Raw genomic sequence first — 55,343 nt, 5'->3', positions numbered from 1 at the left:
GTTTAAAATCATTTGATCAACTTAAATCACCAATTGTATGGACCAGTCAAAACAATGCGGATGCTGCGGCCATTGTACCTCAATATATTTTTGGAGGTATGGCTGCTGTAAATAAGTTAAGCACGGCTTATTCTGCCCGTTATACCATGGGTGCTGGTTTTACCACAACTGTAACGCGCTTAAAATATACCGTGCCCGAAGATGCAGGTGTAAATGCGAATAACTTGAAAGAAATTGATGCCATTGCTGCAGAAGCCATAGCGCAGAGAGCTACCCCCGGACTGGTAGTTTTGGTAGCTAAAGATGGTAAAGTGATTTTTAATAAAGCTTATGGCACCCATACCTATGATACCAATGTGCAAGATAAAGTAACCGATATTTTTGATCTCGCATCCGTAACCAAAATAACAGCAACTACACCAGCTGTAATGCGTTTATTTGAAGAAGGAAAACTGAAACTGGATACCAATATCGGCGCTTACATTCCGAAAGCTCGTACTACACCCATGAATAATATTCAGGTACGAGAGGTGATGTTGCACCAGGCGGGTTTTATCCCTTATATTCCTTTTCATGATTACGTGAAAACAGGCGATTATAGCAGAGATTCATCCGCAGCCTATCCAACTAAAGTAGCCGATAACTATTATATCAAAAAAGGTTTTTTCAAAGATTTTATGTGGCCTAAAATGCTCAATTCGCCGATTAAAACACGTGGTAAATATGTGTATAGCGATATCAGTATGTATGTAATGAAAGATATTGTAGAGCATATCAGCGAAGAGCCTTTAAATCAATATACTTATGAAAATTTTTACAAACCATTAGGTATGCAAACGGCTGGTTTTTTGCCGAGAAACCGTTTTAAACCAGAGCAGATTATTCCAACTGAAGATGATAAATATTTTAGAAAGACTTTACTTGTAGGCTATGTTCACGATCAGGGGGCGGCTTTAGCAGGTGGAGTTTCAGGACATGCCGGTTTGTTTGCCAGTGCCAACGATCTGGCCATTATTTATCAGATGCTGTTAAACCGCGGCACCTATGGTGGGGTGGAGTATTTTAAAAATGCAACGGTAGATTTATTTACCTCAAAACAATCAAATGTGAGCCGAAGGGGTTTAGGTTTTGATCGATGGGACCCAGATAGTACTAAACATTATCCGTCAGATCTGGCTTCGCCACAAACCTATGGCCATACCGGATATACCGGAACCTGTGTTTGGGTAGATCCATCACGGGGTTTGGTTTATGTATTTCTTTCAAACCGTGTTAACCCTACAGTTACCGATAAACTTTCCAATTTAAAAATTAGGGGTAGAATTCAGGATGTAGTCAATAAGGCTATTGATGAGTCTAAGAAATAATGCTGGATTATTATTCAGGATTGTCAACTTTAATAACCATGTGGCTATTAAAGTTGACAACTCTATTAGTTAAAATTATGCTCTTAACTGTATCACGGTTTTAAGTGCTTGGTTGCCTCAATATTACTAGATATTTTAAAATGCGAAAAAGCACCGGTTTTGGCCGATGCTTTTTGTTTTTTTAATAGATTACCACGTCTTGATGAAGAACCGAGTCTCGCAATGATGATCTTTTTATTTCTTCAATCCTATTTCCCTTAATCTTTCGTCCAGATATTCGCCAGCGGTCATATCACTATAAACTTTAGGATGTTCTGCGTCAATGGTTGATGGCAAACTGGTTAAATCCATATCGCTGCGCGGATGTAGGAAGAAAGGAACAGAGTAACGTGAAGTTTTCATTAACTCACGAGGTGGGTTCACTACTCTATGCGTTGTCGATTTTAATTTGTTATTGGTTAAACGCTGTAACATATCGCCCACATTTACCACAATATCGGTGTGATGTGCTTTTATTGGCAACCATTCGTTGCTTCGGGTTAACACTTCAAGACCATCTGCACTGGCACCAATCAACAAAGTGATCAGATTGATGTCTTCGTGTGCGCCTGCACGTACCGCGTCGTCAGGAATAGTCTCCGGATTTTCGATCGGGAAGTAATGGATACCTCTCAAAATCGAATTTCCATTATGGACGTGTTTATCAAAATAATTAATCGGCAATTCTAAATAGGTAGCAATGGCACGCAATAAATGCGTTCCGTTTTCTTCCAGTTTTTTATAGATTTCTCCCGTTACCTTATTAAATTCAGGTAATTCCGCTAAAACTTCGTTGTCAGGATATTCATTTTTAACCGGATCACCATCGGTAACCTCCTGACCAATCTGCCAAAATTCTTTTAAGTCCGGTGTTTTGGCACCTTTAGCGGTTTCTTTACCTGCACTGGTATAGCCACGCTGACCTGCCAATTCCGGTTTTTCATATTTCCTTTTGATTTCAACGGGTAAGGAAAAGGCGGCTTTAATGTTTTCGTAAAGTTTATCAATTAATTCCTGGCTCAAACCATGGTTGGTAATGGTAACAAAACCAGAATCGTTAAAAGCCCTGCCCAGTTCATCAGAAAACTTTTTTCGCTCTTCCTCAGAACCATTGATGTAGGAACCTAAATCTAAACAAGGGATATACGGTGTAGACATAATTTTATATTTAAAATGTTATACGAATTTAAAAAGAATTGTTAATAAGTGTGTTTGACTGGTAAAATGTCGAATTAAAATACTGTAGGTTAATAGTTTAAGTTGTTAACATTAACAATTAAATCAATAATTTGTTGTGATTGTCATACAAAACCCATTATTGAACTAGCACAAACCACATCCTTTTATTTTGCGTATAATTATGTATAAAATGAAAACACACATGAAAAGAATAATTTTGATCCTACTTGCCGTATTGGCATTAAATCAGGCCAACGCACAAGGGAAAAAGACAGAGAAAGCCACCTTTGGTATGGGCTGTTTTTGGTGTACGGAGGCCATATTTCAAAGATTAAAAGGTGTAATTTCAGTTAAATCGGGTTATGAAGGTGGTACGTTGAGCAATCCAACTTACGAAGAAGTGTGTACGGGGGCTACCGGGCATGCCGAGGTCTTGGAAATTACCTACAATCCAATGGTGATTTCTTACGATGAGTTATTAGAAGTTTTTTGGAAAAGCCACGATCCAACTACGTTAAACCGTCAGGGCGCAGATAGCGGTACACAATATCGTTCCGTAATTTTTTATCATTCGGCAGAGCAAAAGGCATTAGCTGAAAAGTACAAGGCCGAGTTGAACAAAACCAATGCTTATGGCAAGAAAGTAGTCACCGCGATAGAAGCGGCAAAGCCTTTTTATGTGGCTGAAAATTATCACCAGAATTATTTCAATAAAAATGGGAGTGAGCCGTATTGTAGGTTGGTCATCCTTCCAAAAATACAGAAGCTGGAAAAAGTATTTAAAGCGAAGCTTAAAAATTAATTCGGAAATACAATTATCCCCAATTGAATTTTCTGTCATGTTGAGCCTCTCGAAGTTTAAGGAAAATAGTTGAAGTGCTACCCACATTTAAGGTAGATCCTTCGGCGGCAATCATTGACGTGCTGTTATAATTGATTTTAATGAACGGCTTATGAGATTATGCTTTTATTTCCAGCTAAGCCATACCACCGTATATCAGTTCTATAAACATTATTCCTATGGTAAAAAGAATTGTGCTTAATATTGACACTCCAAAATTTGCTGTTGCGGCCAGTTTCTATAGCGAAATTTTAGGACTTGATTTGATCATGGACCATGGTTGGATTGCAACCTATGGAACTATTGATCAAAAAATGGATGTGCAGATCAGTTTTGCCTCGCAAGGTGGATCAGGCACGCCAACCCCAGATATATCCATCGAGGTGGACGATGTTGATGGTGTGCTTGAACAGGTTATGGCGGCTGGATTTCCTATAGAATATGGCCCTGCTAACGAACCATGGGGCGTTAGGCGATTTTATACACGAGATCCATTTGGCAAATTAATTAATATTTTAAGTCATATTGAAGTTTAATTATTTCCAGAAGCTCCATAAAAACACCTTCAGCTAAAATTCCATAATTGTCGAAATTGAATTCCTCTCTTTGAATTTCAAATTATAAATATTTCGATCAGATGATTGGTGTGGATAGCAATTTAATAACCAGCTTTTCATGGCAAGCTAGCATCGTTTTTCGTTTTTAATTAATCAAAGTATTTTTTGGATTAAAATTTGATTAGAAGTTATGAACAGAAAGAAAAATATTTCTAATTTTTCGGCAATTTTTTAAGATTTAATGTTGTAAAATTCGTGGTATGTTTAAAATCATTCTAAATTTGTAACTCCTTTAAGCTAAGATGACAAAAAAGAAAAAGACAGTTGGCAAAACTGACGCTGATGTAATTTTGATAGGGGCTGGCATCATGAGTGCAACCCTAGGTGTTTTATTAAAACAATTAGAGCCGAATTTAAGCATAGAAATTTACGAACGTTTAGATATTGCGGCAGCAGAAAGTTCTGATGCATGGAATAATGCTGGTACAGGACATTCGGCTTTTTGTGAATTAAATTACACGCCTGAAAAAAAAGATGGTTCTATCGAAATAAAAAAAGCGGTTCAAATTGCAGAACATTTTGAGGTTTCCAAGCAATTTTGGTCATATTTAGTGAGTAAGGGGTTGGTTTCTGATCCCGGCAATTTTATCCGCAATATTCCCCATATGAGTTTTGTTTGGGGTAAAAAGAACGTAGAATATCTTAAAAAACGCTACGATGCCTTAACGCAATGCGATCTGTTTAGCGACATGCAGTATACAGAAGATGCTGAACAAGTAAAAACCTGGGCGCCATTGATTATGGATGGCCGTAAAAAAGGCGAAAAAATTGCCGCTACAAAAATGGATCTGGGTACTGATGTTAACTTTGGTACCTTAACCCGCGATATGTTTAACCACCTGAAGGAAGAAAGCAATGTTAATCTGTTTTTTAATCACGAAATCCGCGACCTCAAGAAGAATAAAGATGGGAATTGGGTTGTAAAGGTTAAAGATTTAGAAAGCGGCGACAAACGCAAACGTGTAGCCAAATTTGTATTTATCGGTGCCGGCGGCGGATCGTTACCATTATTGGAAAAGTCTGATATTCCAGAAGGAAAGGGATTTGGCGGTTTCCCTGTTAGTGGACAGTGGCTAAAATGTACCAACGAAGAAATTATTAAAAAACACCATGCCAAAGTTTATGGTAAAGCTGCGGTTGGCGCGCCGCCTATGTCGGTACCGCACCTGGATACGCGAATGATCAATGGTAAACAGGCGTTGTTGTTTGGACCTTATGCCGGTTTTTCAACTAAATTCCTCAAAAACGGATCATTTTTAGACTTACCAAAATCAATAAAATTTAACAATATCCGACCAATGATTTCGGCAGGTTTACATAATCTTGATTTAACAAAATATTTGATTGAACAGGTTAGGCAGTCGCCTGAAGATAGGTTAGAGGCACTTAAAGAATATTTGCCAACTGCCCAATTAAAAGATTGGGAGCTTGAATATGCTGGTCAGCGCGTTCAGGTAATTAAAAAGGATGAAAAAAAGGGTGGAATTTTAGAATTTGGTACAGAAGTAGTTAGTGCTGCCGACGGTTCTATTGCGGCGTTATTGGGCGCATCACCTGGCGCTTCAACAGCTGTTTCGATCATGCTGGACTTACTAAACCGTTGTTTTGCTGATGACCTGGCTACTGATGAGTGGCAGGCAAAAATCAAAGAGATGATTCCTACCTATGGAAAAGTACTTGCTCAGGATCCTGAATTGTGCAAGCAGACCAGAAAGAGAACATCGGAGGTGTTGAAAATAGAAAATACAATAGTCGCTTAGGTAACAAATAAAATATTATTAAGGTCTCGGTATAAATCGGGACCTTTTTTTTCCCGAGCATATCTGTTTGTAGAATTAAGCGTAACATCTCTACGAATTGGCAAATGATATTGAGGTTTTAAATCAATGATTAGAAACTAATCGGAGATTCTATTTTCTGCTAAAATCTGTAATGCACTTTATAGCTTAATTGATAGGTTTCATCTTTCACGAAACGTTCCTACGGAACAACACAAATAATAAAACATTATTTGTGTCTACCTATGAATGGTCACTTTAGGACGGCACACGTAACGGTATGTCTGTTGTGTAGATATTTGTTATACGTCCCATCTCGGAACCTATCATAGGTAATATAAACCAGTAGGTGTTTTTCGTTCCGTAGTAACGTTTGATGTTTTTTCTGGACAGGTCTTACGGTAATAAACCTGATGGGAACGGCAGCTTCCGATTTTTTCAATCGGAACTATAGTGTACAGCAGGACTGATGTAACCGATAAAAAACAGACATTGCTTTTCTAAAATAAAGCACTAACCCCAAAAAAAAAGGTATCCAATTGCATGGATACCTTTTATCTGAAATCTTTTTTTATCGTTAAGCCGCGATCACTTCTGCAACTTCATCTGCCGAGATATCGCTATGCGATGCTTCTAATACACAATCACCATTTTTTATCAATAAAATTTGAGGGGATTGGTGCGCTACCTGAAATACTTCTGCAATCTGGTTGGAAATATCACGATAGCTGATTAAATCTAAAAAGTAAAGTTTTGTTTCTGACGGAATAACATCCCAATCAAATTCGAAATTCTTTTTAGCCATTAAGCTGATTGAACAACGTGTACTGTGTTTAAAAATAAGACTAAAACCGTTTGCACTCTTGATCTCATCAAGCTGCTCCATTGAAGTTAAGTTAACCCAAGTCATGATATTGATATATGATTTACAGAATAACAATTGCAGTTAAATAAAGTTCTGCAAATAACCTGAAATGAAATTAGGAATGAATTAGATTAGTTTCTTCTGCGCTTTCCTTCAGGATAAGATCCGTAAGCCGGGCAAAGCTTAGAAGAACAAGACTCTAAAATGGTAATGGTGCAGAACACCGCCAATAATAAAATGGCTACTTTTTTCATCTGTTTAAATTTATTTCAATGGTGGTGGAGCTGTCATAAAATGGTTATGATGTTCCACCCGATCAGATAATTATTAAACCGCTAAGGTACAAATAATTATTAAAACGCAAGTTTAAATTTGCGCAGAAAAATCAGCCATTTTTATTGCTGTAATCGCAGCTTCATCGCCTTTATTACCATGTTTGCCACCTGCCCGATCTTGGGCTTGCTCCAGGTTATTGGTAGTCAAAACCCCGAAGACAACCGGTTTGCTGTATTTGATGCCAACATTGGTTATCCCTTGCGCTACAGCATCACAAATAAAATCGAAATGTTTTGTGTCGCCCTGAATTACGCAGCCTAGGCAGATCACGGCATCTATATCATTTCTTTTGCTCAATAAAATTTCCGCGCCACTTGTTAATTCGAAACTTCCTGGTACGGGTAAAGAAATAATATTCTCTTCGGCAACGCCATTTGCCAGCAGGGTTTTTAATGCACCATTGTATAATGCGCCGGTAATTTCGGCATTCCATTCGGCTACAATAATCCCGAATTTATAGTTTGCACCGTTGGGAACTGTGGTGTGAGAGAAATCAGATAGATTTTTTAATTGTGTTGACATAGGGCAAAGATAATGTTATGCTTTGAATGTTAAAAACGTTAATGTTTACGGTTTGCCACATTTAATCAGGTTATGTTTATAATAGTATTAAAATCAAATAAAATTTTTCAGGTTATGGAATTTTGATTTTTACCCATCTATATTAAAACGCCATTCAGCTTATGAACATATCATTACGTATCTCTGCTTTACTTCTTTTTACTTTTTTGTTTTCCTTTGATGTTGTTGCACAGCATACATATACGCTGGAGGATTTCTATAAGGTAGATTCTATTGCCAACCAGGCCAAACCAAAAGACGCGCTTGCATTAATTAAAAAAATAAATGAGCAGGCGCGTCAAACGCACAATATTCCCTTGCTCATTAAATCGGTTATTTACCGCATGATGTTTCAAAGTTACCTGGAAGAAAACGCCTTTGATCAGATTTTGGCCGATTTACGCAAAGATATCAAAACCGCCAAACAGCCTGAGAAAAGTATTTTACAATCACTTTTAGCTGAAACTTATTGGAATTACCTGCAACAGAACCGCTGGCAGATTAACCAACGTACACAAGTACAGGGCGATATTGGAGATGATATTAAAACCTGGAACATCAAAAAACTAAATGATGAAACCGTAAATTATTACTTGTTATCATTAAAAGAGCATCAGATTTTGCAACAGATAAAAGTGGACACATTAGATGCGGTTTTGGCTGGAGATAAAATATACAGAAGTTTTAGGCCTACGTTATATGATTTGCTGGCCCACCGCGCCATCGATGTTTTGAGTAATACTCAGATAGGCCTAACCCAATATGAAGATCAATTAATTGATATGGGCAATGTTGATTGGTTTGGAGACAGAAAGACATTTTTAAACATTACAATACCAATTGATAGTACTTCGTTTAAAACGCAGGCGCTGCAGCTGTTTCAAAATCTGATCAGATTCCATCAGAACGACGGCAATTCTTCAGCACTGGCAGATGTGGATTTAAAACGGCTAAAATTTGTTCAACGATATTTTACAGGCGATAGTCAGGAATTATACTATAATGCTTTGAGCCAGTTGGCTGACGAAAGTACACAAAGTGAAGTTTTTGCTGATGTCTTGTACGAACAGGTCCTGATGCATAAAAATGGACAATTGCCCGTTGATACCAATAAACAAAACATGATCGAGGCAGTTGCTTTGGCCGAAAATGCGATAAACGCCTACCCAAAAAGCATTGGAGCACAGAATGCCGGTAATTTAATTGCAGAGATCAAAAGCAGTAGTTTAACAATTAAAGTAAAAGAATTTATACTGCCTGATCAACCTGGCCAATTATATCTATCTTACAAAAATACCGATACCGTACAGTTGAGTTTGTACCATTCGCCCGATTTTAAAAATGGTTATGAACAATTCATTAACAGGGCCGATTTTTTAACTTTTCTTAAAAAGAATAAAATAATTAAGCAATGGCTAGTTACTGTTCCTAAAACCAACGATTATCAAACCCACAGTTTAGTTGATAAAATTGAGGCATTGCCTTTTGGCAGTTATACTTTAATTGCACAAACCATCAACCGGAAGCAGAACGATACCGTTTACAGCAACATTAATTTTAAGGTCACGGCAATGGCGGTGATCAACAGGCGCAATATCGAAAAACACGAATATTTTGTGAGTCAGTTGAATAATGGTGCACCTTTAAAAAATGTGAAGATCCAGCAACGGAGATATGATTACAGTACCCGAAAGTTTATTAATGGTGCTTTAATGACAACCAATGATAAAGGTTACGCCAGTACGTTCGATACGGACAAAAACATGTCTCAGGCAATAATTACGTGCGGAAAAGATGAATTGAAATTAAACATCAACAATTATAATGGCTACCGGGATGACAAAGATGAAGAAGAGGAAAAGGTAATTCTTTTTACCGACAGGCCGATCTATCGTCCGGGACAAACCATTTATTATAAAGGATTGTGTCTGAATATTCTGAACGGAAAAAATAAAATCGCAGCAAATATGGCTGTTAATGTTTCCTTTAATAATGCCAATGGAAAAGAGATCAGCACAACTAAGCTGATAAGTAATGATTACGGCACGTTTCAAGGCACTTTTACCATTCCGATGGGCATTTTAAATGGTGAAATGGAAATCGAAACCGAGCATGGTCGCATTGCTGTGCAGGTTGAAGAATATAAGCGACCTACTTTTGAAGTGGTTTTTGATAAACCCAACAAACATTATAAACTGAATGATAGCATCAAAGTAGCTGGTAAGGCCAGTTCTTTTTCGGGCTATTCGGTAAGCAATGCTAAGGTAACGTATCAGGTTTTCAGAAATCTGATGTATGATTATAGGCTTGGCTATGGGCAACCAGGCGCTGTATATGGTTCAAGGATTAATGTGGGAAGAAAACAGGTAGCTATTGGTCAAACAAATACTAAGGCAGATGGTAAATTTGAGATTATCTTTTTTGCCAAGGCTATAGATACCAATAAAAACTATGTTTATGAAATTGTGGCAGATATTACAGATTTGAATGGAGAAACCCGCTCTAAGACGATCGACTTAACTGTAGGAAAAAAAGACATTATACTTAATGTCAGCACAGAGCAGGTTGTGTATTTAAGTAAAAAAGCAGATAGTATCTCCTTTTCAGTTACCAATTTAAATCATGAGGCCATGAAGGCTGATGTGCAAGCAGAATGGAGTTTATTGCAGGCACCATCCAGGTTGATGAATAAAAGTCCTTTTTATGCGGAAAACTATGCCATGAGCAAGGGAGACTTTATTAAATACTTCCCTGATGACGACTATAATAATGAACTTGAAGTGGTCAATTGGCCGGTAAAATCAGTCGAATTTAAACAGCGACTAAGTTCCAAAAATGGACGTGGAAATTTGAGCTTCAGCAAGAAAGACCTGAAGCCTGGTTATTATAAAATCAGTCTAACAGCCGTAAACGAACAAAATGATACGGTTAAAATAGATAAGTATCTGGTGGTTTATCATGAAGTGCCAGCAGTAATACAATCAAACGCCGAATGGATTACACCAGAAGTGACGGTGATTAAACCGAAAGAAAGTGCCATATTCCGCTTGGCAGGTTTGGCAGAAAACAGTAGGGCTTATTATGAGGTCTACTATCGCGATAGTATAGCCGAAAAGGTTTGGATCAATTTATCTCCAAAACAGACCGTTGTTAAAATACAACCAAAAGCTAATAATGAAGATGATTTTGCCATACAATTTACCATGGTACATCAAGGAATTATTTACAACTCCATGCAGCAGGTTAAAATTGTAAATCCGCAGAAAGAACTGGACATCCGTTTTTTAACCTTTCGTAATAAACTGCAGCCTGGTGAAAAGGAAAGTTGGAAGCTGCAGATCAGTAATCATAAGGGAGAAAAAGAAATGGCCGAAATGGTAGCCACACTTTACGATGCAAGTTTGGACGACCTTAAGCAAATGGACTGGAATACGAATCTCCAGCAGAGTTTTAACTATGGTTTTTATAACTGGAATTTTAATGTAAATAATGTTGCTAACCCAGGTTATCTATGGTTTTTAAGACAGGGTAGGGATTATGGCGTGATTACCCGTGGCTACGAGAATCTTAATCTGTTTGGTTATAACTACTATGGAGGATACAATTCTGGTTACCGGAACTACATCAGCAATTTGCAAAGGGCTAAACGAAAAGGCTTATCTCCGGAAGCGGTAAAAAAACTAGCAGCGTTAGAAAACGGTAAATTAATTTATGGGGTGGTGTTTGATCATCAGGGCGAAATACTGCCGGGCGTACAGGTTAGTGTAGGTAAAAAGGTAGCCGCCACCAATGTTTTTGGTATTTATACCATCGATGGCGAAGCTGGGGAAACACTTCATTTTTCTTATATCGGCTATAAACATTATTCCATAAAAATTGGCAATAAAAAACGGGTTGATGTAACGTTGAAACCCGATGGTACTGCTTTAAACGAAGTTGTTGTGGCGGGTTATGGTACGCAAAAAAAGGCAGCTATGACTGGTGCAGTTGTACAGGTTAGGGGAGTGTCAACTTTGCAAGGGAAAGCTGCTGGATTAAGCGTTGAACCACCTACCATTGAAAGATTAAAAAGTGCCGCTCCAGGAGAGGGAGTAAATGATAAACTTACGGATCCGACATTGCGTCAAGAAGTAGAGTCGCTCAAATATCTAAAAACAAATATTACAGCCCGTACTAATTTTAATGAACTTGCATTTTTCTACCCGCAGTTATTAACTGATGCCAAAGGTGAGATCAAGATCGAATTTACCATACCGCAAAGTTTAACCCGCTATAAAATGATGGGTTTTGCGCACACCAAAGATTTAAAAATAGCCACCATTACCAATGAGCTGGTTACGCAAAAACAATTGGCCATAACTGTAAATGCACCACGTTTTTTTCGCGAGGGCGATACCATTTTATTAAGTGCCAAATTGAATAACTTAGCCGCTAAAAAACTTGCGGGTAACGCCAGTTTAGCACTTACGAATGCTTTAACTGGAAAACAGATCCAGATTTTTGCGACAAATGAAAAATCAGAAAAAACTTTTGAAGTGGACAATGAGGGAAATTCGGTTTTAAAATGGACATTGATTATCCCTTCAGGCGTTAATGCCATTACCTATAAAGTTATAGCCGAAAGCGGCAGGTTTAGCGATGGCGAGGAAAACACCGTTCCGGTTTTGTCTAATGCCATGTTGGTTACCGAAAGTATGCCGATAAATGTGCGTGGTAATACCAGCAAAACATTCGATTTTGAGAAACTGGAGAAATCGGGGACCTCTAAAACCTTAAGAAACGAAAGTTTAACTTTCGAATTTACTTCCAATCCGGTTTGGTATGCAGTGCAGGCTTTACCTTATTTAATGGAATATCCTTATGAATGTGCAGAGCAAACTTTTAGCCGCTTTTATGCCAATAGTTTTGCAACAGGAATCATCAATTCGTCGCCAAAAATTAAAACTGTTTTTGAGCAATGGAAAAATACCAATAATGGCGAAGCGTTGTTATCTAACCTGGAGAAAAACCAGGAATTGAAATCGATTTTATTAGAAGAAACGCCCTGGGTGCGCAATGCCGATAACGAAACCGAACGTAAAAAGCGTTTGGCAGTGCTTTTCGATTTAAACAGAATGACTCACGAACTGAAAACCAATTTCGAAAAGCTGGAAAAAATGCAGTTTAACAATGGGGCTTTTCCCTGGTTTAATGGGATGCAGGAAGACCGTTATATTACCCAGCACATCGTTTTGGGTATGGGCCAGTTAAAAAAATTAAAACTGATTGATGAGAAAGATTATCCAAATTTTAATGCCATGCTCAACAAGGCCATTATTTATTTAGATCAAAAATTTATTAACGATTATAAAAAAGAGCTGACAGATAAACGTTTTGCCTATTTGCCATTACACTATCTGTTTGCCAGAAGTTACACGAACCAAAAAAATACAACAGCAGATTTTACAAAGGCTAAAGATTTTTACGTCAAAAAATTAGTCGCTGAATGGAAAACCTTTGGTCAATACCAACTGGCACAGGCAGCTTTGGTTTTAAATCGAAATGGCAATCATGTGGAGGCTGAAAAAATCATTACGCTGTTAAGGCAAACCGCACAACAAAATGATGAACTGGGGATGTACTGGACTACCAATAAAACGGGCTGGTGGTGGTATCAAAGTCCGGTTGAAACGCAGGCTTTATTGATAGAGGCTTTTGATGAAGTAGCCAACGATACCAAAGCGGTAGAAGAAATGAAAATTTGGTTGCTTAAAAATAAACAAACCAACGATTGGAAAACCACGAAAGCTACTACAGCTGCCTGTTATGCCCTGTTAATGAAAGGTACTGATTTACTAGCCCAAAATAATGAGCCGGAAATCACCATTGGCGGTCAGAAATTGGCTGAACTGCAACAACGCAATGCTGCAAAAGAGGCTGGAACCGGTTATCAGAAAGTAAGCATTGCCGGTGCGAACGTTAAACCTGAAATGGGTAGAGTTGAAGTTAAAAACAATAATCAGATCATAGCCTGGGGCGCACTATACTGGCAATATTTTGAGCAACTGGATAAAATAACTTCAACCAACACAGGTGTTAAAATTAAAAAGCAATTGTTTAGTCAAAAAACGAGTGAAAAGGGTGATGTCCTGACGCCAATAACGGCAATAAATGTTTTAATGCCGGGTGATTTGTTAAAGGTGCGCATAGAAATATATTGCGACCGGGACATGGAGTATATTCATTTGAAAGATATACGTTCATCAGGTTTTGAACCTTTAAATGTAATCTCCGGCTATAAATATCAAGATGGTTTAGGTTATTACGAAAGTACAAAAGATGCATCAACCAATTTTTTCATCAGTTACCTGCCGAAAGGAACATATGTGTTCGAATATCCTTTAAGGGTTACCCATTCAGGTAATTTTTCGAATGGGATTACCAGTTTACAAAGTATGTATGCACCAGAATTTACTACGCATTCGGCAGGAATTCGAGTAAGTGTAAAATAATAAATCGATGAAATGGAAATAAATATCGTCATTGCGAGAAGGCTTTTCAGCCGACGAAGCCTGCCAGCAACAGGCTGGCAATCTTTATACTAAGGACCATTTGATAATATCCCTTGAGAAATCGTCATTCCCAACTCGATTAGGAATCTTAATGCACTACTTATGATGCAGTCTCGTTTACTCTCATCACGTAAGTTGTATCCCGCCATAAGTAGCGCCGATCGGAATAATTTTTTCTCCAATCCAAATCTGGCTGCGGTCAAATTTGGATATTTTGTTTTTAGCGACAATAAAGGCACGGTGGCAACGGATAAAATCAATTTTTGGTAACAAATCAGCCAAGTCGTTGATGGTGATGCGCGAGCTTAACAATTTGCTTTGAAGCTGGATTTGGGTATAATTACCTGAAGCTTCAATATAAAGAATTTCATCAAGCGTTACTTTTACCTGTTCGTAACCATCTTTTATGAAAATGTGGTTGTCTTTAATCACCTTTTTTTCGTTTCTCAGGTTAAGCAGTTCGTGTGCTTTATTACAGGCTTTTAAAAAACGCGGAAGTGAAAAAGGTTTCAACAGATAATCAATCGCATCCAGTTCGAAACTTTGTACCGCATGTTCGGTATAGGCGGTAGTAAAAACAACCATTGGTGGTTTGCTCAGGCTCTTTAAAAAATCGATTCCGCTGATATCTGGCATTTTAATGTCAAGGAAAATCAGGTCAACCTGGTTATGCTGAAGATAGGTAATGGCTGCAAAAGCATCTGTAAAGGTTTCTTGCAAAATAATAAACGGAACTTTAGAGGCATGCGATTTTATAATATCTAATGCAATGGGTTCATCATCTATAGCAATGGCAATCATTTTGTATCTATTTTGTTTCTTCTGTCAATGCTGACGAAGGAAGCATCTCTGTTAGCTCACAAGCGATCGTCATTTCGACCGTAGCGGAGAAATCTTTTAAACTGAGACCAAAGATTTCTCCCCGCCTGTACGGGCAGGCATTACGCTGCGCTCCAGTCGAAATGACGAATCGTTCTAATTTATCAATTTAAATTATTTACTCTTTTATTTGATTTTTGAAAGATACTAATCACTAATCCAACTTCAAAGTTAAATGAACAAAAAACTCATTGGCACTTTCGCGGATAATTAATTCGTGTTTTCCATAATAGAGTAACGATAAACGTTGTTTAACATTTTCAAGTCCGATGCCGCTTTTTAGTTTTTCAGGATCATTATCAGCTTTAATGTATATGCTGTTGCTTACATCAAAATATAAAGTATGCTCTTTAGTTTGCAGTGTAATTTTAATATAAGAGGGCTGTTGTAAACTAATTCCATGTTTAAATGCGTTTTCGATAAATGGGATCAATAACATTGGCGTAATCTGCAGGTTATTCAGCTGTTCTTCAATATGCGTATCAATCCTGATATCTGCAGAGCGTGAGGTTCGCAACTTTTGTAAATCGATATAATTGTTCAGGTATTCCACCTCCCGGGTTAACGAAATTTTATCCTGTGTATTTTCATGGAGCATAAAACGCATCATATCACCCAGTTTCTGGATACCTTCGCCCGTTCTTTCCGCATTCTCCTGTAAAGCAGTTCCAAATAGTGTATTTAGCGCATTAAATAAAAAGTGTGGATTGATCTGTGATTTTAAAAAATTCAAGTTCGCGTCTGATTTACCCAACTCAGTTTTTAACATCTGTATTTCGCTGAGTTTTTCAAATTTATGTTTGTAGATATACCAGGCAGATGGTGTAGTGATACAGATTAAACATATGATATTTAAAACCAGTGTAATGGGTACAATTTCACCATTGCGCATAAAAGGGATGAGGATAATTAGCAAGAGGAGAGAAATGATTATCGTTAACCCCACATTTCCCCAGAAATAACGGCCAAAACCTTTAAAATTTTTTCGAAGGTTTGGAATGATGTAATAAATAGCCAGAAAGGCAAAGAAAATATTTATCGGTGGTACCAATAGCCAAATAACCAATAATTCATAATCGATCCTAAGCGAAAGTACGGCAGCAAATACCATGAGCAAAATCAGCCAGATTTTAGTAGCGGTAAAAATCTCCTGAATGATGTTGTTATTGTAATGGTTTAAAAAGGGAACTTTTTTTAACAGTTCTAATCCACGTTCATTAAAATAAGAATAGGCATTAATGAGCAGGTAGAGGAAAAAGATATAGCTGAACGCTTCACCAAAGAAAATGCCATAAGCCTGATCTATATCGTCATATTGCAGTAGTCTGTATGCTTGCGTATAGGTATTGGCAACCATCCAGGCAATAATAGAAAAAGCCGTAACCGAAACTGTGATGATCAGGTTCATGATCATATTTTGCTTCCTTGCCAATTGGGGCATTGAAACAAAATTGAATAGCAGAAAACTGAAGTAAAGCATGGTGATCTTAAACACTTCAGGAAGGAAAAAATTTTGAAGAACGTTATAATTTAAACCGTTATCAGCAAATTGGTATGAGTGTCCGGGTCCGTAATTGATCTTTGTACAAATGCTGATTAAGGCCAGGATATATAACGTTGTAGAGATCCAAAACTCCAGTTGATTGATGTTTTTAGATTTGATAGCAGCTGGATGACCAGAAATAATTTCCATTTGAGTTTTAAATTAATTGGTACAATTTTACAAAGAGAAATTATACCGATAAATAAAATGTGATGGACAGGGTTAAAAATGTGATGAACAAATAGATTTCGTATATAGAGTTGTGAACCTTGATAGCCCGCTCGCTGGAAAGTTGACAACTCTGTAATTTCTGGCTAAATGTTATGTGGAGTCAGATGTAATCATCTAATATTCGCGAAATCAATAATTCATTTTGTGTAGGATAGTAATATTCAACACCACGGATATTTCTAGAGTTGTCATTTTCATAGCCCGCTCATAAAAAGTTGATAACTCTTCATGTAACCAATGTTATTTATGTGCATTCAGATGTTACCGTCTGACTGTTCATGACATCCAATCTCCAAGACGTGCCTGATCCTGATTCGAACGCCACACGGATAAACAATTTTACTATCTTTGAAATAGATTTCTGGATTGCTTTCTCCATCATCCATTATACATTTTCATCTTACATTATAAACTCAATATGACCGTTTACGGAATTCCAAATTGCAATACAGTTAAAAAAGCACTCGATTGGCTAAAAGCACATCAGGTCGACTTTGAATTTCACGATTTTAAGAAAAAAGGCATTACCACTGAGAAGCTAAACGAGTGGTGTAACACTTTTGGCTGGGAAACGGTATTAAACCGTAAAGGTTTAACCTGGAAAAAACTAACTAAAGAAGAACAAGCCAAAATTGATAACCAGGATTCGGCAGTTAATTATTTAAAAGAAAATACCAGTGCAATAAAACGACCGGTTATCGAGCAAAACAACAAGGCTATATTGATTGGATTTGACGATGAAAATTATTTAAAAACACTAACTTAATTCAATTGTTCTAATGTTAAAGATTGTTAAATGCGGCTTTTAATTGTTGAACTAAGTTACTTTTGAGTATGTACAAACTGATCATTTTTCTATTGCTCGCATCGCCCATAGGTGTTTTTGCACAAACCGTAACCTCCGGTACAGTTTTCGATTTTTCGAAAAAAACGCTTTCGCTTCCTGGTGTTAGTATCAGAAATCTGAACAGCAAAAAATCAACCAGTACAAATAAAGACGGAAAGTATACCATAAGCGCCAATATTGGTGATCTTTTAGAGTTTTCTGCCGTGGGCTATCATACCGATACATTGTATTTAACCAACCTCTTGAACAGAACGATATATCTACCGGGTAAAACGAATAGCTTAAAAGATGTAGATATTACTGCAGTAAGGATGAACAGTCAGATTACAGATGCTAAAGATCCGTTAGCGGAAAAATATACGCTATTGAGTACAGGCGGAAACCTAAACCGTAAGCGTATGACTGACAAAGTTGGGGGTTTGAGTCTAAATTTAGGCTATGGTAAATATAAAAGACAACAGCGTAAAGAAGCAGATTTAGAAGAAAAGGAAATGTATCAGGATGAGATAGATGAAAATTTTACTCCAAGAGCCATTACTGAGCTGACTAAACTGGAAGGCGAGGAGCTTAAAAACTTTATGATCATTTATAGGCCCTCAATTGAAGCCGTAAAGGCCGAAAGGCCATTCCGCTATGCATTTTATATCTCACGTGCCTTTGCCGCATGGAACAAATTAACTCCTCAGGAAAGAAAATTGCAGGATTTGCCAAAATTAAAAGCTAATTAAGTCTTTTGGATAGAATTATTTCATATTATAACCATAATTAGTAACATTATAACCACATATAAATGCATATGTGGTTATTTTTTATATTTACAGCAGTATTTACAACCTTATTATCATGAAATTTTCTAAACTGATTAATTTTGGTTTGGTCTGTTGTGTTTTTGCGCTTTCAGCATCGGCTCAACAGGTTACAACCACCACACCAGCAACTAACTATAATCCTGCTGAAGCTTTTGGACCATTATTTTATACACAAAATGGGAATGAGTTCCGTTCTGCCAACGGTGCACCTGGTCCGAAGTATTGGCAAAACCGAGTTGATTATAACATTACGGCCAATCTGGATGAAACCAAAAACATGGTTAACGGAACAGTTACCATCACATATAAAAATAACAGTCCCGATAAATTGCCCTATTTATGGTTACAATTAGATCAAAATACTTTTAAAGAAACTTCACGCGGTTATGCCGTTACCCCATCACGCAGCCGTTATGGTGCACAGGGCGAAAAGTTTGATGGAGGATATAAGATCCAGAACATCAGCGTAGCCCAGAAAGCAGGTGTAGTAAAGTTCACCTCTATCGTTGAAGATACCCGTATGCAGATCCGTTTGGATCAGCCTCTGGCCCCAAATGGCGATCTGGTTACCATCAAAATGGATTATTCGTACATTGTACCTAAAGAAGGATCGGATAGAACCGGACATTTAACCACCAAAAACGGTGAAATCTTTGCCATCGCACAGTGGTTTCCACGCATGTGTGTATATGACGATGTAATTGGCTGGAATACTTTACCTTATTGGGGCGGTGGCGAATTTTATTGTGAATATGGCGATATCAATTTTGCCATCACTGCGCCGGCTAGCCATATCGTAATGGGGTCTGGTGAATTGTTAAATCCTGCTGAAGTTTTTACACCAGAGCAGCTAAAAAGATGGAACGCAGCTAAACAGAGCGATGCTACTGTACACATCCGTAGCGAAGCAGAAGTTACTGATCCAAAATCACGTCCGGCTAAAGATAAATTAACCTGGAAGTTTAAAATTATCAATTCACGCGACGCGGCCTGGGCTTCATCAAAAGCATTTGTATTGGATGCTGCAAGGTATAAATTGCCAAGTGGTAAAACAGGTTTAGCGGTTTCTGCACAACCAGTAGAAAGCAACGGTGTCGATTCTTATGGTCGTGGTGTAGAATATGTAAAAACTACTATTGAGCATTATTCATCAAAATGGTTCGAGTATCCGTATCCAATGGCTGTTAACGTAGCGACAAATATCGGCGGCATGGAATATCCGGGCATTGTTTTCTGTGGCTGGAAGGCAAAAAAAGCCAGTGCATGGGGGGTAATCGATCACGAATTTGGTCATACCTGGTTTCCGATGATTGTGGGATCCAACGAGCGTAAATATGGTTGGATGGATGAAGGTTTCAATACTTTCATTAATGGCATTTCTAAGAAAAACTTTAATAATGGTGAATATGCAGGTCCTCCGGCTGATTTACACAAGATTGGTAGCGGTGTGATCGGCAATCCAATTTACGAAAATATTATGCAAATGCCTGATGGAATGGCTGAAAGAAATATCGGTGTTAACTTATACAGCAAACCAGGATGGGGTTTGGATATTTTAAGAAACCAGATCTTAGGCGAAGACCGTTTTGATTATGCATTCCGCCAGTACATTAAAAACTGGGCATTTAAACACCCAACACCATTTGATTTCTTCCGTTCAATGGAAAATGGGGCAGGAGAAGATTTAGCGTGGTTCTGGAGAAGCTGGTGGTTAAATAGCTGGAAAATGGACCAGGGTATTGCTGGTGTTGAAGCCGTTAAACAAGGCGATAAATTGGTTGGCTATAACATTAGGGTTGTAAACCTGGAGAAAATGCCAATGCCAATTATTCTTCAGGTCAAAACCAAAAGTGGGAAAACGGAGACCGTAAAAATTCCGGTTGATGTTTGGATGAAAAATACCAGCTGGTTGGTTCGTTTCCCGACAACTGAAGAGATCGAGGCGGTTACTTTGGATCCGGATAAAGTATTGCCAGATTCAAATCCAGATAACGATACGTGGACTGCTGCGGGCAATTAAGCCCACATTAAATAAGTCCAGACCTCCTGATTTTAAATATCAGGAGGTTTTTTTATTGCAAATCGCCGACGATTTAATATTGGATATCATTTAGTTTAGCAATAAAATTATACAATATGGACACTTCTCTGATAGAAATAAGTAATCCCGAAGGTATTTATAATCCCCGGCCACATGGCTATTCGCATGTAGCGGCAGTTCCTGCCTGGAGTCAGCTGGTATTTGTTGCCGGTCAGGGTGGGAGTAAAACCGATGGTATTTTAAGTCCCGATTTCAGGACACAGGTAGCCATCGTATTTGAAAACATTGCCATTGTTTTAGCCAGCAAAGGTTTAAAAATGGAAAATATTGCCAAGTTAACTACTCTTGTGGTAGATTACGATGAGGCGAAACACGAGATCCTGATCGAAGAATCAAACAAAATCTGGCCTGACCAGAATTTTCCCGTAAATACACTTATTCCCGTACCAAGGCTGGCCTTAAATGGGATGCTGATTGAAATTGATGCGACGGCCGTTGGTTAATTTATAAATCAGGTTAAAATGATGTCTCATCTGATATTGGACAGGATTTAAAACATAGCTTGATGTTTTGGCGCTATGCTGGGAGCAGGCCATTCCTCCTAAACCTGACAGCAGCGGGCGTCCCGATAAAATCAGGATAAAGCGGATGGCGGGGCTGCATTGTCCGATCCCCACTACACATTGGTTTCCAAAAAAAAGTAAAATATGATTAATTTAGCATTGCTAAAGCATCTTAAGTGCTCCGGACGTTTTAAACCTCTAAAATAACATTAAAAACAATCGAAATTTTAAGGATGGAAAAAGGAGAACGCAAAAATGTTTATAAAGTTTACAATAAGATAGGTCGCTGGTTTGCCGAAAATCGTTATGCCGATTTGGTAGAAAAAGCTTACTTAAATGATATCCTCAAACACCTTCCACCTGATGGAAAGGTTTTAGACCTGGGCTGCGGTGATGGGAAACCCATATTGGAATATTTCGTTAACCATGGTATAAATGTTTTAGGTGTTGATGCCAGTACGCAAATGATTGAATTAGCCAGACTTAACTTCCCAGGCACAAGTTTTTTGCTAAAGGACATGCGTGAGCTGGATCTCGATGAGAAATTTGATGTAATTATTGCCTGGCATAGCTTTTTTCACCTTCCGGCTGATGACCAGCCTAACATGTTTACCATTTTTAAGCGTTACATAAAGGCTAATGGTATTTTATTGTTTACATCTGGAACGGAGCGTGGAGAAGTATGGGGAATGAACGGAGGCGAAAACCTTTTTCATGCTTCTTTGGCTACTGCTGAATATCAGAATCTACTTGAGGCAAACCAATTTGAGGTGATCAAACACAAAGTAAACGATCCCGATTGCGGCGGTGCAAATGTTTGGATGGCAAAGTATAAACCAGATAAATTACTTTAACTTTGCTCTATGGCCGAACAGCAAAAGAACAATCCTTTACACGGTATCACCTTAGAAAAAATAGTAACTGATCTCCATTCACATTATGGTTGGGAAAAACTGGGGTCATTGATCAGGATCGATTGTTTCAATAACAATCAATCGATCAAATCGAGTTTGAAATTTTTAAGAAGAATGCCCTGGGCAAGAAAAAAGGTAGAAGATTTGTACCTCGATACGTTTCGTAATTGATGAGATCACAAGGAGATTATAAAATCCTGGTAAATAGAAAAGTGGTTTCTGAATATATTAACGGGTAAAGGCTAAACTATACTTTTGACTTCGACTTACCATAATTCATTAATTCTTCATTTTGATTTTTGAGATTTAACTAACAAATAACAAGGTTTATTCATTTATTAATCGAACTGAAAATGAAAGCAATTAAAGTTTTAAGCATCGCTTTATTGGCCATGTTTACCTTCGCAACCGTTAATGCGCAAACTGCAGCACCTGTAAAACCAGCTATTGAAAAATCGCAGACTAAAAAAAGTCATAAAAAACATCATCATCATAAACACACACACAAAGTAACCAAAGCTTAAAAAAGGAAAGTCTTTCAGGTAAAACCGGAAGACTTTTTTGTTGCGCATCTAAATATTACCGTTTCTGCCTAGTTTGGGAAAAATTATTAAATTGAAATCCAATTCTAGGATCTGCTTTCGTTACAGGTTAAAGCTTATTTTTACTATCAGTTCCTTCAAAGCTTACCCGTTTATCCCGGGTGCTTACCAATTCAGAAAGCTCGTATACATTTCTATATCCATAGCCATATAAATTAATGTAAGTTGGAATATTAAGGGCCAGCGAGATAGGTGCTATCTTTTTCTTTATTAAGGAAGGTACAACTTCTTTGCTGGCAAAATTGATCTGGTCATCTATAAAATTATTATTGCAGTAAATGAGTATTCTGGTATCTGCATTGGGAATAATTTTTAACAGGTTTGCCTGAGTGAAATCAGCAAAATTTAAGTGAATGGCTCCTTTAATGTGTTTTCTTTCGAAAAGACTGTCTGAGCGTGTATCTAAAATAACAGTACCTTTTTCGCCTGCCATTTTTAAAAAAGCAGGTAAATCAACCAATTTACTTTTACGGTGTGCTTTAACCTTCGGTATGAGTTTTTCGTAAGCATCAAAATCTACATTGGCCTTTCTTTTAGTAGAAGTGGTTTGTGCATTACATAGATATACAAGGCTGCAAAGTATGATGGTGGCGATTCTTATTTTCATTTATTGAACTAAATGGTTAATGATTTTTATTTTATTGATTTAAAGATAAAGTATTTAATATTATGGCATAAAAAACAGCTGAGTATTTTATCCATCGTTGCGATCTAAACTTCTGTGGTAGTAGCAAAATAGCCTCGTGAAATTATGAGTTGTGAGAGAATAAAATAAATTTGTTTTGTTACCATTTTGGTAATACATTCGTGTGTGCGGATTATTGCTAAAAAAACACTTGTTGAATATTATAGGAAGCATAGTACTGCTAAGGCTAGTTTAGAGGCTTGGTATGGTGAGGTTGTTGATCAAGATTGGAATATGCCTGCAGATGTAATTAAATTTTATGCAACTGCAGATGTTATAATGGGTAAACGACTCGTCTTTAATATTAAGGGTAACGATTATAGATTGATTGCTGATATAGAATTTAAATTAAAAATTGTTTTTGTAGTTTGGATTGGTACGCATGCTAATTATGATAAAATTAATGTGGAGGAGGTGAAATATGTTAAAAGTAATTAAAACAGAGAATGAGTATGAGTTGGCTTTGGAAAAGGCTTACTTGTTGATGCAAAAAGATCTTGATTTAAATACCAAGCAAGCTGATGAATTGGATTTGTTGACGTTATTAATAGAACATTACGAAGAAAGTCATTATCCAATCGCACCTCCATCGCCAATTGAAGCCATCAAATTTAGGTTAGAGCAGTTGGGTAAAGCGCCAAGTGAGCTATCTAAAATTTTAGGTGCCCGTAGTCGCCAATCTGAAATATTGAGCGGTAAGCGCAAGCTCAGTTTGAGTATGATTAGAAAATTACATGAGGTTTTGAATATTCCGGCCAGTAGTTTGATTGGCGCTTATTAAACCATCAGTGCTATTTATTAAATATTGTGAAAACCGGAAGGCAAACTGATCTTTCTTTAAACTTTGCAGGAACACGTTAATATTATAAACCTAGTTTGCAACGTAAACGTGATATACGTGGAAAGTGAGTTCTTCACGAGCTTGTAACATTAGCGGGGCTGGCCTCTGTCTAAGGATGGCTGAAACTGCTTTCCAGATTAGCGTATAGCCATAATGGACAATGCCTGGATGGCTTGAATGTTTAAGGTGAAAAAGATGGCTTCACATCACCATTGTCGTATCCGCTTCAGTTCACAATGGCGACAAGAGAAAGGAAGAACTACAGCACCTTAATCCTCAACTGCGAACTGACAATTTCAAACCGAAAACTTTTTGCGCTAACCCCTTGATTTTTAAAAAGAATTGTTCTACTTTTGCAGTCCGTTTTATGGGCTATCTGTAAAGAAGCCGGGGGAGCGGTAAATTTTTTAAATAAAAAAACATAAAAAAGCACAATGCCAACCATTCAACAATTAGTTAGAAAAGGTAGAGTAGCACTGGAGTTCAAGAGTAAGTCTCCAGCGTTGGACAGCTGTCCACAGCGAAGAGGTGTATGTACACGTGTGTACACCACTACCCCTAAAAAACCAAACTCAGCAATGCGTAAAGTAGCCCGTGTTCGTTTAACGAACGGTAAAGAGGTGAATGCTTACATTCCTGGAGAAGGTCACAACTTACAGGAGCACTCTATTGTATTGATCCGTGGTGGTCGTGTTAAAGATTTACCAGGTGTACGTTACCACATCATCCGTGGTGCGTTAGATACATCAGGCGTTGCTGGTCGTAACCAACGTCGTTCTAAATATGGTACTAAACGTCCTAAACCAGGTCAGGCAGCTGCTGCACCTGCAAAAGGAAAGAAAAAATAATCGGGAGGAAATAACAAATGAGAAAGTCAAAACCAAAAAAGAGAATTATTCTTCCTGATCCAAAATTTAATGATGTTCAGGTAACCCGTTTTGTAAACAATATGATGTACGATGGAAAAAAATCTATCGCTTATTCGATTTTTTACGATGCTGTTGAAATTGCTGAGAAAAAAGCAGGTGAAAACGGTTTAGAAGTATTTAAACGTGCATTAACTAATATTATGCCAGCTGTAGAGGTTAAATCTCGTCGTGTTGGTGGTGCTAACTTCCAGGTTCCAACTGAGGTTAGACCAGAGCGTAAAACAGCTTTAGGTATGAAATGGTTAATTTTATATGCTCGTCGTCGTGGTGAAAAAACGATGAAGGAGAAATTAGCTGGTGAAATCGTAGCTGCTGCTAAAGGTGAAGGAGCTGCTGTTAAGAAGAAAGAAGATACGCACAAAATGGCTGAGGCTAACAAAGCGTTCTCTCACTTCAGATTCTAATTTAGAATTAACAGATTAGTAAGATTACACAGATTATTATAGGATTACACAGATAAAATTGATTTCACCGATTACATAAAATAATCGGTGAAATCTTTTAAATCCGTGGAATCAATACTAAAAACATAATGGCAAGAGATTTAAAATTTACAAGAAATATCGGAATTGCAGCTCACATTGATGCTGGTAAAACTACCACAACTGAGCGTATCCTTTATTATGCTGGTGTTAGTCATAAAATTGGTGAGGTGCACGAAGGTGCTGCAACAATGGACTGGATGGCACAAGAGCAAGAGCGTGGTATTACCATTACCTCTGCTGCTACAACAGTAAACTGGAACTACCGTGGTAGCAAATACCACATCAACATTATCGATACACCTGGACACGTGGATTTTACCGTAGAGGTAAACCGTTCGTTACGTGTATTAGATGGTTTGGTGTTCTTATTTTCTGCTGTTGATGGTGTTGAGCCACAATCAGAAACTAACTGGCGCTTAGCTAACAACTACAATGTTGCCCGTATCGGTTTTGTTAACAAAATGGACCGTTCTGGTGCCGACTTCTTAAAAGTTGTTAAGCAAGTGAAAGATATGTTAGGTAGCAATGCAGTTCCTTTGCAATTACCTATCGGTTCTGAAGATGCTTTCAAAGGTGTGGTTGATTTGATCAACAACCGTGGTATTGTTTGGAATGAGCACGATAAAGGGATGACCTTTACTGAAGTGCCAATTCCTGATGATATGTTAGATGAAGTTGCAGAGTGGAGAGAGAAATTGTTAGAATCAGTTGCTGATTATGATGAAACTTTGATGGAGAAATTCTTCGAAGATCCAAACTCAATCACCGAGCGCGAAATTTTAGACGCTTTACGTGCAGCTGTATTGGATGCTAAAATTGTTCCTATGGTTTGTGGTTCATCTTTCAAAAACAAAGGTGTACAAACCATGTTGGATTATGTAATGGAATTATTGCCTTCTCCTTTAGATTCTGAAGGTGTGGTAGGTACTAATCCGAATACTGATGCAGAAGTTTTATTAAAACCATCTGAGCAAGAGCCATTTGCTGCTTTAGCATTTAAAATTGCAACCGATCCTTTCGTAGGTCGTTTATGCTTTATCCGTGTTTATTCAGGTAACTTAGAAGCTGGTTCGTACGTTTATAATACCCGTTCAAATAATAAAGAGCGTATTTCACGTATCTTCCAGATGCACGCTAACAAGCAAAACCCAATTCCTAACGTAGGTGCGGGAGATATTGCTGCGGTAGTAGGCTTTAAAGATATTAAAACAGGCGATACGCTTTGTGATGAGAAACACCCGATCGTTCTGGAATCAATGGTATTCCCTGAGCCGGTTATTGGTTTAGCTATTGAGCCTAAAACTCAGGCTGACGTTGATAGATTAGGTATGGGTTTATCTAAATTAGCTGAAGAAGATCCTACATTCAGGGTTCAGACAGATCAGGAAACTGGTCAAACTGTAATTTCTGGTATGGGTGAGTTGCACTTAGATATTTTAATTGATCGTTTAAAACGTGAATTTAAAGTAGAGGTTAACCAAGGTGCGCCACAGGTTGCATACAAAGAAGCAATCTTCGGTACCGCTGAACACCGTGAGGTTTACAAAAAACAATCAGGTGGTCGTGGTAAATTTGCCGATATCAAAGTGGTAATCTCTCCAATTGATGCTGATTTTGAAAAAGGTGGTTTGCAATTTGTAAACGAAATTGTAGGTGGTTCAATTCCTCGTGAATTTATCCCTTCAGTTGAGAAAGGATTTGCATCTGCAATGGCAAATGGTGTATTAGCAGGTTATCCACTTCCTGATATGAAAGTACGTTTGATCGATGGTTCATTCCACGCGGTCGATTCAGATGCTTTATCATTCGAGCTTGCAGCCCGCATGGCGTACCGTGAGGCTTTACCTAAATGTAGACCTGCTTTGATGGAGCCAATCATGAAAATCGAAATCTTAACTCCTGAAGAAAACATGGGTGATGTTATCGGTGATATGAACCGTCGTCGTGGTCAGTTACAAGGTATGGATACCCGTAACGGATCGCAGGTAATTAAAGCATTGGTGCCACTTTCAGAAATGTTTGGTTATGTAACGCAATTACGTACCATCACTTCAGGCCGTGCAACTTCTACAATGGAATTTGATCACTATGAGCCAGCGCCTAAAAACGTACAGGACGAAGTGGTAGCTAAATCTAAAGGAAGAATTAAATCTGAAGACTAATTAGTCGCAAGTATTTAGTATCATGTATCAAGACAGGTTTTCAATCTTGATACTCGATACTTTATCTTGATACTAAAAATGATAAATCCGGTTTCTGTTGTTAATAGCTCTAACAGGAAGCCATAATTAAAAATAAGATGAGCCAAAGAATCAGAATTAAATTAAAATCTTACGATTACAACTTGGTAGATAAATCTGCTGAGAAAATCGTAAAAACTGTTAAACCTACGGGTGCAGTGGTAAGTGGTCCAATTCCACTTCCTACAGAGAAAAAAATCTTTACTGTTTTGCGTTCTCCACACGTAAACAAAAAAGCTAGAGAGCAATTCCAATTATGCGCTTACAAACGTTTATTGGATATTTATAGCTCTAACTCTAAAACAGTTGATGCTTTAATGAAACTTGAATTACCTAGCGGTGTTGAAGTTGAAATCAAAGTTTAATTGATTTTAAAAGAACAAGAAAGGTCACGATGCAAATCGGGGCCTTTTTTTGTATAGTTCAAAATCTAAAACAAAACCCGAACTGACTGGTTGTAATAAGATGATGAATAAAGATGAAGAACAAGAAGGATTACCTGTTGAAGGACAGGATTTTGCTGACCCCAAGGAGCAAATGGAAGATAAACCTTCTTCACATGGTGAAGTAGTTAATCAAAAAGGTAGTGATTTTTCTGACCTGGAAGAAAGCAGGATGGAAAATCCACCAGAACACCGTGATGAGAATGGTTCAACCAAAGATGATGTGGATACCCGTACTGAGATAGACCAAAGCAAAGGCGTGAATTAGCTGAATCGATTAAAGGACCAATAAGAATGTAGCTAAATGCTTTACAATATATAATTACGCGGTTATTAAACTTTATATAGTAACTATTGTTCTTAACAAAAGAATATCTACAAAAATAAATCGCCATGGAAAATAATGAAAATAAAAATCTTGATCCTAACGCAGAGACCGACCGCAATGAGGAGGATATAGAATGGGATAATGGAGAGGCTACATACGGACATAAAAGAGCTGATTTTAAGCGTAAAGATGAACCGGAAGCCACTCATTTATCAAAAACTGAAAATGATCCTGATCGGAATGTGAATGAAGATTTAAATCATTCAAATTTAAGTCAGGGAGAAGATATTGGAAACAGAAACAAGTATGACGAGAAAGGTTTGCATGGGAAAGATTTATGATATTATAAAGAGATTATCCTCATAGAATAATCCCTTTATAATGGTTATGCAGTTTCCGGTAGATGGAAATAATTAGGACTCGACAACTGTAATGCCATAATTAAGTAGCCTATGCCCTTAAGTAGTTAGTCAATGATATTTGTTTAATTTTTGTTGCGAATCCTATAGCATTGCAAAATTCGAAAACTTAAAATTAAATACAAAAAAATATGGTTTTAACATATTGATATATGTCAATTTTGATTACTCATTATGCATCGTATTGTAGATATGATATTTCCCATTTCCAGAATTATTGATTCTTATTCATACTAAAGAAATTTTTGTTGAGATTAGGTAAGCTTCTATCATCCGTTTTAGATTCCTTTATCTAATGCACGGTTTTCATCAGCTTCATTAATACGATTGTTCGCTTTAAAATCATTAGATGAACTTCCTGTATGACTTTCTGCGCTTTTCAGAGTTGGATGTTTATCTGTACTATTGTAGGCATCGTCACTAAGGGAATCTTTTCCCTGTGTGCCAGAGTTATCCCTGCCGTCTTTCGCTAAAGGATTTCCTTCAATCAATTCACCAGGTTCTTTTCCATAACTGGTTACTACATCGGTATCATTACCTTCTTCAAAAGCTTTTTGCACATCTGATTTTTCTGCCTGCTCATCGCCAGATCCTACATAACCCTCTATATGTTCTTTTTTGTTATATATGCTTGTTTTCATGTTATATCGTTTTATCAAATAAACAGGGCAGAAGCCAAATGGTTTGATTAGAGATAATCGAGATGTATAATAACAAAAAAAGCAGATATTTCTACCTGTCTCTGTTTTAGTTCCTGTAAGGGAATTCTGTAATATTTTTTGCATCATCCTTTCTACCATATCATCGGTAGAGTTCATAATGTTATCGTCCATTGTTTTAAAAAAGCGCCACAATAATTCACCATCCGATCCATTGTTTATGGTTAAGAACATGGTACCAGTTCCAGATTTTCCTCCGAAACCTCTAAACAAAACAGCCGAGGCAATTGCACCTGCTTCTGATTTTGTTTGCTCTGTTTCGAAGCGGCCATCGATCACAGCATCAACACCAAGTATTTTGGCTAATTCATCTTTGTTTGTTTCATTTAACTTATTCAGAACGCCAGCTTTTTTTAACAGGATATTTATTTTGTCAACATATTGAAAATCTACAGTGTAGTCTGGAGCTTATCTTAACAAAAAAGTATACATACTTGCCTGGATAGATCTGGCAATTGATTCTTCCTGACTTTTGTTCGCTTCTGCACTAAATTTTTTGGCTGTTTTCGGTAAGAAATTTTTACTGCAAAGTAAAATAGCTACGATTTTGTGTGTTTTGATCGCATCCTTTAATTTCTGACTTTCAAAAACTTGTTTAGAGCCTTCCAAATTGCACTTTGGTCAAAACCGTTTAGCAGCATAAGATAGCAAGCGTTAATAAAATTTTTTCTTTACGGTTTGTTTGTTTCTCCTCAAATATAAATATATCTTTTAATTGAGGTAATACGAATTTTACCTAAGGCTTTATGCTTTACCATTTTCGCGTTTTGTTTAAATTGCGCCAAATTTTAAAAGGCCAACGGGATAAATGGAGTGGAAATATTTACTTTCGAATAAAAGATACGGACAGGAGAAATATGGTGCAAGCACAGATCGGGCACGTTCAGATTTTCAGCGTGACTACGACCGTTTAATTTTCTCATCCCCATTTAGAAGACTTCAGAATAAAACCCAGGTTTTTCCATTGCCGGGAAGTGTTTTTGTGCACAATCGTTTAACGCATAGTCTAGAAGTAGCGAGTGTGGCCCGCTCCATGGCAAATATATTTTTAAAAAGTATAGAAGAGCATCAGCCGCAACTTATTAAAGAGGTTCCATTAATTAATGAAGTAGGCAATATTGTGGCCGCTGCTGCATTGGCCCATGATTTGGGCAACCCGGCCTTCGGACATTCCGGTGAAGCGGCCATTTCTCGTTACTTTACCGATGGTGATGGAAAGGTTTATCAAAAAGAAATGAGTGAATCGCAATGGCACGATTTAATCAATTTCGAGGGAAATGCAAATGCCATCCGTATTCTCACTCACCCATTAAAGGGAAAGGGAAATGATGCTTATGCACTAACCTATTCAACATTGGCCTCTATAGCGAAATATCCATGCGCCTCCATTGCAGGTAAGCAGAAAGGCTTGCTGCACCGCAAAAAATACGGCTTCTTCCAATCAGAAGAGGAAAGTTTTAAAAAGATCGCTAATGAACTTCATCTGGAACAGGAGGATAACGAGTATCTTATTTACAAACGTCATCCTTTAGTTTACCTGGTAGAAGCTGCAGACGATATATGTTACAGCATCATCGACCTTGAAGATGCACATCGCCTTAAGATACTTTCCTATGAAGAAGTAAAAGGTTACTTGTTACCTTTTGCCAATTCAACAACCATAGAAGAACGCTTAAAAAATGATTATGAAGATGATGATGCCAAAATTGGTTTGCTTCGCGCTAAAGCCATAAATACCCTAACAAACCAATGTGCAACCATATTCTTTAGAGAACAAGAAAAACTATTAAAAGGTGATCTTAACCATAGCCTGACCGATCTGCTGCCCGAACCGTATATTTCGGCCTGGAAAGCGGTAGAAAAAATCTCGGTAGAGCGTATTTATAATTTCTCGTCAGTAATACAGAAAGAGGTGGCGGGATATAAAATCATGGCTGGTTTATTAGAAGAATTTGTCCCAGCGCTTATTCATAACAATACGCATTACTATAAAAAACTGGTAAAACTTATTCCTAAACAATATCATACCGATTTGACCGATGTTTATTCTATTATACAGAGTGTTCTCGATTTTGTTTCGGGAATGACAGACCTTTATGCGGTAGATTTATACCGGAATATAAAAGGGATATCTTTCCCTTCGGAAACATAATTGTTTTCGATTTAATATCAGCTATTGGTTAATATTTGATCGGAGAGACGATTGCTAGATAAAATTAATCATATAATCATTCTCGCCACTGGGATATTGGCTTTGGGAATAATTGACTATGGCTTATGCTTGCCAGTTTCAGAGGTTTCATCGGAATTATGGCGAATTGCGGGGTTAGCATCACCTAAGCAACAAAAGCGTCGCTTTATAAATTGTAGTGGCGCCAGGTTCTACCACCTGGCACTAATTCAAATTTTCTAAATACTGCCAAAATCAAGGATTTTTTTGTTGATTACTGGTCGGATCTTGTTATCTGCCCCTGCTTTCGTCCCATTTATTTCTTTCATCCTGTAGTTCACGGGCAAGTTTCATTTCTTTATCTTTTGCCTTTACCTTATGAGCCTGGAACTCATCGGCTACTTCCTGGTAAAGTTCAGTTCTGTACTTAGCCTCATGTCTTAATTTGCCAGATTGGAAAATAACAAAAGCCAAACCAATGCCCAGCACGATAATAATGGTCCAAACAATGGTATTATAAGTACTTTTATTAAACGAAATTCCTAAAAACTTAATTTCGTTAACAGAAGCGGTAGCGTTGGCTAGTGAACTTTCTTTCCCTGTAACTTCGCCTTTTAAACTCGAAATATTGTCGGCTTGTGTTTTAATTTCCAGCCTGGCTTGCTGCAATTGCTTACGTTCCTTTCTTAACGTATCGTTAACACTTTTCCATAAAGCGGATAAACGGTTTGGGTTAATCAGCCTGGCACCATACAAAGTTTTAGATTTTTTCAACATAAACTGATACTGGCCATTTAACGACGGATCAGTATTTTTTGTGGTATCAGGAACGGTTTGCGCAAATGCAAGGTTTAAAAAAAGCATAGCGCCTAAGAACAATAAGGTGTGTTTAATTTTCTGCATAGTTTAAATATAGGTATTAGCATGTAAAACTACATTTTTATCTATTTTGCGAATAATAATCTGTCTAAGATTTTGGCAAATCGATAAAAATATTTTGGTTTCACATTCTAAATAACAATTTTATTTAAGTTTTATTATAAAATTGTTTACGATAGGTTAAATTTGTTTCATGCAAATAGGAATTATTGGGATGGGCGATATGGGCAAATTGTACGCTTTATCGTTTGTAAATGCAGGTTATAAGGTATGTGGCGCAGATATGCCACTACGCTTTATAGATTTGAAAAACGAGCTTGAACCTATGGGGGTTGAAGTTTTAGTTGATGGCCATGAAGTGTCACGTAAATCTGATTTTATTATTTATTGTGTTGAAGCTGAGAAAATTGATGAAGTGGTGGCAACTTTTGCGCGCTCCACCAAGTATGGTGCAATTGTTTCAGGTCAGACATCGGTCAAACATCCTGAAATTGCTGCTTTCGAAAAACACCTTCCGCCAGATATACAGATTGTGACCTGCCATTCTTTACATGGCCCGGCTTTTAGTCCCGAGGGGCAAACGCTTGTAGTGGTTCGTCACCGGGCTACCGATGAAGTTTATGCAAAGGCATTGGATGTTTATCAATCTTTAAAATCGAACATTATCGAAATGGACGATTACCGGGAGCACGACCGTATTGTGGCCGATACGCAAGCGGTAACGCACATGGGTTTTGAGAGTATGGGCTCTGCATGGAAAAATGCCGGTTTTTTCCCATGGGATAATCCTGCATATGCCGGTGGGATCGATAACGTAAAGATTTTAACCACGCTGAGGATTTTTAGCTATAAATCGCACATTTATGCAGGTTTGGCCATTCTAAATCCTTATGCACAAAAACAGGTTAAATATTATGCCCAGGCAGAATCTGAACTGTTTAAGCTGATGATCTGTGAAAATGAACAGGAATTTAGGGAGAAAATTTATGCGGCCCGCGATTTTGTTTTTCATGAGAGCCGCTCACTTTTATTGCTGGATGATAACATTATGAAAGAGTTCAGCCTATCTGATGCAGATCATAAACAGAAGCCCAATTCGCATCTTAGTTTATTGAGTATGGTATATGCCTGGTATAAAATGGGCGTAAATCCATACGATAACCTGATCTGCCAAACACCACCATTTAAATTGAGGCTAGGAATTGCCGAATATCTTTTTAAGAATGAATTGATGTTGGAAGAATCGATCAAGACGGCATTATACGATAAATCAATCCGTGGGGATGATTTAGAATTCCATACCGCAGTGCACGAGTGGGCGTCTATTATCGGTTATGGTGATTTAAAGGGATATAAAGAACATTTTGAAGCGGCCAAATCATTTTTTGCCAACCGATTAAATGATGGCAGGGATTTGAGTGCCGAGATGATTAAAAGATTAGGTAAGTAATGTAAGATGGAAAAATGTAAGCTGGATGAGGGTTGATATTCGATCTTACATTTTGCCTATTCCATCATTCGTTTTTAATCCTCACGTTACATAATTCTATGAAATTAAGCGAAGTTATTTTAAGTTGCAATGAATATGTTGATGCTGAAGAATCAATTTATATTGTTTTTGCGAAAAAAAGATAACAGATTTCAAGCATCTTCTGAAGCGATAGCCTTAAAATTATCGCCAGAGGAATTGGAACTTTAACTGTAAACATCAACGATAAAAAGACTGAAAAGGCTGTTAAGGCCGTTTTGGATGCCTTGGGTTTAAATTATAGCATAGACAAACCTCAAACCCTAGAGCAGTATAATGCCGAGATTGATGAAGGAAATGCCGAAATAGATAAAGGCAATTTTATTTCTGCTGCCCAAGTAAAGGCTGAGGTTGCCAATTGGTAGTCGTTTGGGGTAAAACCACTAAATTAGCTAGAAAAAGCTTTCAATTACATTGCATTAGACTCATTAAATATGCAGCAATGGTTCGCGACGAAATCATTGATCTCACGATTGCTTGGCCAACATCCTGAAAAATGTGCGCTTGATAAATATAAAACAAACAATGATGGTAGTTGGAGGCATTTGAAAATATCATTACAGAATTTCGTATAAAATTACTTCAAATCAAATCCGAATTGTACGTGTACGTCATACCAGTCAATCCCTTTAAATTATTAGCCAAGTTTTTTCATTTCCCATTTTACCTATTCCATATAACATATAGACTTTATTTTATTCCCTAAATCCTTCGTTTCCACAAAAACAGTACATTATATTTGCCGCATGTCGGTATTGCTGTTTACCATTATCGTTTTATTAGGCGCTTTTTTAGCTGGATTATTGGGCTCGCTAACCGGTTTGGGAGGTGGGGTAATTATCATCCCATTACTTACATTGGCTTTAGGCGTTGATATCCATTATGCCATTGGTGCATCCATCGTTTCGGTTATTGCAACCTCTTCGGGCTCGGCAGCTGCTTATGTAAAAGAGGGTATCACCAATATCCGGATCGGGATGTTTTTAGAAATCGCCACCACTATAGGTGCCATTTGCGGGGCAATTATAGCAGTTTACCTTAATGCAAACTATATTGCCATTCTGTTTGGCTGCATTTTAATCTTTTCAGCTATCATGACTTTAAAGAAAAAGGTAGATCATACGACTTCGGACAATACCGATAAATGGGCCAGATTTTTTAAACTGAACGGATCTTACCCTGATAAAGGTGTTGATCATCCCTATGCTGTAAAACATGTTCCGGGAGGTTTTCTAATGATGCTTTTTGCCGGAACCTTGTCGGGTTTGCTAGGCATTGGCAGTGGAGCCCTCAAGGTAATTGCAATGGATAATATTATGCGGTTACCCTTTAAGGTATCAACCACCACCAGTAACTTTATGATGGGGGTTACTGCGGCAGCCAGTGCAGTAGTGTATTTGCACCGTGGCCAGATTGATCCTGGTATTGCCATGCCGGTATGCATTGGTGTTTTAACCGGGGCAACAGTAGGCTCGAAAGTATTGGTAAGGGCCAAAACCGATAAACTTAAGCTTGTATTTGCCATTGTAGTTACTTTTTTGGCATTGCAGATGATTTATAAAGGAATAAGTGGATTATAATGGATACAGCAAAAAAAGAAAATGTGAGTGATAAGGATATCCAGGTAATCCTGGGTACACTTTTACGGGCAGGTGTAATCATTTCGATGTCCATTGTATTAATTGGTGGCGCCATTTTCCTCATCCACAACAAAGGAGCCATTACCGATTATAAGGTATTTAAACCTGAAGTGAGCAAGTTTTCTTCTATTTTGGCCATATTTAAAGGGCTAACCAGTTTTCAGGGTGATGCTATTGTACAATTTGGCATACTGATGCTCATTTTTACACCAATTGCGCGTATCGTCTTCGCCATCTTTAGCTTTTTGATCGAGCGCGATTACCTTTATGTGCTGATCGGATTTATTATTTTAGCCATTATAACCATCAGCCTAAATGGTGGGATAGCACATTAATTTTTCAATAATTTTATCAGATATCAAAATTAAACAACTAAAATTGTTGTTTAAAAACATCAACAAATGGCGAAATCAGGTAAAGCCGTTTAGTTGTTCCAAAAACCGGAAAATTTTATTAAAACCCGTGCCAGGGGATTACATGCACGGCTTAAAGATGAGGCCGATGCTGTAGTAAAAGAGGGGATGGAACGCTTCCCCGATTTTTTATACCTGAGGTTTTTTGTTGCTCATGCTGCCATGATTGACGGAAATATTGAAAAAGGGTTTAAAATATTAAATCAGCAATACTATATCGATCAGGCTTTTCCAGATCGTGAAGATTTTTCAGATGGCGAGTTTATGTTCTTCTACTCTTCCCTGTGTGAATATTTCTTGTTAAAAAATGATCTTGACAATGCCCTGGTTTGTGGTGGTTTTTTAGTTGACGATATGCGTATATATGGCTGCAATGAACTGGATATATATCACATTTGTGAAGCAATTGATAAGCTTGCGGATGAGTAATTTATATGCATTGATTTTAGCCTTTTTGTATAGATTTTCTCATCCGGAAAACCAGCTAAAGTGCTTTAAGTCAAATTTATAACTATTGCTTTAAACGCTATAATAGCCTATTAGTATTCATTTTTCAGTTAAATCCCATCATATCAGCAATTTATTTGAAAAAATATTTAGCTAACTATTTGAAAATTAATAATTCTTGTCTATCTTTGCCGTCCCTTTCGGGGGATGTACAACCACCTTGAACGAAGCCCTACTGCTTCGATGGGTGTTAAAAAGAAAAGATAAAATGTCAGGAATTATTGGAAAAAAAGTAGGAATGACCAGTATTTTCGATGCAGAAGGAAGAAACATTCCTTGTACTGTAATCGAAGCTGGGCCTTGTGTAGTTACACAAGTAAAGACCGAAGAAAAAGACGGGTATTCATCAATCCAACTGGGTTACGATGAGAAAAAAGAGAAAAACACAACTCAACCGTTAAAAGGCCATTTCGCGAAAGCAAACACAACTCCGAAACGCAAGCTGGTAGAATTCGATTCGTTTACAACTTCACTTAATTTAGGTGATGTGGTAACCGTTGATGCATTCGCGGAAGGCGATTTTGTTGATGTTGTAGGTACCTCAAAAGGTAAAGGTTTTCAAGGTGTTGTAAAACGCCACGGATTTGCCGGTGTTGGTATGCAGACTCACGGTCAGCATAACCGTTTACGTGCCCCAGGTTCATTGGGAGCATCATCATTTCCTTCACGTGTATTCAAAGGGATGCGCATGGCAGGAAGAACAGGTGGAGACAGGGTGAAAATTCAAAACTTACAGGTTTTGAAAGTTTATGCTGAGCAAAACTTATTAGTAGTTAGTGGTTCCATTCCAGGAGCTAAAGGTTCTTACGTAATCTTAGACAAATAATCAGATGGAAGTTAAAGTATTAAACATTTCAGGTAAAGAAACAGGTGCCAAGGTGCAACTTCCTGAATCAGTATTTGGTATCGAGCCTAACGACCACGCGATTTATTTAGATGTAAAACAGTATTTGGCTAACCAACGTCAAGGTACTCACAAATCTAAACAACGTAATGAGATTGCTGGTTCAACCCGCAAACTATACAAACAAAAAGGTACAGGTGGTGCCCGTGCTGGTAGCATTAAATCTCCGTTATTTAACGGTGGTGGTCGTGTTTTCGGTCCTCAGCCACGTGATTACAGTTTTAAATTGAACAAGAAATTAAAATCATTAGCACGTAAATCGGCTTTAGCTTACAAAGCAAAAGACAATAACGTGGTAGTTTTAGAAGATTTCAACTTCGATACGATTAAAACTAAAAACTACACAAGTTTATTGGCTGCTTTAAAAGTAGATGATCAAAAAACTTTGTTGGTTTTACCTGCACAAAATAATAATATCTATTTATCAAGCAGAAACGTTCAGAAAACTAAAGTAATCTCTGCAGCAGATTTAAACACTTACGATGTGTTGAACGCTGGTGTACTTGTGTTAACTGCTGATTCTGTTAAAACTTTGGAGGAGGCGTTTGCCAAGTAATATGGAAATTTTAAAAAAACCAATATTAACCGAAAAAGCTTCAGCTTTATCTGAGAAATCTAACCGTTTCACGTTCAGTGTTAACCACAAGGCTAACAAAATCCAAATCAAAGCTGCTATTGAGAAATTGTACGGTGTAACCATCGTTGCAGTTAATACAATGGTTGTGGATGGAAAAGCTAAATCTCGTTACACTAAAGCAGGTTTTGTATCAGGCCGTAGCCCAAAATACAAAAAAGCAATCGTAACGTTAAAAGACGGCGAAACAATAGATTATTACGCAACCCTTTAATTTAATCATTCATTATAACTATGGGCTTAAGAAAATTTAAACCAGTTACTCCAGGTACCCGCTTCAGAGTTGGTGCTAGTTTTACGGAGATTACAGCAACCAAGCCCGAAAAATCATTGGTTGTATCATCAAAAAAGTCTGGTGGACGTAACAATACAGGAAAAATGACTATGCGCTATATGGGCGGTGGTCACAAAAAATCATATCGTTTAATCGACTTCAAACGCGATAAATTCGATATTCCTGCAACAGTTGCTACTGTTGAATACGATCCAAACCGTACTGCCCGCATCGCATTATTACATTATGCAGATGGCGAGAAGCGTTATATCATCGCTCCTGAAGGATTGCAGGTTGGTTCCGTATTATTATCGGGCGACAAAGCAGCACCAGAAGTAGGTAACACTTTAAAATTATCGAACATTCCATTAGGTTCTATCATCCACAACGTGGAGATTCACCCTGGAAAAGGAGCACAATTGGCTCGTAGTGCAGGTGCTTATGCACAGTTAGCTGCCCGCGATGGTAAATATGCTACTTTAAAAATGCCTTCAGGCGAAACCCGTTTAATCTTGACTACTTGTCTCGCTACTATCGGCGCTGTATCTAATTCAGATCACGCGAACGAAGTACTAGGTAAAGCAGGTCGTAAACGTTGGTTGGGCCGTCGTCCGAGAACTAGACCGGTAGCGATGAACCCAGTAGATCACCCAATGGGTGGTGGTGAAGGTAGATCATCAGGTGGTCACCCACGTTCAAGAAAAGGTGTTTTAGCTAAAGGCTACAAAACCAGAGAACTTAAAAAATATTCTAATCGTTACATCATAGAGAGAAGGAAGAAATAATGGCTCGTTCGATAAAAAAAGGACCTTATATTGACCATAACGTAGAGAAAAAAGTAAACTCTATGAATGATTCAGGCAAAAAGTCTGTAATCAAAACTTGGTCTCGCAGATCAATGATATCACCAGATTTCGTTAATCACACATTTGCAGTACACAATGGTAACAAGTTTATCCCTGTGTATGTTACAGAAAACATGGTTGGTCACAAGTTGGGAGAATTTGCTCCAACCAGAACATTCAGAGGACACGCTGAAAAGAAAAAATAATTAGACAATGGAAGCAATAGCAAAATTAAACAATTGTCCAACCTCACCGCGTAAGATGCGTTTGGTTGTAGATCTTATCAGAGGTGAACGTGTAGAAAAAGCATTGAGCATTTTAAAGTTTACCAATAAAGAAGCAGCAATAAGAGTTGAGAAATTATTATTATCTGCTATCAAAAACTGGGAATCTAAAAATGAAGGTGCCCGCCCTGAAGAAAACCAACTTTTTGTTAAAACAGTTATGGTTGATGGTGGCCGTCAGTTAAAACGCTTACGTCCAGCTCCTCAAGGCCGTGGATATAGAATTCGTAAACGTTCTAACCACGTAACACTGATTGTAGATAGTAAAAATACAGAAACAACTCAAAACTAATTAGGAAATGGGACAAAAAGCAAATCCAATAGGTGCCAGATTAGGAATTATCAAAGGATGGGATTCTAACTGGTTCGGTGGCAACAACTACTCCGATAAATTAGTTGAAGATGAGAAAATAAGAAAATACCTTTCTGCCCGTATCGCAAAAGGCGGTGTTGCAAAAGTGGTTATCGAGCGTACGTTAAAACGTATCACCGTTACCATCCACACAGCTCGTCCGGGTATTGTAATCGGTAAAGCAGGTGCTGAGGTTGATAAAATCAAAGAAGAGTTAAAGAAATTGACTAAAAAGGAAATTCAAATTAACATCTTCGAAATTAAACGCCCAGAACTTGATGCACAATTAGTTGCAGAAGGTGTTGCAAAACAATTAGAAGCAAGGATCTCATTCCGTAGAGCAATGAAATCATCTATCGCATCAACCATGCGTATGGGTGCTGAAGGTATCAAAATCATGACTTCTGGTCGCTTAGGTGGTGCTGAGATGGCACGTACTGAGCAGTACAAAGAAGGAAGGGTACCTTTGCATACATTCCGTGCTGATATCGACTACGCTTTAGCTGAAGCCTTAACTACTTATGGTAAAATAGGTGTTAAAGTTTGGATCTGTAAAGGTGAGGTTTATGGAAAACGTGATTTGTCTCCAAACATTGGTGCAACAAACAACGGTCCAAAAGGCGCATCAGATAAACCAGCTTTCGGCGGAAGAGATAACCGTGGTGGTGGAAGAGATAACCGTGGCGGTGGTAACGACAGACGTGGTGGAAACCAGGGCGGCGGTCGTGGTCCAGGCCAAGGTGGTGCAAACAGAGGTGGTGGCGCAGGCGCTAACAGAGGTCCTCGTAAATAATTGATTTATTAACATCGTTTAACGATTAGAACAAAATAAAATGTTACAGCCAAAAAGAACGAAGTTCAGGAAGATGCAAAAAGGCAGAATGAAGGGTTTAGCTTCCCGCGGAGCTGAGTTAGCATTCGGATCTTTCGGTATCAAATCTCTAGAAGCTACTTGGATCACAAGTCGCCAGATCGAGGCTGCCCGTATTGCCGTAACCCGTTTCATGAAACGTGAAGGCCAAGTATGGATCAGGATCTTCCCGGATAAACCGGTAACTAAAAAACCTGCTGAGGTACGTATGGGTAAAGGTAAAGGTGCTCCTGAGTATTGGGTAGCAGTTGTAAGACCTGGGCGTGTAATTTTCGAAGCCGAAGGTGTGCCTTTGGAAGTTGCTAAAGAAGCATTGCGTTTAGCCGCTCAGAAATTACCGATCCAAACCAAATTCGTAGTACGTAGAGATTACGTAGAAGCATAGTAAAGTGTTGAGATGAATGTTGTAAATACTTGTTTATTATAACCGCTACACTCAACGTAAAAGAAAAAGAAAAATGAAAAATTCAGAAATCACAGGGCTTTCAAAAGAAGAATTAGTAGCTAAGATTGCGGAAGAAAAAGAGAACTTGTCAAAATTAAAGTTCGCTCACACTATTTCAGCTATCGAAAATCCTTCGCGTATTGCAAAAGTAAGGAAAGACATAGCCCGTTTAAACACTCAGTTGACTAAAGTGAAAAACACGGAGTCAGCTACTGAAACTAAATAATTTGAGAGTCGACATGGAAAGACAATTAAGAAAAACAAGAACCGGGTTAGTGGTAAGCAACAAGATGGATAAATCTGTTGTAGTGAGCGTGGAACGTAAAGTAAAACACCCGATTTATGGTAAGTTCGTAAAGAAAACTACCAAATTTATGGCTCACGACGAGAAAAATGAGTGCGGTATCGGTGATACAGTATTAATTATGGAAACTCGTCCTTTGAGTAAAAACAAGAACTGGAGATTGGTACAAATTTTAGAAAGAGCTAAATAAGATGGTACAACAGGAATCGAGATTAAACGTTGCTGATAACAGCGGCGCAAAAGAAGTATTGGTAATTCGCGTGCTAGGTGGAACCGGCAAACGTTATGCTTCAATTGGTGATAAGGTAGTTGTTACCGTAAAAAGCGCATTGCCATCAGGTAATGTTAAAAAAGGTACAGTTTCAAAAGCAGTTGTTGTAAGAACCAAAAAAGAAATCCGTCGTAAAGATGGTTCTTATATCCGTTTTGACGATAATGCTGCTGTATTATTGAACGCACAGGATGAGCCAAGAGGTACACGTATCTTTGGCCCGGTTGCGAGAGAACTACGTGAAAAACAATTCATGAAAATCGTATCATTAGCACCGGAGGTATTATAAAATGGGAAACAAAGTAAATACACCAAAACTTAAAATCCGCACAGGAGATTTAGTTAAAGTAATTGCTGGCGATTCAAAAGGTCAACAAGGAAAAGTACTTTCAGTACAAAAAGATAAAAACAGAGCCATTGTAGAAGGCATTAATTTAGTATCTAAACATACTAAGCCAAATGCTGCAAATCCGAACGGTGGTATTATTAAAAAAGAAGCTGCTCTTCACGTTTCTAACCTGATGTTGGTTGATCCAAAATCTGGTAAAACTACCCGCGTTGGCCGTAAAGTTAACGCAGATGGTAAAATTGTTAGAGTTGCTAAAATTTCAGGGGAGGAAATTAAATAATGGCTACACCTAGATTAAAAAGCAAATACAAAGAAGAAGTTGTAAATGCATTAAAAGAAAAATTTCAGTATAAAACTGTAATGCAGGTTCCTAAATTGGAAAAAATCTGTATCAATCAGGGTGTAGGTCGTTTTTCTGTTACTGATAAAAAGATTATGGATACTACAATCGTAGAATTGACTACCATTACTGGTCAGCAAGCGGTTGCAGCACAATCTAAAAAAGATATCTCTAACTTTAAATTACGTAAAGGTATGCCAGTAGGTGTACGCGTAACCTTACGTGATAACAACATGTATGAGTTCTTAGATCGTTTGATTTCAGTAGCTTTACCACGTATCCGTGATTTTAAAGGTATTAACGATAAAGGTTTCGATGGAAAAGGTAACTATACTTTAGGTGTTACTGAGCAAATCATCTTCCCGGAGATCAATATAGATAAAATCAATAAAATTTTAGGGATGGATATAACTTTCGTAACTTCGGCAAAATCTGACGTTGAGGCTCTTGAGTTATTGAAACAATTCGGATTACCATTTAAAAATCAAAAAACAGCAGAATAATGGCAAAAGAAGGTGTAAAAGCACGCGAAGTTAAGCGCCAAAAATTGGTAGCTAGATACGCTGAAAAACGTGCGGCATTAAAAGCAGCAGGAGATTTCGAGGGTTTGGATAAATTACCAAAGAACTCATCTCCGGTACGTTTACACAACCGTTGTAAATTAACTGGTCGCCCTCGTGGATATATGCGTACCTTTGGCATTTCAAGGGTAACATTCCGCGAAATGGCACTAGACGGTAAAATACCAGGTGTTAAAAAAGCATCTTGGTAATATAGAATAGTATTGAGTACTGTAGTATCAGGTATCAAGACTTAATTAGGTCTCGATACTTGATATCTTATGTCTTTATACTAAAAAAAAAAAATTTTAACCGATAGCAGGTCCCACAGCTGGGTAGCAGAAGGAAACCACTATCAAAAACAATAAATAATGAATACAGATCCAATAGCAGATTATTTAACAAGAGTAAGGAATGCCATTAAGGCCAACCACCGTGTTGTAGAAATTCCTGCATCAAACCTTAAAAAAGAAATTACTAAAGTTCTTTTCGATAAAGGTTACATCGCGAACTATAAGTTTGAAGATACTACAGTTCAGGGCACCATTAAAATTGCTTTGAAATACAATCCGATTACTAAAGTTCCTGCTATTCGTACATTAGTGCGAGTAAGTAAACCAGGTTTGAGAAACTATGCTGGTGTTGAAAATATGCCAAGAGTATTAAACGGTTTAGGTATCGCAATCTTATCTACTTCTAAAGGTGTAATGACCGATAAAGAAGCAGCCAAATTAAACATTGGTGGTGAGGTATTGTGTCACGTTTATTAATATTAGGAGAACAGCACAATGTCAAGAATAGGAAAAGCCCCAATTACAATCCCTGCAGGTGTTACAATTACCGTATCAAATGATAACGTAGTAACTGTAAAAGGACCAAAAGGTGAATTAACACAAACAGTAGATTCAGATATCACTGTAAGTCAAGAAGATGGAATTTTAACAGTTCAACGTCCATCAGATCAAAAGAAACACAAAGCATTACACGGTTTGTACCGCTCATTGCTTAACAACATGGTTGTTGGTGTTACGGAAGGTTATAAATTAACTCAGGAATTAGTAGGTGTTGGTTACCGTGCTACAAACCAAGGTAACACATTAGACTTAGTTTTGGGTTATTCTCACCACTATGTATTCCAGTTGCCAGCAGAGATTAAAGTAACTACGCAATCAGAAAAAGGTCAGACTCCTAAAATTATTTTAGAAAGTATCGACAAACAATTGATTGGCCAGGTAGCAGCAAAAATCCGTTCGTTACGTGCACCAGAACCATATAAAGGTAAAGGTATCAAGTTTGTAGGTGAAGTGTTAAGAAGAAAAGCAGGTAAATCAGCATCTAAAAAATAGTAATCATGGCAGGTAAAAAATTATCAAGAAGAGATCGTATTAAAAAAGGGATCAGAAAAAGACTTACCGGTTCGGAAGAACGTCCAAGGTTATCTGTATATAGAAGCAATAAAGGGATTTATGCTCAGGTAATTAACGATGTAACCGGTAAAACAATAGCATCAGCATCATCATTATCGAAAGATTTTACTGGTACTGGAAACAAAAGCGATCAGTCAGTTGCAGTAGGCAAGTTAGTAGCCGAAAAAGCAATTGCTGCAGGTGTTAAAGAAGTTGTTTTCGATAGAAATGGCTATTTATACCACGGTCGTGTAAAATCGCTGGCAGAGGGTGCCCGCGAAGCTGGTTTAGTATTTTAATCTGAAGAAAAAGTAAGATGTCAACTATTAATATAAAAAGAGTTAAAACCACCGATATCGAATTAAAGGATCGTTTGGTTAGTATACAACGTGTTGCCAAAGTAACCAAAGGTGGCCGTACTTTCAGCTTCTCAGCAATTGTTGTTGTAGGTGATGAAAACGGTGTTGTTGGTTTCGGTTTAGGTAAAGCGAAAGAGGTAACCGAGGCAATTGCCAAAGGTGTGGATGATGCTAAAAAGAACCTGGTAAAAGTTCCAATTTTAAATGGTACCGTTCCTCATGAGCAAATCGGTAAATTCTCAGGTGGTTTTGTTTTAATCAAACCAGCTGCAGTAGGTACCGGAGTAATTGCTGGTGGTGCGATGCGTGCTGTATTAGAGAGTGCTGGTGTACACAACGTATTGGCAAAATCTAAAGGATCATCTAACCCACATAACGTGGTAAAAGCAACTGTTGATGCATTAACTAAGATGCGTGATGCTTATACAGTAGCTCAAACCCGTGGTATTGATTTAAACAAAGTATTTAACGGATAATATCATGGCTAAGATCAAAATAACACAAGTAAAAAGCGTTATCGACAGAAGCGAGCGCCAAAAAAGAACCGTTCAGGCTTTGGGTTTATCTAAATTAAACCAAAGTGTAGAGGTTGAAGCTACTCCACAGATTATCGGTATGGTTCGCAAAGTGAACCATTTAGTAGCAATCGAAGCAATCTAGTAAAAGTTTTAAAGGTAGTATAGGTAAAAGCTTGTACTACCTTTATATATGTTTAATCGTTGTACCTGTTTAGTGAAAGCGAAGGGCAACACAAATTCAAAAAGATGAATTTAAGTAATTTAAAACCTGCAGTAGGTTCTACAAAAAACAGTAAAAGGATTGGTCGTGGTACAGGTTCTGGTCGTGGCGGTACTTCAACCCGTGGCCACAAAGGTGCAGGTTCTCGTTCAGGTCACAAAACTAAAATCGGTTTTGAAGGTGGTCAAATGCCTTTACAACGTCGTGTACCTAAAGTTGGTTTCAAACCAATCAACCGTACAGAGTATGTTGGTGTAAACTTAGACGTTTTACAAGCATTAGCTGAAAAACATAGCTTAACAACTATTGATTTTGCTGCTTTGCAAGCACATGGTTTAGCTTCTAAAAACGACTTGGTTAAAATTTTAGGTCGTGGTGAAATTAAAGCAAAGCTAGAAATTACAGCACATGCGTTCTCTGCAACCGCACAAAAAGCTATTGAAGCTGCAGGTGGTTCTATTGTAAAATTGTAATTATTAAATGAAGAAGCTATTTACTACTTTAAGTAATATCTGGAAAATTCAGGAATTAAAAGAGCGTATATTGTTTACGCTCTTAATTCTTTTGGTATACCGTTTCGTATCTCACGTGGTTTTACCAGGTGTAGATCCAACTGCTTTAGGCAATAACGAAAAATCAGGAATTTTGGGCTTACTAGATATGTTTGCCGGAGGTTCTTTCTCTCGTGTGTCTATTTTGGCGTTGGGGGTAATGCCTTACATTTCTGCATCGATTGTGGTGCAGCTATTGGGTATTGCTGTTCCTTCTTTCCAAAAAATGCAGAAAGAGGGCGAAAGTGGTAGAAAGAAAATGAACCAGATTACCCGCTACCTAACAGTAGCGATCACAATCGTTCAGTCTGTTGGTTACGTTAAAACTCAAGTTCCTGCTGAAGCTATTTTATTGCCTAATACTTTATTTTTAGTGTTGTCTACGTTTGTATTAACGGCAGGTACATTATTTGTAATGTGGTTAGGTGAAAAAATTACGGATAAAGGTATTGGTAACGGTACATCACTAATCATCATGGTTGGTATCATTGCCCGTTTACCAGTTGCAATTTCTCAAGAGTTTAGTGCACGTGTGGGTTCGGCCAGTGAAGGCGGAGGCCCGGTTGCATTGGTTTTAGAGATCGTTGCTTTATTTGCAGTGGTTATGTTTACCATTTTAATTGTTCAGGGTGTACGTAAAGTACCTGTACAATACGCTAAAAAAATTGTTGGTAACCGCCAGTTTGGTGGTGTTCGCCAGTACATTCCTTTAAAGGTTAATGCTGCAGGTGTTATGCCGATCATTTTTGCTCAGGCGTTAATGTTTATCCCAGGTGCTTTAATGCAGTTTGTTCCTTCATTACAAGGTTCTTGGCTAATTCAATTCAGCAACACCACTTCGTTGGCTTATAGCTTAACGTTTGCATTTTTAATTATCGCATTTACTTTCTTCTATACTGCCATTACAGTTAACCCAACTCAAATGAGTGATGATATGAAGAAAAACGGTGGTTTTATTCCGGGTATTAAACCTGGCTTTGCAACATCAACGTTTATTGATGATGTCATTTCAAAAATCACTTTCCCTGGTGCGGTATTTCTAGCGATCATTGCTATCTTGCCATCAATTGCGGTTAAGTTTGGTATTAAACAAGAGTTTGCACATTTCTTTGGTGGTACTTCTTTATTGATTTTAGTGGGTGTTGTACTAGATGCATTACAACAGATCGAAAGTTACTTATTGATGCGCCATTATGATGGTTTGATGAAAACAGGTAGAGTTACTGGCAGAACAGGTGTTCCTGCCGCAAGTAGCAACGCAGCACTGTAGTGTAGAGAATGTCAAAAATTTATTACAAGTCTCTTGAGGAGATCGAGTTAATAAGAGAAAGTTCCATGCTTGTTTCTAAAACTTTGGCCGAAGTGGCTAAGGTGATAAAAGCAGGCATGACTACTATTCAGTTAGATCAATTAGCATACGAGTTTATTAGTGATCACGGAGCGATTCCAGCATTTTTAAATTACAATGGTTTTCCTTATTCATTGTGTATTTCGCCGAATGAACAAGTTGTTCATGGTTTTCCAAGCGAATATGTAATTCAAGAGGGTGATCTCATTTCTGTTGATTGTGGTGTAATTAAAAACAATTATTTTGGAGATTCGGCTTATACTTTCTCAATAGGTGAGATCGATGCCGAAAAACAGAAGTTGCTTACGGTTACTCAACGTTGTCTGGAATTGGGTATTGAAAAAGCTGTTGTTGGAATGCGTACCGGTGATGTTGGTTTTGCAGTTCAACAGTATGCAGAAGCTAATGGATTTGGTGTAGTAAGAGAACTTGTAGGACATGGCGTTGGGGTAAAACTTCATGAAAAACCAGAGGTTCCGAATTATGGGAAGCGTGGTGCAGGGCCAAAACTTGAAGAAGGAATGGTCATTGCAATAGAACCCATGATCAATGCAGGCGTAGCCGGTGTTAAATTCCATAACGATGGATGGACGGTAACCAGTAAAGACAATAAACCATCGGCACATTTCGAACATACAGTAGCCGTTAAAAAGGGCAAAGCAGAGGTTTTATCAACGTTTTCTATAATAGAAGAAGTTTTACAACAAAAAAAATAAATAATTAAAATTTTTTATTTAATTTTGCAACCCTGTTTAGAAGCAGCTAATTAAGTAACAATCAATAAAATATGGCTAAACAAGCCTCAATTGAACAAGACGGAGTAATAAGGGAAGCATTATCTAATGCGATGTTCCGGGTAGAACTTGAGAACGGGCATGAGATTATTGCTCACATTTCAGGAAAGATGCGGATGCACTACATCAAAATTCTTCCTGGAGATAAGGTTAAATTGGAAATGTCTCCTTATGATTTAACAAAAGGACGCATTACTTATAGATACAAATAAAATGAAAGTTAGATCATCAATTAAAAAGCGTAGTGCTGATTGCAAGATTATTCGCCGTAAAGGAAAACTTTACGTTATCAACAAGAAAAATCCTAAATACAAGCAACGTCAAGGGTAATTAGAAAATATTGTAATTTACCGTACAACGGTGGCCCGCCGTTCGGAATTACTGCAAAACAATAATAAATATGGCAAGGATTTCAGGTATTGATTTACCAAGAAACAAAAGAGGAGAGATCGGTTTAACCTATATCTATGGTATTGGTAGAACAACTGCTCAACGTATTTTAACTACGGCAGGTATCGATTTAAACAAAAAAGTACAAGACTGGTCTGATGATGAGTTATCAGCAATCCGTACAATGATCAACGATGAGATTAAAGTAGAAGGTGCTTTACGCTCAGAGGTTCAGTTAAACATTAAACGTTTAATGGATATTGGTTGTTACCGTGGTTTACGTCACAGAAAAGGTTTACCTTCTCGTGGTCAGCGTACTAAAAACAACTCACGTACTCGTAAGGGTAAGAGAAAAACAGTTGCTAACAAGAAAAAAGCTACTAAATAATAGATAGATATGAGTTGTGAGATGTGGTGACATATCTTTTAATCTGCTCAAATCTGGAATAAAAGAGAAAAAGTAGGATACTGAGTATCGGGGTATAGAAAATCTTATATCTCAAGTCTCATATCTAAAATCTAAAAGATAAAATGGCTAAAAGTAAAAAAGTAACAAAAAAACGTATCGTTGTAATTGAGCCTGTTGGTCAGGCACATATCAATGCTACCTTTAACAACATCATCGTTACCTTAACAAACAACAACGGGCAGACTATCTCATGGTCTTCTGCTGGTAAAATGGGCTTTAAAGGTTCTAAAAAGAATACGCCTTATGCAGCTGGTCAAGCAGCTTCAGATTGCGGTAAAGTAGCGTTTGATTTAGGTTTACGTAAAGTTGAAGTATTTGTAAAAGGTCCGGGTTCAGGTCGTGAATCTGCAATCAGAACCTTACAGGTAGCAGGTCTTGAAGTAACGTCTATTAAAGATATTACTCCACTTCCTCACAACGGATGTCGTCCTCCTAAAAAGAGAAGAGTTTAATTAATTTTAAAGCTAAGAATCTCCAGCTATAGGTTGGATGATACTTTAAAAACAGAAAAAAATGGCAAGATATACAGGCCCAAAATCAAAAATTGCACGTAAATTCAGAGAACCAATCTTCGGTCCTGATAAAGTGTTAGACAGAAAAAATTATCCTCCAGGCCAACATGGTGTTTCAAAAAGAAGAGGAAAACAATCTGAATATGCTATCCAGTTAATGGAGAAACAAAAAGTAAAATACACTTATGGTGTATTGGAAAAACAATTCAGTAACTTATTTAAAAAAGCATCTTCACGTGCTGGTATCACAGGTGATAACTTACTTCAATTATTAGAAGCACGTTTAGATAATACAGTTTACCGCTTAGGTATTTCAACAACCCGTTCTGGTGCACGCCAGTTAGTTAGCCATAAACACGTAACCGTGAATGGTGAAGTTGTAAATATCCCTTCATATCAGTTAAAAGCTGGTGATGTGGTTGCTGTTCGTGAAAAATCTAAGTCTTTAGAATCAATTAGTAACTCAGTTGCAGGCAGAACAATTAACAAGTTCGCATGGTTAGAGTGGAACGCTAGTGAATTAACTGGTAAATTCTTAACCTACCCTCAACGTGATGAAATTCCTGAAAACATCAAGGAAAACTTAATCATCGAGTTGTACTCAAAGTAATAAATGAGCTAGTTAATTACCTCAAAAGGGTAATTAACTTTTTTCATGTTACTATATATTCAATAACGAATTTAAAAAAATATAAATGGCAATTTTAGCATTTCAGAAACCAGACAAAGTGATCATGCAGAAATCAACCGATTTCGATGGCACATTTGAATTTCGTCCTTTAGAGCCCGGTTTCGGTGTAACAATTGGTAATGCCTTGAGAAGAATTTTACTTTCTTCGTTAGAAGGTTATGCTATTACTACTATTCGTTTTTCAGGTGTTTCTCACGAATTTTCTACCATCAAAGGTGTTGTAGAAGATTTAACTGACATTATCTTAAACTTAAAGCAGGTTCGTTTTAAGAAAACAGGTGATTCAGGTGATTCTGAAAAAGTTTTCATCATCGTTAATGGTCAAGATCAGTTTAAAGCTGGTGATATCACTAAATTCTCTAACAACTTTACAGTTTTAAACCCTGAGCATGTTATTTGCAATATGGATAAATCTGTTACTTTGGAAGTGGAATTAACCATCAATAAAGGACGTGGTTATGTACCTGCTGAAGAAAATAAAGTTGCTGATGCTGTTGTAGGTGTAATCGCAATCGATTCGATTTATACTCCAATGAAAAATGTAAAATACACGATCGAAAACTTTCGTGTTGAGCAAAAAACGGATTATGAAAAATTGGTTTTAGATATCTCTACTGACGGTTCAATTCATCCGGAAGAAGCATTAAAAGAAGCGGCTAAGATCCTTATCCAACACTTTATGTTATTCTCAGATGAGAATTTAGTATTAGAATCTCAGGCAAAAGAAGAAACTAAAGAGGTTGACGAAGAAATTTTACATATGCGTAAAATCCTTAAAACTGAATTAGTAGATATGGATCTTTCAGTTAGGGCATTAAATTGCTTAAAAGCTGCTGATATCCGTACCTTAGCTGATTTAGTTTCTTATGATGTTGCTGATATGTTAAAATTCAGAAACTTTGGTAAGAAATCTTTAACAGAGATTCAGGAATTAGTAAAATCAAAAGGTTTATCATTCGGTATGAACCTGTCTAAATTTAAATTAGACGAAGAGTAATACGCATAGCGCCATGCGTTTAGCGCAAAGCGTTGAATTAACAATTAGTTCACAGTGTATAATTCCCTCTGAGACAGAGACGGTATACACTTAATCAAAAAACAATGAGACACGGTAAAAAAGTAAACCACTTAGGTAGAACCGACAGCCACAGAAAAGCGATGTTAGCTAACATGGCTACATCACTAATTAAAGCAAAAAGAATTACTACAACTTTAGCAAAAGCTAAAGCGTTACGTACTTATGTTGAGCCATTAATCACTAAAGCGAAAAATGACACCACTCACTCACGTCGTACAGTTTTCTCTTATCTACAGGATAAAGAGGTAATCACTATTTTGTTCCGCGAAGTGGCTGAGAAAGTAGCTAACCGTCCAGGTGGTTATACTCGTATCATTAAATTAAACAATCGTCAAGGTGATAACGCTGAGATGGCTTTAATTGAATTGGTAGACTACAATACAGTTTACGGTAAAGATGTAGAAGTTAAAGAAGAGAAGAAAACAACTCGTCGTGGTAGAAGTAAAGCTGCTGCGCCTAAAGCTGCCGACGCAAAAGCTGAAACTGCTGAAGAAGTTGCTCCTGCTGAAGAAGCTCCTGCTACTGAAGAACCAAAAGGAGAATAATTTATTCAACTTAAGGATATTAAAGTCCTGTTCGAAAGAGCAGGACTTTTTTTGTTATCTTGAAGGGAAATTTTACTAACAGTTATGAAAGTATCTGCCAGCTTACTGATCATCTTCTTTACTTGTCTATCTTCCATTTATGCCCAGGATCTTGACAGTTATCATTCACTTAAAGTAGCTGGTCAAACCTTGTCAATCAGAGGGCATAAAATCGAGATCAATGCTGATGGTTTTTTAAAACAAGTAGGCGGCGATGGCTATTTGTCTGATAGTATTGCGAAACGCCATCATATACTTTATGAACCCATTCATTTTCACTATTATATCGATGCGAAGAAACAGTTCAAATTTATTCCCACCGAATTCAGGTTTTTAACCATCGGAAAAGACGCTGTTACATGGCGGGCGCGGAGTATAGCTGATGGCCTGAATCAGGATGTTTTTGGCAAGGCATATGCTAACGGGGTCATTAGGTTCAAGGTGTTTGTCTCAGGTGCTGAAGTGAAATTTGAAAATGTCAATTTTCATATTCCCTTCAATATTAGCAATTCGAACTATTTTGGTGGACTAGGTCAAAAGGGAAATGCACGTCCTGATACGGTAAAATGGAATTCGAGTAGTCGTTTAAAAACGAAACCAGCTTTTTGGGTAGGCAATGTTTGGGAGGGGCTTTATTTAAGATTGGATGATCAACCCGTAGTTAATAATCATAAGATCTTAAACGGCTGGCTAAATGAGAAAAATGAAGGTTTTCAAATTAATGTAAAAGGAGGTTCCATGCTCTCGAATTTTACAACTGGGAATATAGCGTTAGCCTCTGGACAAGAGTTAACCTTCAATTATACTATTATCATCTCTGAGCATGGTAGTTTGAAGCTACCCGTTAATTCCAAACAGAAATTAAAACGTTTATTGTATTTAGACCGGCATACAAAATAAAAAAGACTGCCTTTTTTAAGACAGCCTCCTCATAATATTAATCAATATATGCAGTGATGTATTTCTGCCAGTCTACGTTAAACGGGATAATAACATATTTTCCTTGTGGACTAACCAAAAATTTTGATGGCCAAGAGGAAACGTTGTATTTTTTTCAATTTGATTATCGGACATCACCACAGGAAAGCTGTAGTTTAAGCTTTTCATGTATTCCTTAACCGCATGCTCCTGATCTTCACTTGCAATGGTGATGATATTTAATTTTTTCATTTTTCCATCTTTTGTATCAAGATAGAGTTTTTGTAAATCAGGATGCTCTTTTCTACAAGGTGAGCACCAGGTTCCCCAAAAATCAATCAATGTCCATTGATTTTTGTTATTTCCTAAAACATATTGATTACCATCTATCTGTTTGAGCGAAAACAGCGGTGCTGATGCAAACTTCTTATTAAATTCACTTAGCCAGTAATCATCAAAGTTGGCTTGACCTTTATACAGTTCTTTCGCTTTTTGCTTGAATGATGGATCATTCATAGACATCACCATAATTGTTTTGAATTTTTTTTCATCACTTCCAAGTGCAGCTAAATAATCTTCCTCAAAAGAATATTTCTCATTTCCGAATAGAAAAATCATGTCATAAAAGTAGGCATGCGAAACTGTCTTGTCTAAAATGTCGGGACTGTAACTAAATGCAAGTTTGAGCCGATCTAGTTTTTGATTATTAGTTAGTTTTAGGTTCTGTGAGGTAATGAAATTACAATAGGCGAACATATACCTGTACCAGGCACGCTTTTCTTTAACAGGCCTCGTAATGGTTGTGGGATCTTCAGTTATTTGATGATTTTGAAGATTGTTATAGATCAATTCAATGATCCTATCTGCATCGGGACGAAGTTTATTGTTGTTATATAATAATTTAGCGATCAACAATCCGTATCTCGCTTTACGTTCTGTATAAAAATCATTCGTTTCTTTTAGATATTTTAAATAGGTTTTTCCAATTTCGTTTAATTTTTTTGGATCGTTAAAATTTTTTTGTGCCTCTTCCCATTTTGCCAGTGGATAAATAACATTTTTTAGTACTATGCTGGTGTCACTTTTAAGTTTTTCTAAAATAGAAGAAGTACTGTTCTTCATTTTCCTTTTAATTGACCGAACAGAATCGACGGTCATATTCATCTGCTTCAATCTGGCTAAAAAGATTGAATCTTTATAGTATCCTTCTTCATCACGTTGAATAAATGATTGTGCAAAGCTATTATGTACTAAATCTTCTGCATACAAAGGTGACGAAATGGCTAACTTTTTTAGGTATGCAATTGCGGAATCTGGATACTTATCATAAGTTCTTTGAAAGCCATTAAAATTTTTAGTATTGTCTTCTGCATTACTTTGATCTTGTCCTGATACAAAAGAAACAAGGCACAAAAAAGAAAATAAGAGCGTTAATTTTTTCATTATAGTAATTAAATAGTGATCAAATCTTTACATTTTCCATTCCATACTGCTTTAATACATCAGCAGGAACACCAGCCCATTGATTTGGCGCATTACCAACATAACCAATATCTTTTACGCCCATTTCCGTGGTGTAAAAACCTGAGGCGGTTAAATTTCTCATTCTGTTAAAAAAGGCTACGCCCGCCTGCATTTCTGGTCGGGCTTTTTTAGGATAAGCAATCTCATCAACAATAGAGATTTGCTGATCTGTAGAAGCTTCAATAAAAGGTTTTTGAAATTTATTAAAGCTATATACATCCAGCCATTTCAGGCCGCCACGCATCGGTGTTTTATGTTCGGGAATGTCTTTTACGATAAATTCGATAAACTCTGGTACCTTGGCATCAGAAGCACTACCTGAAACTTCATCTTTAGGGATAATGATATCCGCCAGAACTGTAATTGTAGCCATTTCATGTTTGGTGAAAAAAGTTTCTGACTTCAGGTTTTTATCCCGGTCTAGTTCCCATTGTTCCCTTCCTGCTTCTTTTGCACTTTCTTCTGGTGTAGCAACTTCGGTTTTTCCTTCAGGCTGCTTACATGCATCAAGCAGTACAGTTGTACTAATGGCTGTTAAACCTAATGCTTTTAGTGAATCACGTCTGTTCATGTGTTAGTGCTTAAATGTTCTGTTTTTTCTTTTGAGCTAAAATATATTCTGCAGTACGCATGGATAGGGCCAGTATAGTCCAGGTGGCATTTTTATCGCCCTGTTGTACAAATGGTCCGGCATCTACCACAAATAGATTTTTACAATCATGTGCCTGGCAATATTTGTTCAACGCCGATTTTTTAGGA

At 37.5% G+C, this 55,343-nt stretch carries 68 protein-coding genes (2 of these 68 cut by a window edge); 55 read left to right on the top strand and 13 right to left on the bottom strand.

Annotation, left to right across the window (positions count from 1 at the left end):
- A protein-coding gene (locus tag PGN18_RS00820) for a serine hydrolase domain-containing protein (protein WP_335317446.1) crosses the window boundary here: on the top strand, positions 1-1,367 show its 3' portion. 451 nt of this gene lie to the left of the window's left edge; the window shows 1,367 of its 1,818 coding nt (coding positions 452-1,818); its start codon lies off the left edge, out of view; the stop codon is at positions 1,365-1,367.
- Between the two features lie 234 nt (positions 1,368-1,601).
- On the opposite strand, the gene PGN18_RS00815 is transcribed toward PGN18_RS00820, so the two are convergent.
- A complete protein-coding gene (locus tag PGN18_RS00815; protein WP_335317444.1) occupies positions 1,602-2,564 on the bottom strand; it encodes an isopenicillin N synthase family dioxygenase in 963 nt (320 codons plus the stop codon).
- 223 nt (positions 2,565-2,787) lie between these two features.
- On the opposite strand from PGN18_RS00815, the gene msrA reads away from it, so the two are divergent.
- From msrA to PGN18_RS00800, 3 genes are all read left to right on the top strand, one after another.
- Positions 2,788-3,387 (top strand): peptide-methionine (S)-S-oxide reductase MsrA, encoded by a 600-nt coding sequence (msrA, locus tag PGN18_RS00810; protein ID WP_335317442.1) that lies wholly within the window; start codon positions 2,788-2,790, stop codon positions 3,385-3,387.
- Between the two features lie 218 nt (positions 3,388-3,605).
- A complete protein-coding gene (locus PGN18_RS00805) occupies positions 3,606-3,962 on the top strand; it encodes a VOC family protein (protein WP_335317441.1) in 357 nt (118 codons plus the stop codon).
- Between the two features lie 323 nt (positions 3,963-4,285).
- On the top strand, positions 4,286-5,803 hold the full coding sequence (locus PGN18_RS00800) for a malate:quinone oxidoreductase (protein ID WP_335317439.1): 1,518 nt from the start codon (positions 4,286-4,288) through the stop codon (positions 5,801-5,803).
- Positions 5,804-6,398: 595 nt separating this feature from the next.
- Here PGN18_RS00800 and ytxJ read toward each other — a convergent pair.
- From ytxJ to ribH, 3 genes are all read right to left on the bottom strand, one after another.
- Positions 6,399-6,731 carry a bacillithiol system redox-active protein YtxJ gene (gene ytxJ, locus PGN18_RS00795; protein ID WP_335317438.1) on the bottom strand — a complete coding sequence of 111 codons (333 nt, stop codon included), beginning with the start codon at positions 6,729-6,731 and terminating at the stop codon, positions 6,399-6,401.
- 86 nt (positions 6,732-6,817) lie between these two features.
- Positions 6,818-6,940, bottom strand: a complete 123-nt coding sequence (locus PGN18_RS00790) for a hypothetical protein (RefSeq protein ID WP_255420130.1) — start codon at positions 6,938-6,940, stop codon at positions 6,818-6,820.
- Positions 6,941-7,052: 112 nt separating this feature from the next.
- The gene (gene ribH / locus PGN18_RS00785) at positions 7,053-7,544 is read right to left on the bottom strand and encodes a 6,7-dimethyl-8-ribityllumazine synthase (RefSeq protein WP_335317436.1); all 492 of its coding nucleotides are present in this window, start codon (positions 7,542-7,544) and stop codon (positions 7,053-7,055) included.
- Between the two features lie 161 nt (positions 7,545-7,705).
- On the opposite strand from ribH, the gene PGN18_RS00780 reads away from it, so the two are divergent.
- Positions 7,706-14,074: an alpha-2-macroglobulin family protein gene (locus tag PGN18_RS00780; RefSeq protein ID WP_335317435.1), complete on the top strand. Its 6,369-nt coding sequence runs from the start codon at positions 7,706-7,708 to the stop codon at positions 14,072-14,074.
- A gap of 186 nt (positions 14,075-14,260) precedes the next feature.
- On the opposite strand, the gene PGN18_RS00775 is transcribed toward PGN18_RS00780, so the two are convergent.
- Together PGN18_RS00775 and PGN18_RS00770 are read right to left on the bottom strand one after the other, a co-directional pair.
- A complete protein-coding gene (locus tag PGN18_RS00775) occupies positions 14,261-14,935 on the bottom strand; it encodes a LytR/AlgR family response regulator transcription factor (protein ID WP_335317434.1) in 675 nt (224 codons plus the stop codon).
- Positions 14,936-15,167: 232 nt separating this feature from the next.
- A complete protein-coding gene (locus tag PGN18_RS00770) occupies positions 15,168-16,706 on the bottom strand; it encodes a sensor histidine kinase (protein ID WP_335317433.1) in 1,539 nt (512 codons plus the stop codon).
- 499 nt (positions 16,707-17,205) lie between these two features.
- Between PGN18_RS00770 and PGN18_RS00765 the strand changes: the two genes are divergently transcribed.
- The 7 genes from PGN18_RS00765 (at position 17,206) to PGN18_RS00735 (ending at position 22,485) form a co-directional block, all read left to right on the top strand.
- Positions 17,206-17,553: a Spx/MgsR family RNA polymerase-binding regulatory protein gene (locus tag PGN18_RS00765; RefSeq protein WP_335317431.1), complete on the top strand. Its 348-nt coding sequence runs from the start codon at positions 17,206-17,208 to the stop codon at positions 17,551-17,553.
- A gap of 68 nt (positions 17,554-17,621) precedes the next feature.
- Positions 17,622-18,362, top strand: a complete 741-nt coding sequence (locus PGN18_RS00760) for a carboxypeptidase-like regulatory domain-containing protein (RefSeq protein ID WP_335317430.1) — start codon at positions 17,622-17,624, stop codon at positions 18,360-18,362.
- A gap of 115 nt (positions 18,363-18,477) precedes the next feature.
- The gene (locus PGN18_RS00755) at positions 18,478-20,463 is read left to right on the top strand and encodes a M1 family metallopeptidase (protein ID WP_335317429.1); all 1,986 of its coding nucleotides are present in this window, start codon (positions 18,478-18,480) and stop codon (positions 20,461-20,463) included.
- Positions 20,464-20,579: 116 nt separating this feature from the next.
- Positions 20,580-20,987, top strand: coding sequence for a RidA family protein (locus tag PGN18_RS00750; protein ID WP_335317428.1), 408 nt, complete (start codon positions 20,580-20,582; stop codon positions 20,985-20,987).
- 293 nt (positions 20,988-21,280) lie between these two features.
- Positions 21,281-21,901, top strand: a complete 621-nt coding sequence (locus PGN18_RS00745) for a class I SAM-dependent methyltransferase (protein WP_335317426.1) — start codon at positions 21,281-21,283, stop codon at positions 21,899-21,901.
- A gap of 9 nt (positions 21,902-21,910) precedes the next feature.
- Complete coding sequence (locus PGN18_RS00740) at positions 21,911-22,132, top strand: VF530 family protein (RefSeq protein ID WP_335317425.1); 222 nt, start codon at positions 21,911-21,913, stop codon at positions 22,130-22,132.
- 182 nt (positions 22,133-22,314) lie between these two features.
- The gene (locus tag PGN18_RS00735) at positions 22,315-22,485 is read left to right on the top strand and encodes a hypothetical protein (protein ID WP_335317424.1); all 171 of its coding nucleotides are present in this window, start codon (positions 22,315-22,317) and stop codon (positions 22,483-22,485) included.
- 127 nt (positions 22,486-22,612) lie between these two features.
- Here the strand turns inward: PGN18_RS00735 and PGN18_RS00730 are convergent, their stop codons facing one another.
- The gene (locus PGN18_RS00730; protein ID WP_335317423.1) at positions 22,613-23,170 is read right to left on the bottom strand and encodes a rhodanese-like domain-containing protein; all 558 of its coding nucleotides are present in this window, start codon (positions 23,168-23,170) and stop codon (positions 22,613-22,615) included.
- Positions 23,171-23,374: 204 nt separating this feature from the next.
- On the opposite strand from PGN18_RS00730, the gene PGN18_RS00725 reads away from it, so the two are divergent.
- The 8 genes from PGN18_RS00725 (at position 23,375) to PGN18_RS00690 (ending at position 28,855) form a co-directional block, all read left to right on the top strand.
- Positions 23,375-23,686 carry a type II toxin-antitoxin system HigB family toxin gene (locus PGN18_RS00725; protein WP_335317422.1) on the top strand — a complete coding sequence of 104 codons (312 nt, stop codon included), beginning with the start codon at positions 23,375-23,377 and terminating at the stop codon, positions 23,684-23,686.
- Positions 23,670-24,029 carry a helix-turn-helix domain-containing protein gene (locus PGN18_RS00720; protein WP_335317420.1) on the top strand — a complete coding sequence of 120 codons (360 nt, stop codon included), beginning with the start codon at positions 23,670-23,672 and terminating at the stop codon, positions 24,027-24,029. The genes PGN18_RS00725 and PGN18_RS00720 overlap by 17 nt, the downstream gene beginning before the upstream one ends.
- Positions 24,030-24,523: 494 nt before the next feature.
- Positions 24,524-24,937 carry a 30S ribosomal protein S12 gene (gene rpsL / locus PGN18_RS00715; protein ID WP_010599925.1) on the top strand — a complete coding sequence of 138 codons (414 nt, stop codon included), beginning with the start codon at positions 24,524-24,526 and terminating at the stop codon, positions 24,935-24,937.
- A 17-nt stretch (positions 24,938-24,954) separates the two neighbouring features.
- The gene (gene rpsG / locus PGN18_RS00710; RefSeq protein WP_025145241.1) at positions 24,955-25,422 is read left to right on the top strand and encodes a 30S ribosomal protein S7; all 468 of its coding nucleotides are present in this window, start codon (positions 24,955-24,957) and stop codon (positions 25,420-25,422) included.
- Positions 25,423-25,550: 128 nt separating this feature from the next.
- Positions 25,551-27,665, top strand: coding sequence for an elongation factor G (fusA, locus tag PGN18_RS00705; protein WP_335317415.1), 2,115 nt, complete (start codon positions 25,551-25,553; stop codon positions 27,663-27,665).
- 137 nt (positions 27,666-27,802) lie between these two features.
- On the top strand, positions 27,803-28,108 hold the full coding sequence (gene rpsJ / locus PGN18_RS00700) for a 30S ribosomal protein S10 (RefSeq protein ID WP_008244591.1): 306 nt from the start codon (positions 27,803-27,805) through the stop codon (positions 28,106-28,108).
- 100 nt (positions 28,109-28,208) lie between these two features.
- The gene (locus tag PGN18_RS00695; RefSeq protein ID WP_335317414.1) at positions 28,209-28,454 is read left to right on the top strand and encodes a hypothetical protein; all 246 of its coding nucleotides are present in this window, start codon (positions 28,209-28,211) and stop codon (positions 28,452-28,454) included.
- 125 nt (positions 28,455-28,579) lie between these two features.
- Positions 28,580-28,855, top strand: coding sequence for a hypothetical protein (locus tag PGN18_RS00690; RefSeq protein ID WP_335317412.1), 276 nt, complete (start codon positions 28,580-28,582; stop codon positions 28,853-28,855).
- 356 nt (positions 28,856-29,211) lie between these two features.
- Here PGN18_RS00690 and PGN18_RS00685 read toward each other — a convergent pair whose 3' ends face one another.
- Positions 29,212-29,574, bottom strand: a complete 363-nt coding sequence (locus PGN18_RS00685) for a hypothetical protein (RefSeq protein WP_335317411.1) — start codon at positions 29,572-29,574, stop codon at positions 29,212-29,214.
- Between the two features lie 486 nt (positions 29,575-30,060).
- Complete coding sequence (locus PGN18_RS00680) at positions 30,061-30,261, bottom strand: hypothetical protein (RefSeq protein WP_335317410.1); 201 nt, start codon at positions 30,259-30,261, stop codon at positions 30,061-30,063.
- 199 nt (positions 30,262-30,460) lie between these two features.
- On the opposite strand from PGN18_RS00680, the gene PGN18_RS00675 reads away from it, so the two are divergent.
- Positions 30,461-31,804: a deoxyguanosinetriphosphate triphosphohydrolase gene (locus PGN18_RS00675; protein WP_335317408.1), complete on the top strand. Its 1,344-nt coding sequence runs from the start codon at positions 30,461-30,463 to the stop codon at positions 31,802-31,804.
- Between the two features lie 309 nt (positions 31,805-32,113).
- Here the strand turns inward: PGN18_RS00675 and PGN18_RS00670 are convergent, their stop codons facing one another.
- On the bottom strand, positions 32,114-32,725 hold the full coding sequence (locus PGN18_RS00670; protein ID WP_335317407.1) for a hypothetical protein: 612 nt from the start codon (positions 32,723-32,725) through the stop codon (positions 32,114-32,116).
- Between the two features lie 169 nt (positions 32,726-32,894).
- Here PGN18_RS00670 and PGN18_RS00665 point away from each other — a divergent pair, with 169 nt between their 5' ends.
- The 34 genes from PGN18_RS00665 to PGN18_RS00500 all read left to right on the top strand — a co-directional run bounded on the left by PGN18_RS00665 (position 32,895) and on the right by PGN18_RS00500 (position 53,042).
- A complete protein-coding gene (locus tag PGN18_RS00665; RefSeq protein ID WP_335317406.1) occupies positions 32,895-34,151 on the top strand; it encodes a prephenate dehydrogenase in 1,257 nt (418 codons plus the stop codon).
- Between the two features lie 824 nt (positions 34,152-34,975).
- Positions 34,976-35,809, top strand: a complete 834-nt coding sequence (locus tag PGN18_RS00660; RefSeq protein ID WP_335317405.1) for a sulfite exporter TauE/SafE family protein — start codon at positions 34,976-34,978, stop codon at positions 35,807-35,809.
- Positions 35,809-36,204 carry a DUF1634 domain-containing protein gene (locus PGN18_RS00655; protein WP_335317404.1) on the top strand — a complete coding sequence of 132 codons (396 nt, stop codon included), beginning with the start codon at positions 35,809-35,811 and terminating at the stop codon, positions 36,202-36,204. The genes PGN18_RS00660 and PGN18_RS00655 overlap by 1 nt, the downstream gene beginning before the upstream one ends.
- Positions 36,205-36,297: 93 nt before the next feature.
- Entirely contained in the window at positions 36,298-36,711 is a 414-nt protein-coding gene (locus PGN18_RS00650) for a hypothetical protein (RefSeq protein ID WP_335317403.1), read from the top strand.
- 286 nt (positions 36,712-36,997) lie between these two features.
- Complete coding sequence (gene rplC, locus PGN18_RS00645; RefSeq protein WP_057932251.1) at positions 36,998-37,615, top strand: 50S ribosomal protein L3; 618 nt, start codon at positions 36,998-37,000, stop codon at positions 37,613-37,615.
- Positions 37,616-37,619: 4 nt separating this feature from the next.
- Positions 37,620-38,249, top strand: coding sequence for a 50S ribosomal protein L4 (rplD, locus tag PGN18_RS00640; RefSeq protein ID WP_090501096.1), 630 nt, complete (start codon positions 37,620-37,622; stop codon positions 38,247-38,249).
- A gap of 1 nt (position 38,250) precedes the next feature.
- Positions 38,251-38,541: a 50S ribosomal protein L23 gene (gene rplW / locus PGN18_RS00635; RefSeq protein ID WP_090501098.1), complete on the top strand. Its 291-nt coding sequence runs from the start codon at positions 38,251-38,253 to the stop codon at positions 38,539-38,541.
- A 20-nt stretch (positions 38,542-38,561) separates the two neighbouring features.
- Positions 38,562-39,386 carry a 50S ribosomal protein L2 gene (gene rplB / locus PGN18_RS00630; RefSeq protein WP_090984048.1) on the top strand — a complete coding sequence of 275 codons (825 nt, stop codon included), beginning with the start codon at positions 38,562-38,564 and terminating at the stop codon, positions 39,384-39,386.
- Positions 39,386-39,652, top strand: coding sequence for a 30S ribosomal protein S19 (gene rpsS, locus PGN18_RS00625; protein WP_010599906.1), 267 nt, complete (start codon positions 39,386-39,388; stop codon positions 39,650-39,652). Before rplB ends, rpsS begins: the two co-directional genes overlap by 1 nt.
- A 7-nt stretch (positions 39,653-39,659) precedes the next feature.
- Positions 39,660-40,022, top strand: a complete 363-nt coding sequence (gene rplV, locus PGN18_RS00620; protein ID WP_090501102.1) for a 50S ribosomal protein L22 — start codon at positions 39,660-39,662, stop codon at positions 40,020-40,022.
- Positions 40,023-40,029: 7 nt separating this feature from the next.
- Complete coding sequence (gene rpsC / locus PGN18_RS00615; protein ID WP_090501104.1) at positions 40,030-40,875, top strand: 30S ribosomal protein S3; 846 nt, start codon at positions 40,030-40,032, stop codon at positions 40,873-40,875.
- Between the two features lie 40 nt (positions 40,876-40,915).
- A complete protein-coding gene (gene rplP / locus PGN18_RS00610; protein ID WP_010599903.1) occupies positions 40,916-41,338 on the top strand; it encodes a 50S ribosomal protein L16 in 423 nt (140 codons plus the stop codon).
- 73 nt (positions 41,339-41,411) lie between these two features.
- Entirely contained in the window at positions 41,412-41,624 is a 213-nt protein-coding gene (gene rpmC, locus PGN18_RS00605; protein WP_090984044.1) for a 50S ribosomal protein L29, read from the top strand.
- 13 nt (positions 41,625-41,637) lie between these two features.
- Positions 41,638-41,892 (top strand): 30S ribosomal protein S17, encoded by a 255-nt coding sequence (gene rpsQ, locus PGN18_RS00600; protein ID WP_010599901.1) that lies wholly within the window; start codon positions 41,638-41,640, stop codon positions 41,890-41,892.
- Position 41,893: 1 nt separating this feature from the next.
- Positions 41,894-42,262, top strand: a complete 369-nt coding sequence (rplN, locus tag PGN18_RS00595; protein WP_090886529.1) for a 50S ribosomal protein L14 — start codon at positions 41,894-41,896, stop codon at positions 42,260-42,262.
- 1 nt (position 42,263) lies between these two features.
- A complete protein-coding gene (gene rplX / locus PGN18_RS00590; RefSeq protein ID WP_335317400.1) occupies positions 42,264-42,602 on the top strand; it encodes a 50S ribosomal protein L24 in 339 nt (112 codons plus the stop codon).
- Positions 42,599-43,165, top strand: a complete 567-nt coding sequence (gene rplE / locus PGN18_RS00585; RefSeq protein ID WP_090984040.1) for a 50S ribosomal protein L5 — start codon at positions 42,599-42,601, stop codon at positions 43,163-43,165. The genes rplX and rplE overlap by 4 nt, the downstream gene beginning before the upstream one ends.
- The gene (gene rpsN, locus PGN18_RS00580; RefSeq protein ID WP_039475193.1) at positions 43,165-43,434 is read left to right on the top strand and encodes a 30S ribosomal protein S14; all 270 of its coding nucleotides are present in this window, start codon (positions 43,165-43,167) and stop codon (positions 43,432-43,434) included. The genes rplE and rpsN overlap by 1 nt, the downstream gene beginning before the upstream one ends.
- Positions 43,435-43,593: 159 nt before the next feature.
- Positions 43,594-43,992: a 30S ribosomal protein S8 gene (gene rpsH / locus PGN18_RS00575; protein ID WP_010599896.1), complete on the top strand. Its 399-nt coding sequence runs from the start codon at positions 43,594-43,596 to the stop codon at positions 43,990-43,992.
- Between the two features lie 18 nt (positions 43,993-44,010).
- The gene (gene rplF, locus PGN18_RS00570; protein ID WP_335317399.1) at positions 44,011-44,568 is read left to right on the top strand and encodes a 50S ribosomal protein L6; all 558 of its coding nucleotides are present in this window, start codon (positions 44,011-44,013) and stop codon (positions 44,566-44,568) included.
- Between the two features lie 5 nt (positions 44,569-44,573).
- Positions 44,574-44,927, top strand: coding sequence for a 50S ribosomal protein L18 (rplR, locus tag PGN18_RS00565; protein WP_029278655.1), 354 nt, complete (start codon positions 44,574-44,576; stop codon positions 44,925-44,927).
- Positions 44,928-44,944: 17 nt separating this feature from the next.
- Complete coding sequence (rpsE, locus tag PGN18_RS00560) at positions 44,945-45,463, top strand: 30S ribosomal protein S5 (RefSeq protein WP_010599893.1); 519 nt, start codon at positions 44,945-44,947, stop codon at positions 45,461-45,463.
- A 4-nt stretch (positions 45,464-45,467) separates the two neighbouring features.
- Entirely contained in the window at positions 45,468-45,647 is a 180-nt protein-coding gene (gene rpmD, locus PGN18_RS00555) for a 50S ribosomal protein L30 (RefSeq protein WP_090984037.1), read from the top strand.
- Positions 45,648-45,751: 104 nt separating this feature from the next.
- Positions 45,752-46,198, top strand: coding sequence for a 50S ribosomal protein L15 (rplO, locus tag PGN18_RS00550; RefSeq protein WP_335317398.1), 447 nt, complete (start codon positions 45,752-45,754; stop codon positions 46,196-46,198).
- Between the two features lie 7 nt (positions 46,199-46,205).
- Positions 46,206-47,546: a preprotein translocase subunit SecY gene (gene secY / locus PGN18_RS00545; protein ID WP_335317397.1), complete on the top strand. Its 1,341-nt coding sequence runs from the start codon at positions 46,206-46,208 to the stop codon at positions 47,544-47,546.
- 8 nt (positions 47,547-47,554) lie between these two features.
- The gene (gene map, locus PGN18_RS00540) at positions 47,555-48,340 is read left to right on the top strand and encodes a type I methionyl aminopeptidase (protein ID WP_335317396.1); all 786 of its coding nucleotides are present in this window, start codon (positions 47,555-47,557) and stop codon (positions 48,338-48,340) included.
- Between the two features lie 71 nt (positions 48,341-48,411).
- Entirely contained in the window at positions 48,412-48,630 is a 219-nt protein-coding gene (gene infA / locus PGN18_RS00535) for a translation initiation factor IF-1 (RefSeq protein WP_010599888.1), read from the top strand.
- Position 48,631: 1 nt separating this feature from the next.
- On the top strand, positions 48,632-48,748 hold the full coding sequence (rpmJ, locus tag PGN18_RS00530; protein WP_010599887.1) for a 50S ribosomal protein L36: 117 nt from the start codon (positions 48,632-48,634) through the stop codon (positions 48,746-48,748).
- 70 nt (positions 48,749-48,818) lie between these two features.
- Positions 48,819-49,196, top strand: a complete 378-nt coding sequence (rpsM, locus tag PGN18_RS00525; protein ID WP_010599886.1) for a 30S ribosomal protein S13 — start codon at positions 48,819-48,821, stop codon at positions 49,194-49,196.
- 143 nt (positions 49,197-49,339) lie between these two features.
- A complete protein-coding gene (rpsK, locus tag PGN18_RS00520; protein WP_039475175.1) occupies positions 49,340-49,729 on the top strand; it encodes a 30S ribosomal protein S11 in 390 nt (129 codons plus the stop codon).
- A 61-nt stretch (positions 49,730-49,790) separates the two neighbouring features.
- Positions 49,791-50,399 (top strand): 30S ribosomal protein S4, encoded by a 609-nt coding sequence (gene rpsD, locus PGN18_RS00515; protein WP_090984033.1) that lies wholly within the window; start codon positions 49,791-49,793, stop codon positions 50,397-50,399.
- An 85-nt stretch (positions 50,400-50,484) separates the two neighbouring features.
- Entirely contained in the window at positions 50,485-51,477 is a 993-nt protein-coding gene (locus PGN18_RS00510) for a DNA-directed RNA polymerase subunit alpha (protein ID WP_090984031.1), read from the top strand.
- Between the two features lie 104 nt (positions 51,478-51,581).
- Entirely contained in the window at positions 51,582-52,103 is a 522-nt protein-coding gene (gene rplQ, locus PGN18_RS00505; RefSeq protein ID WP_335317395.1) for a 50S ribosomal protein L17, read from the top strand.
- An 84-nt stretch (positions 52,104-52,187) separates the two neighbouring features.
- A complete protein-coding gene (locus PGN18_RS00500) occupies positions 52,188-53,042 on the top strand; it encodes a glycoside hydrolase domain-containing protein (protein WP_335317394.1) in 855 nt (284 codons plus the stop codon).
- 72 nt (positions 53,043-53,114) lie between these two features.
- On the opposite strand, the gene PGN18_RS00495 is transcribed toward PGN18_RS00500, so the two are convergent.
- The 3 genes in view from PGN18_RS00495 to PGN18_RS00485 are tightly spaced (at most 19 nt apart) and all read right to left on the bottom strand, a layout consistent with a single transcriptional unit that may run on beyond the window.
- Positions 53,115-54,503: a TlpA family protein disulfide reductase gene (locus tag PGN18_RS00495; protein ID WP_335317393.1), complete on the bottom strand. Its 1,389-nt coding sequence runs from the start codon at positions 54,501-54,503 to the stop codon at positions 53,115-53,117.
- A gap of 19 nt (positions 54,504-54,522) precedes the next feature.
- Complete coding sequence (locus tag PGN18_RS00490) at positions 54,523-55,155, bottom strand: gluconate 2-dehydrogenase subunit 3 family protein (RefSeq protein ID WP_335317392.1); 633 nt, start codon at positions 55,153-55,155, stop codon at positions 54,523-54,525.
- 10 nt (positions 55,156-55,165) lie between these two features.
- Positions 55,166-55,343, bottom strand: partial view of a GMC family oxidoreductase gene (locus PGN18_RS00485; protein WP_293788491.1) — the 3' end only. It continues 1,559 nt past the right edge of the window; only the last 178 of its 1,737 coding nucleotides appear in the window; its start codon lies off the right edge, out of view; it ends in the stop codon at positions 55,166-55,168.

The organism is Pedobacter terrae, assembly GCF_036946585.1.
GTDB classification, from domain to species: domain Bacteria; phylum Bacteroidota; class Bacteroidia; order Sphingobacteriales; family Sphingobacteriaceae; genus Pedobacter; species Pedobacter terrae_C.
Note: the sequence above shows the minus strand (reverse complement) of the source record. Positions and strands in the feature narration are given on the sequence as shown.

What these genes read in the sequence shown, in the direction of transcription:
- rpsE (WP_010599893.1), top strand. Translation starts at nt 44,945, where the DNA reads ATGTCAACTATTAATATAAAAAGAGTTAAAACCACCGATATCGAATTA.
- PGN18_RS00730 (WP_335317423.1), bottom strand. Translation starts at nt 23,170, where the DNA reads ATGAAAATAAGAATCGCCACCATCATACTTTGCAGCCTTGTATATCTA.
- PGN18_RS00670 (WP_335317407.1), bottom strand. Translation starts at nt 32,725, where the DNA reads ATGCAGAAAATTAAACACACCTTATTGTTCTTAGGCGCTATGCTTTTT.
- PGN18_RS00815 (WP_335317444.1), bottom strand. Translation starts at nt 2,564, where the DNA reads ATGTCTACACCGTATATCCCTTGTTTAGATTTAGGTTCCTACATCAAT.
- rplV (WP_090501102.1), top strand. Translation starts at nt 39,660, where the DNA reads ATGGAAGCAATAGCAAAATTAAACAATTGTCCAACCTCACCGCGTAAG.
- PGN18_RS00500 (WP_335317394.1), top strand. Translation starts at nt 52,188, where the DNA reads ATGAAAGTATCTGCCAGCTTACTGATCATCTTCTTTACTTGTCTATCT.
- rpsS (WP_010599906.1), top strand. Translation starts at nt 39,386, where the DNA reads ATGGCTCGTTCGATAAAAAAAGGACCTTATATTGACCATAACGTAGAG.
- PGN18_RS00660 (WP_335317405.1), top strand. Translation starts at nt 34,976, where the DNA reads ATGTCGGTATTGCTGTTTACCATTATCGTTTTATTAGGCGCTTTTTTA.
- rpsK (WP_039475175.1), top strand. Translation starts at nt 49,340, where the DNA reads ATGGCTAAAAGTAAAAAAGTAACAAAAAAACGTATCGTTGTAATTGAG.
- PGN18_RS00745 (WP_335317426.1), top strand. Translation starts at nt 21,281, where the DNA reads ATGGAAAAAGGAGAACGCAAAAATGTTTATAAAGTTTACAATAAGATA.
- ribH (WP_335317436.1), bottom strand. Translation starts at nt 7,544, where the DNA reads ATGTCAACACAATTAAAAAATCTATCTGATTTCTCTCACACCACAGTT.
- PGN18_RS00695 (WP_335317414.1), top strand. Translation starts at nt 28,209, where the DNA reads ATGATGAATAAAGATGAAGAACAAGAAGGATTACCTGTTGAAGGACAG.
- PGN18_RS00735 (WP_335317424.1), top strand. Translation starts at nt 22,315, where the DNA reads ATGAAAGCAATTAAAGTTTTAAGCATCGCTTTATTGGCCATGTTTACC.
- rpsD (WP_090984033.1), top strand. Translation starts at nt 49,791, where the DNA reads ATGGCAAGATATACAGGCCCAAAATCAAAAATTGCACGTAAATTCAGA.
- rplN (WP_090886529.1), top strand. Translation starts at nt 41,894, where the DNA reads ATGGTACAACAGGAATCGAGATTAAACGTTGCTGATAACAGCGGCGCA.
- map (WP_335317396.1), top strand. Translation starts at nt 47,555, where the DNA reads ATGTCAAAAATTTATTACAAGTCTCTTGAGGAGATCGAGTTAATAAGA.
- rpmD (WP_090984037.1), top strand. Translation starts at nt 45,468, where the DNA reads ATGGCTAAGATCAAAATAACACAAGTAAAAAGCGTTATCGACAGAAGC.
- PGN18_RS00685 (WP_335317411.1), bottom strand. Translation starts at nt 29,574, where the DNA reads ATGAAAACAAGCATATATAACAAAAAAGAACATATAGAGGGTTATGTA.
- rplF (WP_335317399.1), top strand. Translation starts at nt 44,011, where the DNA reads ATGTCAAGAATAGGAAAAGCCCCAATTACAATCCCTGCAGGTGTTACA.
- rplC (WP_057932251.1), top strand. Translation starts at nt 36,998, where the DNA reads ATGTCAGGAATTATTGGAAAAAAAGTAGGAATGACCAGTATTTTCGAT.
- rpsH (WP_010599896.1), top strand. Translation starts at nt 43,594, where the DNA reads ATGAATACAGATCCAATAGCAGATTATTTAACAAGAGTAAGGAATGCC.
- rplO (WP_335317398.1), top strand. Translation starts at nt 45,752, where the DNA reads ATGAATTTAAGTAATTTAAAACCTGCAGTAGGTTCTACAAAAAACAGT.
- rpsM (WP_010599886.1), top strand. Translation starts at nt 48,819, where the DNA reads ATGGCAAGGATTTCAGGTATTGATTTACCAAGAAACAAAAGAGGAGAG.
- PGN18_RS00800 (WP_335317439.1), top strand. Translation starts at nt 4,286, where the DNA reads ATGACAAAAAAGAAAAAGACAGTTGGCAAAACTGACGCTGATGTAATT.
- ytxJ (WP_335317438.1), bottom strand. Translation starts at nt 6,731, where the DNA reads ATGACTTGGGTTAACTTAACTTCAATGGAGCAGCTTGATGAGATCAAG.
- secY (WP_335317397.1), top strand. Translation starts at nt 46,206, where the DNA reads ATGAAGAAGCTATTTACTACTTTAAGTAATATCTGGAAAATTCAGGAA.
- rplD (WP_090501096.1), top strand. Translation starts at nt 37,620, where the DNA reads ATGGAAGTTAAAGTATTAAACATTTCAGGTAAAGAAACAGGTGCCAAG.
- rpsN (WP_039475193.1), top strand. Translation starts at nt 43,165, where the DNA reads ATGGCAAAAGAAGGTGTAAAAGCACGCGAAGTTAAGCGCCAAAAATTG.
- rpsJ (WP_008244591.1), top strand. Translation starts at nt 27,803, where the DNA reads ATGAGCCAAAGAATCAGAATTAAATTAAAATCTTACGATTACAACTTG.
- PGN18_RS00750 (WP_335317428.1), top strand. Translation starts at nt 20,580, where the DNA reads ATGGACACTTCTCTGATAGAAATAAGTAATCCCGAAGGTATTTATAAT.
- msrA (WP_335317442.1), top strand. Translation starts at nt 2,788, where the DNA reads ATGAAAAGAATAATTTTGATCCTACTTGCCGTATTGGCATTAAATCAG.
- rpsQ (WP_010599901.1), top strand. Translation starts at nt 41,638, where the DNA reads ATGGAAAGACAATTAAGAAAAACAAGAACCGGGTTAGTGGTAAGCAAC.
- rpsC (WP_090501104.1), top strand. Translation starts at nt 40,030, where the DNA reads ATGGGACAAAAAGCAAATCCAATAGGTGCCAGATTAGGAATTATCAAA.
- rplP (WP_010599903.1), top strand. Translation starts at nt 40,916, where the DNA reads ATGTTACAGCCAAAAAGAACGAAGTTCAGGAAGATGCAAAAAGGCAGA.
- PGN18_RS00675 (WP_335317408.1), top strand. Translation starts at nt 30,461, where the DNA reads ATGGAGTGGAAATATTTACTTTCGAATAAAAGATACGGACAGGAGAAA.
- PGN18_RS00755 (WP_335317429.1), top strand. Translation starts at nt 18,478, where the DNA reads ATGAAATTTTCTAAACTGATTAATTTTGGTTTGGTCTGTTGTGTTTTT.
- rpmC (WP_090984044.1), top strand. Translation starts at nt 41,412, where the DNA reads ATGAAAAATTCAGAAATCACAGGGCTTTCAAAAGAAGAATTAGTAGCT.
- PGN18_RS00760 (WP_335317430.1), top strand. Translation starts at nt 17,622, where the DNA reads ATGTACAAACTGATCATTTTTCTATTGCTCGCATCGCCCATAGGTGTT.
- PGN18_RS00805 (WP_335317441.1), top strand. Translation starts at nt 3,606, where the DNA reads ATGGTAAAAAGAATTGTGCTTAATATTGACACTCCAAAATTTGCTGTT.
- rplW (WP_090501098.1), top strand. Translation starts at nt 38,251, where the DNA reads ATGGAAATTTTAAAAAAACCAATATTAACCGAAAAAGCTTCAGCTTTA.
- PGN18_RS00665 (WP_335317406.1), top strand. Translation starts at nt 32,895, where the DNA reads ATGCAAATAGGAATTATTGGGATGGGCGATATGGGCAAATTGTACGCT.
- PGN18_RS00740 (WP_335317425.1), top strand. Translation starts at nt 21,911, where the DNA reads ATGGCCGAACAGCAAAAGAACAATCCTTTACACGGTATCACCTTAGAA.
- PGN18_RS00510 (WP_090984031.1), top strand. Translation starts at nt 50,485, where the DNA reads ATGGCAATTTTAGCATTTCAGAAACCAGACAAAGTGATCATGCAGAAA.
- infA (WP_010599888.1), top strand. Translation starts at nt 48,412, where the DNA reads ATGGCTAAACAAGCCTCAATTGAACAAGACGGAGTAATAAGGGAAGCA.
- PGN18_RS00780 (WP_335317435.1), top strand. Translation starts at nt 7,706, where the DNA reads ATGAACATATCATTACGTATCTCTGCTTTACTTCTTTTTACTTTTTTG.
- PGN18_RS00495 (WP_335317393.1), bottom strand. Translation starts at nt 54,503, where the DNA reads ATGAAAAAATTAACGCTCTTATTTTCTTTTTTGTGCCTTGTTTCTTTT.
- rpsG (WP_025145241.1), top strand. Translation starts at nt 24,955, where the DNA reads ATGAGAAAGTCAAAACCAAAAAAGAGAATTATTCTTCCTGATCCAAAA.
- PGN18_RS00790 (WP_255420130.1), bottom strand. Translation starts at nt 6,940, where the DNA reads ATGAAAAAAGTAGCCATTTTATTATTGGCGGTGTTCTGCACCATTACC.
- rpmJ (WP_010599887.1), top strand. Translation starts at nt 48,632, where the DNA reads ATGAAAGTTAGATCATCAATTAAAAAGCGTAGTGCTGATTGCAAGATT.
- PGN18_RS00765 (WP_335317431.1), top strand. Translation starts at nt 17,206, where the DNA reads ATGACCGTTTACGGAATTCCAAATTGCAATACAGTTAAAAAAGCACTC.
- PGN18_RS00770 (WP_335317433.1), bottom strand. Translation starts at nt 16,706, where the DNA reads ATGGAAATTATTTCTGGTCATCCAGCTGCTATCAAATCTAAAAACATC.
- PGN18_RS00775 (WP_335317434.1), bottom strand. Translation starts at nt 14,935, where the DNA reads ATGATTGCCATTGCTATAGATGATGAACCCATTGCATTAGATATTATA.
- PGN18_RS00690 (WP_335317412.1), top strand. Translation starts at nt 28,580, where the DNA reads ATGGAAAATAATGAAAATAAAAATCTTGATCCTAACGCAGAGACCGAC.
- fusA (WP_335317415.1), top strand. Translation starts at nt 25,551, where the DNA reads ATGGCAAGAGATTTAAAATTTACAAGAAATATCGGAATTGCAGCTCAC.
- rpsL (WP_010599925.1), top strand. Translation starts at nt 24,524, where the DNA reads ATGCCAACCATTCAACAATTAGTTAGAAAAGGTAGAGTAGCACTGGAG.
- PGN18_RS00720 (WP_335317420.1), top strand. Translation starts at nt 23,670, where the DNA reads ATGTTAAAAGTAATTAAAACAGAGAATGAGTATGAGTTGGCTTTGGAA.
- rplQ (WP_335317395.1), top strand. Translation starts at nt 51,582, where the DNA reads ATGAGACACGGTAAAAAAGTAAACCACTTAGGTAGAACCGACAGCCAC.
- PGN18_RS00490 (WP_335317392.1), bottom strand. Translation starts at nt 55,155, where the DNA reads ATGAACAGACGTGATTCACTAAAAGCATTAGGTTTAACAGCCATTAGT.
- rplB (WP_090984048.1), top strand. Translation starts at nt 38,562, where the DNA reads ATGGGCTTAAGAAAATTTAAACCAGTTACTCCAGGTACCCGCTTCAGA.
- PGN18_RS00655 (WP_335317404.1), top strand. Translation starts at nt 35,809, where the DNA reads ATGGATACAGCAAAAAAAGAAAATGTGAGTGATAAGGATATCCAGGTA.
- rplR (WP_029278655.1), top strand. Translation starts at nt 44,574, where the DNA reads ATGGCAGGTAAAAAATTATCAAGAAGAGATCGTATTAAAAAAGGGATC.
- rplX (WP_335317400.1), top strand. Translation starts at nt 42,264, where the DNA reads ATGGGAAACAAAGTAAATACACCAAAACTTAAAATCCGCACAGGAGAT.